Source organism: Rhizobium sp. 05L429, from assembly GCF_056397645.1.
The window spans coordinates 1-57671 of record NZ_JBFTNV010000046.1 but is presented as its reverse complement, the minus strand read 5'-3'; the positions used below and the strand labels follow the sequence as shown (position 1 = coordinate 57671).

Below are 57671 nucleotides of genomic sequence, written 5' to 3'. Positions count from 1 at the left end.
AGCCGAGGTCGGCTCGTCGGCGATGATCAGAGATGGCGAGGAAATCAGCATCATCGAGATCATGATGCGCTGCCCCATGCCGCCGGAGACTTCATGCGGATAGAGATTGAAGACGCGCTCCGGATCGCGAATGTTGACCCGTTCCAGCATGGCGAGTGTGCGTGCCCTTGCCTCACGGCGACCGACACGCTCATGGAGAATGACGGTTTCGGCAATCTGCTCGCCAACCGTCATGACCGGGTTGAGCGAGTATTTCGGGTCCTGCAGGATCATCGAAATGCGCCGCCCGCGGATCGAGCGCATATCGGCCTCGCTGGCGCGCATGAGATCGATATCCTCGAAGCGTATTTCGTCGGCCACCACTTTTGCGGTCGCCGGCTGCAGCCGCATGATGGCGCGTCCGGTGGTGCTCTTTCCCGAGCCGGATTCGCCGATGATGCCGACTTTCTCGCGCCCGACAGTGAAGGAGACGTTCTTCACGGCCGTGACGACGCCCGAAAGGGTCGGGAACTGGACCGACATGTTTTTGACCGAAAGGATCGGCTGGGATTGATCAGGCATTTCGGGGATCCATGATGTCGCGCAGGCCGTCGCCCAGCAGGTTGAAGGCGAGGCTGACCACGAGGATTGCGATGCCGGGGACCGTCGTCAGCCACCAGGCGTCGAGCAGATATTGCCGGCCCGACGCAGCCATGGCGCCCCATTCAGGCATCGGCGGCTGGGCGCCAAGGCCGAGGAAGCCGAGGCCGGCGGCTGTCAGGATGACGCTCGACATGTTGAGCGTCAGTCGAATKATGATCGAAGGGGCGCAGAGCGGCACGATGTGATGCAGCAGGATGCGGCGCATGCCGGCGCCCTGCAGTTCGGCAGCGACGACGAAGTCGGCGGCACGAAATGTCAGCGTCTCGGCTCGCGCCAGTCGGGCGATCGGTGGCCAGACCGTGAGCGCAATGGCGATGACGGCATTTTCGATGCCTGGCCCGAGGGCTGCGGAAAATGCCAATGCCAGAACGAGGCTTGGGAAGGAAAGGAAGATATCGGTGATGCGCATCAGGACGACATCCACCCAGCCGCCGAGATAGCCGGCCGCCGCACCGATCACAAAGCCGATCGGCGCAACGATGACCGTTACGAGAATGCTGATATAGAGCGTTGTGCGTGCGCCAAAGACGAGGCGCGAGTAGACGTCGCGGCCGAACTCATCCGTTCCGAACCAGTTTGCGGCAGACGGTGGCTTCAGCGCCATCGTCAAATCCTGGGCAATAGGGTCGTAGTTGGCAAGCAGCGGCGCGAAGGCTGCGACGAGCACCAGCGCAAGCACGACGAGGAACCCCCCAAAGGCCAGCGGATTGGCAAGAAGGTTGAGCCATAGGACGTAGGCCTTGTGGAAACGCGCCTGCCGTGTCGAGGTGAATTCCTCGTTGATCAGCCAATTGTGGAGATCGTTGAAATAACGTGTCGCCATGATGTCACCGGGTACGCGGATCGAGGAAGCGGTAGGCGATATCGGACAGCAGGTTGATGACGATCGAAATGATGCCGATCAGAAGCACGCTGCCGAGGATCGCGTTCATGTCCGCGAAGAAGAGAGCCGAGGTCAGATATTGCCCGAGGCCGGGCCAGGCAAAGACGGTTTCAATGAGAACMGTGCCGTCCAGCAGGCCGCAATAGGCAAGCGCGATGATAGTCAGAAGCTGAACCCGTATGTTACGGAAGGCATGGCGCCAGATGATGGCGCGMTGGCCGAGCCCCTTTGCCTTTGCCGTCAGCACATATTCCTGCCGAAGCTGTTCCAGCATGAAGCTGCGGCTCATGCGGCTGAGATAGGCCATGGCCGCATAACCGAGGATGAGGGCAGGGGCTGCGACATGCAGCAAGGCATCGCGGAAAACCTCCCATTCGCCGGCAATGATCGCATCGACGAGAATGGAGTTGGTCGGCCCTTCGATCAGGCCCTCATTGTAGACGTCAAGCCGGCCACTGCCAGGAATGAGCCCGAACTTGGCGTAGAAGACCAGGATGACGATGGTGCCGAGCCAGAAGATTGGGGTCGAATGACCGAGCAATCCGACGATCCTTGCAAGATGATCGACCCAGGTACCCTTGCGGACGGCGGAGATGATGCCGAGCGGAATACCGAGGCCGGCGCCGATGATCGTTGCCAGCGTCGCAAGCTCCAGTGTCGCCGGGAACACCCGGGCAAGGTCACTTGACACGGGGTTCTTGGTGACATGGGACTGGCCGAAATTCAGCTGGGCGACATTGCCGAGATAGGTCGCGAATTGGGCATAGAGCGGCTGGTCCAGCCCCATTTCCTTGTAGACCCGTTCATAGGTCGCCTGGTCGGCCTGATCGCCGATAACAGCAATGACCGGATCAGCCGGAACCATGCGGCCGACGACGAAGGTGATGACCAGCAGGCCAAGAAGCGTCGTCAGGATGACGCTGAAGGATGTCGCCAGCTTTCGCACTGCGTCGAGCGCAGCCGCTCCACCGCCCGATGTGGCCCAGGATGTTTGTGAGATGCTCACGTCATTCTCCCTTGGAGGAGGTCATTTGCCCTTGGAGACCGTGTCCCAGCGCGTCAGCCATGTCGAATGGCCGGTGTAGCCTTTCACTTCCTTGCGAACCGCCTTTGCATCGGTGCGCAGGAAGGAGGTGATCAGCGGCGGGGACGATTCGAGGTAGGCCTTGTTGATCTTCGCATAGAGATCGGTACGCTTCTGCTGATCGGTCTCGTGGGCGGCCGCAATTACCATGTCCTGGATGTCCTTCGGCACATCCCAGGCAGTGCGCCAGGCGTTCAGGCCCGTCAGCTTGGCATCGTCGGAATTATTCGCATTGGTCGCATAAGACTGGAGGACCGCGTGCGGATCCGGCAGGCGTTCGCCGGATCGCGCCGAGAAGATTTCGAATTCGCGCGTGCGGAACTTGCCGATATGGTCGCCCCCMTGAAGATCGAGCTTGATGCCAGCCTTGGCGGCGTTGGCCTGCAGGGATTGTGCAACCTCATATTCCGGGGTGACTGGCGTTGCGTAATAGACCTTCGAGAAACCATTCGGATAGCCGGCTTCAGTCAGCAGTTGCTTGGCCTTTTCGATGTCGAGCTTGTAGGGATTGACGTCGCTCGCACCCGGCAGGCCGGCCGGAATGATGGTCTGCTGCCTGATGCCGTAATATTTCATGACGGTGTTGGCGAGGCCGTCATAATCGATGAGATAGCGGAAGGCTTCGCGAACCTTGGGATTGGAGAGGATCTCGTCCTTCTGGTTCAAAGCAAGGTAATAGAAGCCGAAGCCAGGCGTCTTCTGGATGTCGGCCTTGCCGCCCGTTTCGACGGCTGCAAGATCGGTGGAGGACAGACGGGTCGCAACATCGACGTCACCTGCCTCAAGCTGCAGGCGCTGGCCGGAGGATTCCGGCATATGGCGCAGAACGACGCGGCGCATCTTCGGGGCACCCTGCCAGTAGTCCTTGTTGGCATCTGCGATCAACAGGTCGTTGACGCGCCAGGTGCGCAGCGCATAGGGCCCGGAGCCCGCGTCGTTGGCCTGCAGGAACTCGCGCCCCAAATCGCCGCTCTTTTCATGCTCGGCGAGGAACTTGCTGTCCAGGATAGAGGTCGAGAAGCTCGCCAGCGAATAGAGGATCAGGTTGGGGTTCCAGAGTTCGGGCGTCTGGAGGACCACGGTGGTGTCGTCGCTCGCCTTGATCAGATCGTCGACATTCTTGTCGGTAAAGCCCCACTGGCGAAGGTCTACGGATGGTGCAAGCCCAAGCTTGACGAGGCGGCGCAGCGACCACTCGACATCCTTCGCCGTCAGCGGATTGCCGGAATGGAAGGTAATGCCGGAGCGGATTTTGAAGGTGAAGGTCTTGCCGTCGGGCGAGACGCTCCAGCTCTCGGCGACACCCGGAGCCGGCTTGGTAATATCGTCAGCCGGCAGCACGATCAGCCGCTCATAAAGGTTCGCGACTATTTCAGCAGCTTCCAACTGATTGATTTCGTTCGGATCGAGGCCACGCATCGATGACATATTCGTTGCAATGACCAGCTGGTCCTTTGGGGTGGCTGCAGCTGCTGCCAACGGCATCATCAGGCTCGCGGCAACAAGCGCCGACGAGATCAACAGTCCGCGTCTTTGGATCTTCATTTTCTTCCTCCCGGGTATCTCTGCAATCACATCAGAGCGAATTTTGATATCGACATCGATCTGAAATCTGGTATATCAGATCTCACAAAACGGTTTTGTCGTCAACGGGGGAATTTTCGGCTTATGGAAAATAAGGTGGAGGGCGCAGCGGGCGACGACCGTATAGAGAAGATCGACCCGCGGTTCCTGACGACCCTTCGTGATCACGTTCACAAGACGCTCAGGGCGGCGATCCTATCCGGCCGCTTTCGTGCCGACGAACGTGTGAACGAACGCCAGCTCGCCGAGCAGCTCGGTGTTTCCACTACTCCGATCAAAGAGGCGCTCCGGCAGCTCGAGACCGAAGGACTGGTTGAAACACTGCCGCGCCGCGGAGTGCTGATCCGGTTCAACGCCGGATGGGCGGAGGAAATGATCCTGGCGCGCGCCGCACTGGAATCGATGATCGCGCATCTCGCCGCCAAGCGGATCACCGAGGAAGAAGCTGCGAAGCTCAGGGATACGGTCGCATTGATGAAAGCGGCCACGGCCGATGGCGCGGCAGACGATCTCATTGCCTTGAACGAGACCTTTCACGAGCAGATCCACATCGCCTCGCGCTGCCAATACCTGTCGCGCATGATCGAGCGTCAGCAATTCTACGATGCGAGCATTCGGCGCATCATTCATTCCGACAACAAGGAGCGCGACAAGGCGCTGGCCGAACACTCTGCCATTGCCGCTGMGATCGTTTCGAACGACAGCGACAAGGCTGAGCGGGTGATGCGCGATCACGTCGTCCGCTCCGGCGAAACCTACCTCACCATCGTATTCAGGAAGAAAGAGGACATTTGACGTGACCGTGGCAATGGACAAGATTCGCAAGGCCTTAACGGGTATCTCCGGGGTGCCTGTGACCCCCTACAAGACGGATGGCAGCATCGACCTCGGCAAGCTTTCCGCATTGATCGCGCGCCTCGCCTCCGCCCGGGTTCACAATCTGATGGCCGCCGGCAATACCGGCGAATTCTTCACGTTGACGATGGATGAAGTAAAGATGGTCCATGCTGCCACGATCAAGGCAGCGGATGGCAAGGCTCTTATCAGTGCCGCTGTTGGTCGCTCGCTGACGGACGCCAAAGCTCTGGCCCGTTACGCAATTGCCGAGGGCGCCGACGCGATCATGGGCCATCACCCGATGGACCCCTTTGCCGGCCCGAGCTATCAGGCGAAATATTTCCTGGAGCTCGCAGAGACATCCACTGTTCCGGTCATTGCCTATGTCCGCAGCKACACTTTCTCAGTCGCCGATTTCCGCAAGCTTGCCCTGCATCCCAATATTGCCGGCATCAAGTTTGCCTCCGGAAACCTGATGTTGCTCGCTGAAGTCATCCGTTCGACGAAGGATGCGCCGGCGATTTGGGTTTGCGGTCTGGCAGAAGGCTGGGCACCGGCCTTCTACGCCATGGGTGCTCGCGGCTTTACCTCTGGGCTCGTCAACGTTTTCCCTGAGCGCTCGCATGCCATTCATCAGGCACTGGAAGCCGGCGACTACGCCGCTGCGCGTGCCTTGATCGACGATATCGCCGGTTTCGAAGTGCTGCGCACCAAATATCTGAACGGCGCCAATGTCACCGTCGTCAAGGAGGCGCTTGGCATGCTCGGTACCGATGTCGGCCCTGTTCGCCTTCCCGGCGTCGAAAGCCTGACGGACGCGGAACGCGCCGAACTGCGCGCAATCGTTGACAATGTGAGCGGCAAGAACCGCGCCGCCTGAGAAAGAACGTCATGCATATTACCGGCTTCAAGACCTACATGCAGCGCGTCGACGACCGGCCGCGGCTGCTTCTGAAAATTGAGACGAGTGAAGGCATTTCCGGTTGGGGCGAGTGCTATAATCACGGCCCAGACTGGGCGCTCCCGCCGCTTTTCGACTATCTCTTCCACCAGATCGAAGGGGAGGACCCCCGCCGAGTGGAATTCCTTGTGCTGAAACTCAATCAGCAATGCCGCTTTCCGCCGGGCGCCCTCGGACTTGCGGCCATTTCGGCGATCGATCACGCGCTCTGGGATATCGCCGGCAAGGCCGCAGACCTTCCGGTCTATATGCTGCTTGGCGGCAACGTCCGCGATCGGGTGCGGGTCTATTGCGGCGTCTATACTGCCCCCGACCCGCAGACGGCGCAGGACCAGACCCTGGAACTGAACGAGAAATACGGCTACACGGCTTTCAAGCTCAGCCCCTTCCGCCGCGACCTGCATGCCGGCCGCTGGGGCGAGCTTGTAAAGGAAACCGGAGACTGGTTCGCCAGGATACGCGAGATCACGCCGTCGCATTTCGAATTCGCATTCGATGCCCATGCGAAGATCTTCGAGCCCTATCAAGCTGTTCAGCTTGCGGCAGCGATCGCGCCAAACGATCCGCTCTTCTACGAAGAGCCGATCCGGCCGGAACACATTCCGGCATGGGCCGAACTGAAGTCGAAGGTTTCCGTCCCGCTGGCCACGGGGGAATCGCTCTACAATCGCTTCGAGTTCCTTTCCCTGTTGTCGGCCCGTGGCGCCGACATCATCCAGCCCGACATATGCGTCGTTGGTGGTGTAACGGAAATGCGCAGGATCGCAACGATCGCTGAGGCCCACTATGTAACCGTCGCGCCGCATAACCCGATGGGGCCGCTCGCGACCGCGGTCAACATTCACTTCTGCGCCGCGCAGCCGAACTTCAAGGTCCTGGAGTTCAAGCCCCATGTCCACGCGCCATGGGCGGCCGATCCGTATATGCCGGTCGATGGCCATATGGAATTGCGGCCGGACCGTCCGGGTTGGGGTCTGGAAATCGATGAAAAGGCATTGCAGACCGAAGACTACATTCATTGGGAGCGGAAAATCACCCGCAAGCCGGATGGATCGACAGCCTATCCCTGATCGGTTCCGTTGAAATGACAGGCTTGCCTTGAAAGCGCTAGGGAAGCGCGCGCCACAAATCCGGGTCGCGCTTTCCGCACACTCAGCTACTGGACGAACACAGCCACTTTCCCGGCCCCAACGACACGCCAATGCTTACGTCGACAGTTGATGCACATTGTCCTGTCCGGGTTAGGTCTATTTCGTCATCCGCTCTATAAGATGTGCCCGCGAGGATGATGGCTCGAAGCTATCTGAGAAATATTGCGTCTCACGGACCACCAAACCGTCGCGGAATTCCATGATGCTGACGGCATAAGAGGGCTTACCGTCATAAGTGAGTGTGAATTCGGTGACCCAGAGATCTCCGCTGCCGACACTTCGCCGGACTGTAAACCGCTTTTTATTTGGCTGGACGAACCGGCTTTCTTGAATGTTGCGTCGGCCGTGAATCCGCTCTCCAGATTGCGGATAATCCAGCAAGGCATCCTCGTGATAGATTTCATGTTCGACGTCGAAATCGTTTGCGTCAGACGCCTCCCAATGGCGCTCCAATCTCTTTCGAATTGTTCGATCTTCCAAAGGGATCTCCAACCTGCTTTTGCGGCCAGAATCTTCGTGACGACAAGCCGCCGTGCTTTCGCTGTTTGGTGGGATGCCGGAGGCGCTCCCGCCAGATGCAGCCGACCGCGGAACTCCGGCAGAATATGCCCGGAGAGAACCATCGGCAATCTGCCAATTTTGCGTCCCGGCGCGTCACCCCTACACGCTGATACACTTCGTTCGATTTTCGAAATATGCCGGACACGTCAATCCTTGAAACCGCTCTTCGTTAACGGGCGCCGCGACTGCGGCAGAAATCGAAGGAGAGTGTTTCATGACAAAGACCGACAATGTTACAGATCGGCGTCGCATCGCGGATCGAGCAATCGCCATAGCATTTGGTTCTCTGCTGCTTGTTCCGGCAGCCTATGTTTTGCCGGCCTATGCAGCCGATCTTACGTCGAGTGTTGGCGCGAAGGCGACGAGCACAGACGAAAGCGTCCGCCCATTCCAGATCCACGTTCCGCAGTCGCAACTCGACGACCTGCGCAAACGCATCGCTGACACCCGATGGCCGGACAAGGAGACGGTCGACGACACCTCCCAGGGTATCCAGCTATCACAGGTCCAGGAGCTGGTTCGCTATTGGGGTACCCAGTACGACTGGCGCAGGGCTGAGGCGGAACTGAATGCGCTGCCGGAGTTCGTCACGACGATCGACGGTGTCGACATCCAGTTCATCCATGTCCGTTCACGCCACCCCAACGCTCTGCCCATCGTTCTGACCCATGGTTGGCCCGGATCGATGTTTGAATTCATCAAGACAATCGGACCTCTCACCGACCCGACCGCGTATGGTGGCCGGCCAGAAGATGCGTTCGACGTCGTCATCCCCTCGATACCGGGCTACGGATTTTCCGGACGTCCAGTCGATCAGGGCTGGGGTCCGGACCGGGTCGCCCGCGCTTGGGACGTCCTGATGAAGCGGCTCGGTTATGACCACTATGTTTCCCAAGGCGGGGATCATGGTTCGGTGATTTCCGACGCGTTGGCGCGCCAGGCGCCGAAGGGCTTGCTGGCAATTCATCTCAATATGCMTGCGACGGTTCCAGGCGAGCTCATGAAGGCCATCAACAGCGGAGACGCGGCCCCTGCAGAACTGTCGCCACCGGAGCGAGAAGCCTATAACTCTTTGAGCACCTTCTTCGGACGGAACGCTGCCTATGGCGCCATGATGGTGACCCGGCCGCAGACAATCGGTTACTCGCTCGCCGACTCGCCGTCTGGCCTGGCGTCCTGGATCTACGAGAAGTTCGCTCAATGGAGTGACAGTGGCGGCGTTCCTGAACGGGTCTTCTCCAAGGACGAGATGCTGAACGATATCACCCTCTATTGGTTGACGAACACCGGCGCATCGTCGTCGCGGTTCTACTGGGAAAATAACAACAACAACTTCAGTGCCGAGGCGCAGAAGACGAAAGACATCAAAGTCCCGGTCGGCATCACGGTATTTCCGAAGGAGATCTATCGCGCGCCTGAAAGCTGGGCCAAGCAGGCCTATCCCTCGCTGACCTACTATCATCAGGTCGAAAAGGGCGGGCACTTTGCCGCCTGGGAGCAGCCGCAGATCTTCGCCGAGGAAGTGAGAGCGGCTTTCAAATCCGTACGCTGACGACATCGAAATAGGTGGTCCTCATTCGAGGGCCACCGCAATCTGACAAGGCGTCGCCGCCACGACAAATTGCGCATGACGGTCTTGCGGTTCTACAGCTTCACGCAGTCGGGCTTTAGCCTGCCATTCGGTGGACGGAGAGACCTGTCTGCTGGGCTTGGCACACGTGTGCATTTTCCTCCCTTCTGTCATTCCGATGTTACGCGCCAGGACTAGCAAGTCTCTGAACTCATCAGGGGCGTTGGCCTCGACAGCGAAGGGAGACAGGATATGAATAGGCGCGAATTTCTGATCACATCGTCGGCGGCTGCGGGCCTTCTGGCCCTTCCGCGCTTCGCCTCGGCCGCCGCAGGCACGATTGACCTCTACAGCGGCTCGGATTCCAATATCGTCGACCTCTGGAATAACATCATCCGTCCGGCTTTCGAAAAGGCTCATCCGGAAGCGGCGCTCAAGATCACCGATGCCGGCGACAATAACGGCCTTCGCGCCATCGCCGACCGCGCGCTTGCGGCATTGCAGACCAAGACCGATCCGCAGGCCGACCTCTTCGAACAGTTCGATCCGCGCCTCCCGGCCGGCGGCATCGATGCCGGTCTCTGGGTGAAATTCTCCGCCGAGAATGTCCAGGGCTTCGACCGTGTCAATCCTCTCGCTTTCGACACGCCCTACGGGCTGCCCTATCGCGGCTCGCAGGTTCTGCTTGCCTATGACAAGACCAAGCTCGATCCGAAGGATGCGCCGAAGACCTGGGAACAACTGACCGCCTGGATCAAGGCCAATCCCGGCCAGTTCATCTACAACCGTCCGGACAAGGGTGGCTCGGGCGGCAATTTCGTCCGCCGCGCCATCCATGAAGCCAACGGCCGCGATCCGAAGAAGTTCAAGATCGACAATTTTGCTGCCGACTATGCCAGCCAGACGCTGACACCGGCATGGCAGATCCTCAACGATCTCGCGCCGTCGCTCTATCAGAAGGGCGCCTATACCGCCGGCAACACGCAGTCGATCCAGCTGCTCGCTCAGGGCGTCGTCACCATGGCTCCCGTCTGGTCCGACCAGGTCCTGCAGGCGATCTCGCAGGGCGTCCTGCCCGAGACGACCGGTCTCGTGCAGCTCTCCGACCTTGCGCTCTGCGGCGGCTTCTCGGCCATGACGATCTTCACGAACGGCGCCAACAAGGACGCCGCCCTCAAGCTCGCGGCTTTCATGCTGACGAGCGAGATGCAGGAAGCCATTATTACCGAGATCGGCGGTTTCCCGGGCGTTTCCTGGGATCACATTTCCGAAGACCTGCGCAAGAAATATGCCGACGTCATCCCGGCGACCATCCCGACCTTCCCGGGCGGCGATTGGGAAAAGGCGATCAACGACGGCTGGTACCGCAACGTCGCTCCCGGAATCAGCCGCACCTGATGGCAATGGATGCCTTGCAGCCTGCGGTCGCGCGCCGCGCTCAGCCTCTCGGCAGGGGGAGCCTTTACGGGCTCCTCCTGGTCGGCATGCCGGTCTTTCTGGTCGGTTGGCTGATTATCTTTCCAATCCTCTCGGCAGTCGCTACCACCGTCTTCATCCGCCAGCCGGACGGGACGACCGAGTTTTCACTCGCCTCCTACCATTTCTTCTTCACCGATGGTTACAGCCTGAACAATCTCTGGCTGACGCTCTGGACGACCTTGGTGTGCGGCCTGCTGCTGCTTGCGATCGGACTTCCGATTGCGCTTTACCTGCGCTTTTCCGACGGGCGCCTGGCCGCCTATGTTCAGGGCATGGCGATCTTTCCGATGTTCGTGCCCTCGATCATCCTGTCCTACGCCCTGATCCGCACGATCGGGCCGAACGGGACGGTCGACATCCTGCTCAATGCCATCGGCCTGCCGAAGCTGCCGAGCCCTTATCTGACCCCCTGGGGACCGGTCATTGGTCTCGTGTGGGACAATCTGCCTTTGACCGTGCTGATGCTGACGGCCGGCCTTACGTCTGTTTCCAACAGCTCCATCGAGGCGGCCCGCGATGTCGGCGCAACGCCTTTCAGGGTCTTCATCTCGATCATTCTGCCGCGCATGGGAAATTCGCTTCTGGTGGCCACTTCCTTCGCCGTTCTCGGCATATTTTCGGCCTTTACGCTGCCCTATGTCCTCGGTCCAGCCTCACCGGAGATGATGGGGCCTTTCATGCAGCGCACCTTTGCCGACATGAACGATCCGCTGGGTGCGCTGACGCAGGCGGTCATCACCTTCGGCTTCTGCCTTCTCTTCGGCGCCTTCTACGTCTGGTCGATCGCCCGCAATCGCGAGGGCCGATGATGCGCCAGTCGACTGCCTTGAAATTCGATTGGACGGGCCTCGCTCTTTCGCTGCTGCTGACGCTGTTCATCGCGTTGCCGCTGCTGGTCGTCGCCACTTGGGCCTTCACTGAAATCTGGCGCTATCCTTCGGTCATTCCCCAACAGTTCGGCCTGCGTTTCTGGTCGCAGACGCTGGCCCGCAAGGATGTCTGGGATGCGTTGTTCCTCAGCCTGCGCCTGACTGCGACCGTGACGGTGCTTTCGGCGATCATCTGCCTTCCGGCAGCCTACGCCTTCGCAAGAATGCGCTTTCCCGGGCGCAATATCCTGTTCCTCTCGTTTCTCGCCTCGCATGCCTTTCCGAAATTCGGCCTGCTGGTGGCGATCGCCGGCATCTTCCTGCAGATGGGGTTGATCAGTACCTTCTGGGGCGTGGTCCTGATCCAACTCGTCGGCACACTGATGTTGATGATCTGGATCCCGGTAGCCGCCTTCCAGAATGTCGATCGACKCATGGAGGAGGCTGCACGCGATGCCGGCGCAACGCCGCTTCGCGTCTTCTGGTCGATCACCTTGCCGCAGGCCGCGCCGACCATATCCGCGGCCCTGCTCCTGACCTTCGTCGGTACTTTCTATGAGACGGAGGGCGCATGGCTGATCGGAGCGCCGGAGATCCGCACCATGCCGGTGCTGATGATCAGCTTCATCAACAACCAGATCGTCGTGCAATATGGCGCGGTCCTCTCCGTCATGCTGTGGGTGCCGTCCTTTGCGGCATTGATGTTCGCGCGCCGCGTCGTCGGCACCGGCGCCTTCGCGCGAGGCTTCGGCGCCTGAGCGCCGACAGAAAGGGTTTCAAGAATGGCGCATCTGGTGATTGAAGGCGTTTCGAAGAGTTTCGGCCACACCTTTGCCGTCCGAGACTTCTCGCTCGAGGTCGGTGACGGCGAACTCGTCTGCCTGCTCGGCCCATCGGGTTCCGGCAAATCGACCTTGCTTCGCATGATCGGCGGCTTCGAGCGGCCGAGCGAAGGCAGCATTCGTATCGACGCCAGGGATGTGACGAACCTGCCGCCGGAGCGGCGCCCGACCGGCATGGTGTTCCAGAGTCATGCTCTCTGGACCCATATGGATGTCTTCAACAACATCGCCTTTGGCCTTAAGCTGCGGCGCCTGCCGAAGGCCGAAATCCGCCAGCGCGTCGAGGACGCCCTTGCCCTCGTCGGCCTTGCCGATTACGGGCGCCGTGCAGTGACGCAGCTTTCCGGGGGGCAGCAGCAGCGTGTCGCACTTGCCCGCTCGCTCGTCCTCGAGCCGAAGATCCTGCTGCTCGACGAGCCTTTCGCCAGTCTCGACCAGCATCTGCGCGAGCGACTGCGGGAGGAAGTGCGCGACATCCAGCAGCGGCTTGGTATCACGACATTGTTCGTCACMCACGGTCAGGATGAAGCCCTGGCGCTTGCCGACCGCATCGTCGTCATGCGCGACGGCCGCACGGAGCAGGTCGCGCCGCCGAGCGTCATCTATCGCGAGCCGCGGACGGCTTTCGTCGCCGGCTTCATCGGCTCGATGAATTTCGTTGAGAGCGAGATCCGCAACGGCGTCTGTACGCACCCGCTTTTTAGCTTTTCCGTTCCCGTTGCGGATGGTCCAGTGACGCTCGCAATGCGTCCGGAAGCCTTGACGGTGCGTCCCGCCAGCCGGCCGGCAGATGCGATCGTCCATCGCGTTACCGATTTCGGCATGCACAAGATCGTCGATATCGACCTTGCCGATGGCATCAGGCTGAAGGCAATGGTTGCGCCGACCGATATGATCAGGGCAGGGATGGTCGTTGCTCCCAGCTGCTCCGGCTTCTTCGCCTTCCGCGATAATGCCCTGATCCATCAGTCAGCATCTGCCGAAGCGGCTGCATCCGTGCAACCGCTCTTTACGGCCTGAATGCCTCAGGCCTTCGGCTGAAAGCCTTCCTGTAGCCAGGGATAAAGTGCCTTGCTTGCCGCGAGGATATCGCCTTTGCCGCTGATGGCAGCACCAGAAAAGCGCGTGACGATGCCGCCCGCTTCCTCGACCATCAGCGCCGAGGCACCGAAGTCATGGACTGACAGGCCGTCCTCGAAAAAGCCATCCAACCGGCCACAGGCGACATAGGCGATTGAAAGCGCTGCCGAACCGAGACGACGCACGCCGGCTGTATTGGCCATGAGGCGCCGGATCGTATTGAAATAAAGCTCTTCCGAGACCGCCTTGACCTGACCGGGGATCGGCAGACCGGCGCCCACGAGCACGTTCTGGATATCGGCGACCTCGGCGCAATGGATGAGTTCGCCGTTCAGCCAGGCTCCGCCGCCGGCCTCCGCACTGAAGAGTTCGTCCTGCATGGCGTCATAGACGACGCCGGCGACGATGCGGTCGGCCTCGGCGATCGAGATCGTCATGCCGAAATGCGGGATGCCCCAGGCGAAATTGGTCGTGCCGTCGATCGGGTCGATATAGATGACCGGCGCATCCGTGCCACCCTGGCGGTTGCCGACCTCTTCCTCGCCCTTGATCGCATAGGTCGGGAATGCGCTCATCATCTCATCGACGATGATCCGCTCGACTGCGACATCGATTTCCGTCTGGTAGTCGCGCGGCGCCTTGTGGACCATCTCGGCGGCSGTGCGTCGTCTGAGCGCATTGCGGGCCGTTTCTCCTGCTTTGAGGGCTGTTTCGGCGAGTACGAGGAGGCGGGGCGAGGCGGTTGGTGACAGGCGCGCGGCGGCCGAGGACAATTTCATGAAGATAATCCATGTGATGAGTGAGGATGGCGGGCAGTTCGATGTTTCTCATTGCAAATGCGCATGATGCTTTTATGAAGCGGCGCAATCGTATGCGACGTCGCGCCGATGCCAATCGGCTGTTGCTTCTCAGCTCATGCGTCGGCCCGCTCGGCTGCGGGTGCCGTGCAGGATTTTCGAAGGATCAGGTTTGGGGAAAAGATTGTCCGCGCAGCACTTGGCGGCGTTTTGTCGGAGATCTCGCTGAGAAGTGTGGAGATCGCCTTTTGGGCCATCTCGAGCACCGGGGCCGCAACGACTGTCGGCGGTGGGTTCATGATATTTGCAAAATCGAAATCGTCTATCCCGATGACCGAGACGTCATCAGGCACTCTGAAACCCATTTCGTGCAGCGCGTTAAGGACACCGAGCGTCATCATGTTCGACAGCGCGAAAATCGCCGTCGGCGGATTCGGCTCGCGCATGCGCCTGCTTGTGCTGTCATGCGCCAGCGCCTGGTCGAAACGCCCCTGAAGCAACAGACCGGGATCGACCGGCAGGCCGTGGGCGGCATGGGCCTGCATGTAGCCGGCAAGACGATCTTCCCCTGTGACGATGTTGTTGCGTCCGGCGGTAACGGCGATCCGTCTGTGACCAAGGCCGATCAGATGTTCCGTGGCKATGCGGCCTGCGGCGATATTGTCAAGCTTGATCACGTCATAGGGCAAGCCTTCGATGAAGCTGTCGAGGAGGATCGTCGGCACATGGATCTTGTCGACCATGCGGGCGCCATGCTCGGCATCCGAGCGCGTCGGAATGATGATGAGCCCTTCGACGCGTTGCATGCGCATCATGGTCAGGATCTGCTGCTCGCGGTCATGATCCTCGCTCGTCGAATAGACCGCTGCCATGTAACCGGCATTGAGGCAAGCGGACTCGACAACCTTGGCGACCTTGGCGAAATGCGGATTGGTGATATCGGGCAGGATCAGGCCGATGAGCCGCGACTGGCCCATGCGCAGGCTGCGTGCGCCGGCATGTGGGATATAACCGATGTCGCGAACGGCCGCCTCGACCTTGGCGATCACCTCGTCGCTCACAGGGGCTGACCGGTTGAGCGCGGCCGATGCCGTCGATATGGCGACACCCGCCCGTTTCGCCACATCCTTGATGGTGGCCATCCCATCCTCCCGAGCTTTTTCTCGGACCCTCTTGCCATCGGGCCGTTCTGATGCTCTTATACGAAACGTTTCGACTAGGCAAATGACAGCTCGCGGGACCGGGAGGGATCTGGGTCCGCGATTTTTCAGCGGAAGAATACGAAACGTTTCGACCGGTGGAGGCCGGGACAATTGGGAACGCGCCGGAGGAGGCGCAAAGGGAGGATCACATGCATGAGTTATCGCGGCGTTCGCTGCTGATTTCGTCTGCCGCTCTTGCCGTCGGCGCAAGTCTCGGCCGCGCCTTTGCGCAATCCGATGTCACGGCGACCTTGAAGATGCAGGGCTTCGGCGGTGAGGCCGAGCTATCCGCCATGACCAACGCCATTGCGCGTTTCAACAAGAAGTATCCCAACGTCAAGGTCGAGCTTTCCGTCGATCCGATTTCGACGGGCTGGGGCGACTATGTCACCAAGGTCTTCAGCCAATTCAACTCCGGCCAGCAGGCCGATGTCTATGGCACGGCGATCGAGACCTTCCAGAGTTTCTCGTCGCGCTCTCTCTTCCTGCCGCTCAACGATTTTGTCGCCGCCAATCCCGGCTTTTCGGACTTCGCTCCGAGCCTCTTCAAGCAGTCGAGCTACAAGGGGGATATCAACTATATCCCGATCGGCTGGAACAACATCATGATCAACTACAACAGGGATCTGTTCGACAAGGCCGGGATTGCCTATCCGAAGGACGGCAAATGGACCTGGGACGAATTCCGCGATGTCGCCAAGAAGCTGACGGTCAAGGATGCGTCGGGCAATGTCACCCAGTTCGGTTATGAGGTGCCGAACCAGAACTTCTTCGTCCAGCCATGGTTCTTCTCGAATGGCACCGGCGCCATCAACGACGAGTGGACGGCATCCAACATGCTCGACCCCAAGGTCGCCGAAAGCCTGCAATTCCTCCATGACCTCATCCATGTCGACGGCGTCTCGCCGATCCCCGGCAAGGATATGATGGACAACCAGTTCATGGCCGGCCAGGTGGCGATGATCAGCCGCGGCCACTGGATCGTCCAGAGCGCCAAGAACAACAAGCTCAACATGGATGTCGCCGTTCCTCCGAGCAAGGAGACGGACACGACCGTGATCGGCTTCGGCGGCTACGCTGTCGCCAAGACAAGCAAGGAGCCTGACCTTGCCAAGGCGCTGATCCTCGAACTGACGAGCGAGGAAACGCAGAAGGAGGAGGGCGAAAAGGGTGGCGGGGTCCCCGGCCGCAAGTCGGCCGCCGAGACGCCAGGTTTCCTGAGCTTCCCGCCAAGTGCCGCGCTCTATTACCAGACGCTGCCAAACACCAAGGCTGTGCCGTCCCCCGCCAATTTCCAGGAGGTCGAGAAGATCTTCATCCGCTACTACACCGCGATGATGGCAGGCGAGGTCTCGATCGCCGACGGCGTGAAGCAGGCAGATGCCGAGCTCAACGCCTCCTTCCAGCGGCTGAAGAAGCGCATGGGCGGCTGATCGATCCAGGGTTCTCACGATAGCCCTCCCGCCGTCGCGGCCGGGTGGCATGTTGCCATCAAAGGCATCTGCCATCCCGCGTGCGACGGCTGACAAACCATGTCCGTCTATTCGAGCCAGATGCCATGACCTCGACCATTCAAAGACGCCAGCCATCGCAGCTCAGCCGCGCACAGGCAACAACCGGCTATCTCTTCGTGCTGCCGGCAACGGTGCTTTACCTGACCTTCGTGATCGCGCCTGTGATCGTCACGACGATCCTCGCCTTCGCCTACTACGATCCGATGCTCGGTTCGCAATGGGTCGGTTTCGACAATTTCATCCGCTTCTTTACCGACCAGCGCTCGCTTCAGATTCTCTGGAACACACTGCGTTTCGCTCTCTTTGCCGTCACTTTCAACGTTTCGATCGGGCTTTTACTGGCGCTGGCGCTGAACCGCGCCATGCCGGGCTGGCTGCTCTATTTCTTCCGGCTCGCCTTCTTCCTGCCTGTCATCATCGCCGCCGCTTTCGTCTCGATCGTCTGGACCTACTTCTATGGCGATGATCTCGGCGTCATCAATTATTACCTGCGGCTGATCGGCCTTCCGGGTGTGCGATGGCTGACCGATGCCGGCCAGGCGATGACCTCGATCATCATCATGGACGTCTGGAAGAATACCGGCTTCTTCATGATCATCTTCATCGCTGCCCTCCAGGGCGTGCCGAAGAGCATTCTGGAGGCAGCGGTGATGGACGGAACGCCCGCATGGCGCCAGTTCTTCCGCATCACGCTGCCCTATATCTCGCCGGTCGTCTTCTTCTGCATCGTCTACGCCTCGATCGGCGCGCTGCAGGTGTTCGAATCGATCGTCATCCTGACACAGGGCGGGCCGGGTGACGCCACGCGCTCGCTGTCGATCCAGATCGTCGAGGAGGGCTTCGGCAGTTTCCAGATCGGCTATGCCGCCTCGATCTCCGTCGTCATGACCGTGATCATCCTCGTCATCACTGCCATCCAGCAGATCCTCTCGCGCAAATGGGTGCAGCAATGAACAATATGATGCAGACGCGCGCTGCCCGGCGCTGGATCGACTGGGCGATCATCGCCACCATGGTGGCGATGGCGATCGGCATGCTGCTGCCCTTCCTATGGCTGTTTTCGATGTCGTTCCGCCCGGTTTCGGATGCCTACAAGCTACCGCCAAGCTTCCTGCCGCCGAATTTCGATCTCACCAACTACCGGCAGGTGCTGGCCTCGCGCGTGCCGTTCCTGGAGATCTACTTCAACTCGGTCATGATCGCCGTCATCGTCACCGTCGGCCAGATGGTGACCTGCACGCTTGCTGCCTTCGCCTTCGCGAGGCTGAACTTCCGCGGACGCGATACATTGTTCTTTATCCTGCTTATCGGCCTGATGTTTCCAGCTCAGGTGACGATCCTGCCAATCTATCTCGGCTATGCGCGGCTTGGCTTGCTCGACCGGCCGATCGGGCTGGCGCTCATGTATCTCACCTCCAGTTTCGGCATCTTCCTGGTGCGGCAATTCATGCTCAGCCAGCCGAAGGCGCTTGAGGAAGCGGCACTGATGGATGGTGCGGGTTATGTCAAGATCTTCTGGCGGATATCGCTGCCGCAGCTTCGCCCGGCGCTTTCGGCGCTCGGCATCATCACCTTCACCCAGACCTGGAACTATTATTTCCAGGCCAAGGTGCTCTTGAGCTCGAATGAATCGCTGACGTTGCCGGTCGCGATGGACGTGCTGCGCGGCTACATGGCCTCCGGCAATCTCTCGGTGGTGATGGCGGCCATGAGCATGTCGATCCTGCCCGTCGTTCTCCTCTTTCTCCTTGCCCAGAAATTCGTGATCGAAGGCATCACGATGAGCGGCATCAAAAACTAACCTCAGGGACATTGATTTCATGTGGGATGATCTCGCCTCCATCGAACCTCGCTTTGCCTATAAGGGCGAGCGCACGCGCCATATCGCCTTTCCGCTCGGCGGCATCGGCTCCGGCGGCCTGTCGATCTCCGGCAGCGGCCGGCTGATCGATTGGTCAATCCGCAACCGCCCAGCGCTGCAGGGCTATAACGGCTACTCGCATTTTGCCATCAAGGCGGAAAGGGGCGGAGAACTGGTCGATGCCCGTGTGCTCAATGGGCCTTACGATCTGAACCCTTCTGGCGCGCCGGGCCTGCGCAAGATGTTTGACGGCTTCGGCCACGGCGCCAACCGCCAGACTTTGGTCGGCGTGCCGCATTTCCGTGAGGTCGATTTCTATGGGCGTTTCCCGACCGCCGATCTGGTCTTCAAGGATGAGCGTTTCCCGGGTGGCGTCAGGCTTTCGGCGCTGAGCCCCTTCATTCCGCACAATGATCGCGATTCATCGATGCCAGTTGCGATGTTCGAATTCGAAATCGTCAATGATACGGCGGACGAACTGACCTACACGCTTGCCGGTACGCTCGGCAATTACGGTTCGAACAGCGGCATCCATAGCTTCAGGCAGGAAGGCGGGATCAGCAGCCTGCATCTGACCTCGTCCGATACCACATTGCCGGCGACGCTACGCGGCGATCTGACGATCGCAACGAACGCAGACGACGTCGACCACACCGACCATCATTATCGCGGTCAGTGGTTCGACGATCTCTCAGTTTACTGGAAGGAGTTTGCAAGACCTGGTCGTCTGCCGAAGCGGCATTACGACGAGCCGCGCACCTCCCGGCACATGAGCCTGCAGCCGGAGCACGGCACGCTCGGCGCCCGCTTCATCCTGGCACCCGGTGGGCGCAGGAAGGTGCGCTTCGTCATCACCTGGAACTTCCCGCAGGGCGATGTCTACTGGGCCTATCGCGACAAGCCTGATGGCGCCATTCCCGATCGGCCGACGCCGAGCTGGACGAATTATTATGCGACACAATGGGTGGATTCGACTGCAAGCGCTGTTGAGGCGCTGACGCGCTGGGATGCATTGAGCGCGGCAACCACCGCCTTCCGCGATGGGTTGTTCGAAACGTCTCTGCCGGCGGAGGTCAAGGATGCTGCGAGCGCGACGCTGGCGCTGCTGCGCACCGCGACCTGCATCCGTCTGGAAAATGGCGCGCTCTGGGCCTGGGAAGGCCAGCATACGCAGGATGGCTCCTGCGAAGGCACCTGCACACACGTCTGGAATTACCAGCAGGCGGTCTCGCATCTTTTCCCTGCCATCGAGCGGACGCTGCGTGAGACCGAATTCAGCTACAACCAATTGCCGACCGGCGGGCTGACTTTCCGCCAGAAGTTGCCGCTCGGTTCCGGTTTCGATATTATCGGCCCCTGCGCAGACGGRCATTTCGGCGCGATCATCAAGACCTATCGGGACTGGAAGCTTTGCGGCGATACCGAATGGCTGCGCCGCTACTGGCCGAACGTCAAACGGGCCATCGAATATGCATGGTCGCCCGAAAATCCCGATCGTTGGGATCCCGATCAGAGCGGCATCCTGTCCGGCCGCCAGCATCAGACCCTCGATATGGAACTGTTCGGCCCGAATTCGTGGCTCGCCTCCATGTATGTGGCGGCCCTTCTCGGCGTTTCCGAAATGGCGGCGGTCCTCGGCGACACGGAGCTGTCGGAAAAGACGGCGCGCATGGGCAAAGCCGGTGCGGCCTATATCAATTCCGAACTCTTCAACKGGCGCTGGTTCATTCAGAAGATCGATCTCTCCGACAAGGGCGTGCTGACGCCCTTCGATGTCGGCCGCACCGCCGGCGTGCTTGCCGACGGTTTCATGGAAACCTACTGGTCGGAGGAGTTCCAGGAGCTCAAATACCAGATGGGCGAGGGCTGCATCTCCGACCAGATCCTCGGCCAATGGCATGCCGAGGTTGCCGGCATCGGCGGTTTCCTCGATGCCGACAAGGTGAGGACCGCGTTGAAATCCGTGCACAAGAACAACTTCCGCCCGACGCTGGAAGATCACTTCAATCCCTGCCGCAATTATGCCTATGAGGATGAGGCGGGGCTGTTGATCGCAACCTATCCTGAAGGCATCCGCCAGCCAATGGTGGCGGCCCCCTATGCCGAGGAGGTCTGGACCGGCATTGAATATATGGCTGCCTCCCACCTCATCATGCATGGTCTCATCGAGGAGGGCATGGATATCGTCTGCGGTRCCCGCAACCGCCATGATGGCTACCGCCGCAATCCCTGGAACGACATCGAATGCGGCTCCTACTATGCGCGCTCGATGTCTGCCTGGCAGCTGGTCAACGCCTTCTCCGGCCTGCGTGCCGATTTCGTCGCCGGCACACTTGTCTTCGCACCGAAAGTGCAAGGCGACTATTGTCTATTCTGGTCGGCCGGCAGCGCATTCGGCACATTGACCCGCAAGGGCGATGGCCTCAGTCTCGCGGTGCTCGGAGGCAGCCTCAACGCCGCTGAAATCTCGGTGGACGGGCTGAAACACCGTATTGCCGAGAGGAAGCCTGTCGAGGCGGGCCAGTCGATTGAACTCGGAACGGTGGCGTAATGGCCGGCATTGAACTCAAGGCAGTCCGAAAAGCCTTTCAAAGTCTCGAAGTTATCCACGGCATCGACCTGAAGATCGCCGACGGCTCTTTCACCGTCTTTGTCGGGCCTTCGGGCTGCGGCAAGTCGACCCTTTTGCGCATGATGGCCGGCCTGGAGGAAGTAACGTCGGGCGAAGTCCGCATCGACGGCCAGCGCTGCGACCATCTTCTGCCGTCCGCACGGGGTATGGCGATGGTCTTCCAGTCCTACGCGCTCTATCCGCATATGAACGTCGAGCAGAACCTTAAATTTGGCCTGGAGAACCAKAAGCTCGCCAGGCAGGAAATTACCGCCCGCGTCGCCAAGGCCGCCAATATTCTGCAGATCGAGCACCTGATGACCCGTCGCCCGAGCCAGCTCTCCGGCGGCCAGAGCCAGCGCGTTGCGATCGGCCGCGCCATCGTCAAGGAACCGAAGGCTTTTCTCTTCGACGAACCGCTCTCCAATCTCGATGCCGAGCTGCGTGTGAAGATGCGCGGGGAACTGATCAGCCTTCATCGGCGGCTGAAATCGACAATGGTCTACGTCACGCATGATCAGGTTGAAGCAATGACCATGGCCGACCAGATCGTCGTGCTCAACGAAGGCCGCATCGAACAGGTCGGCCCGCCGATCGAGCTTTATGCACGCCCGGCAAACCTTTTCGTCGCCCGCTTTCTTGGCGCACCGCCAATGAATCTTCTTGCCGGCCGGATCGCGCGCATCGGTGACATGTTGGGCGTTTCGCTTGAGGACGGCACCCATATTCCCTTGCCCGGTCGCCCGGTCGATCTGCCCGATGGAGCCCCGGTAACGTTCGGCATAAGGCCCGAACATTGCGAAATCGGCGAAGGCAGCCTGCAAATCGTGGTCGGCGACACCGAAATCCTCGGTTCGGAAACGATCATCCACGCCGAGACGGCGGCCGGAAATGGTTTCACCCTGGCACTGCGCGGCATCAGCCGGGCAGCCTCCGGCGAACGGATCCCGATCGTCATACGCGAGCCTTTCGTCCATTTATTCAACGAGGCCGGCGCGACGATCGGCTCTGGCAATGATTGGCGCGATGCTTATCTGAACTGAACCAAGTTCAATCAGCTTTTGCAACATGTCGGTTGGGGTCAAAGCCGCCGGTGAGGGCTTTTCCCGCGGTCGGTTAGAGGCGCCGTCCGCCGTCACCGAGACAGGAAATTGGAGACCGTGAGGTCTACGAGTTCGTCTCCCCGGCCGTTCATTACCGCGCGAATTGCCCAGAGACCGAAACCCTTCACCTGCGCTGCTTCGATCCTGGGCGGCATCGACAATTCCTGCGTATTCGTAACGACGTCGAGCAACGCCGGGCCGGGATGCGCCAGGATTTCCCTGATGGCACCGTCAAGCTCGGCCGGATCCTCCACGCGAACACCATGGACCCCGGCCGCGCGAGCAACCGCGGCAAAATCTGGATTCTTGAGTTCGGTGCCGGTCTCGAGGAAGCCCGAAGCCTTCATTTCCATTGCCACGAAGCCGAGAACAGAATTGTTGAAGACCACAACCTTCACCGGCAGATTCTGCTGAACGAGCGTCAGGAAGTCGCCCATCAACATAGCAAAGCCCCCATCGCCCGACATGCTGATGATCTGACGCTCCTTGTATGTTGCCTGTGCCCCTATTGCCTGAGGAAGGGCGTTGGCCATTGACCCGTGAACCAGGGATCCGATCAGGCGACGCTTTCCGTTCATTTTCAGGTAGCGTGCAGCCCAGATCGTGGGGGTCCCGACATCGAAGGTGAAAACGGCGTCAGCGGAGGCATGTTCGCTCAGAAGGCGTGCAACATATTGCGGATGAATCTTGCCGCCTTCTCTGCCGGTGGCGAGGTCGTCGAGGCCTTCCCGCGCCTTCTTATAGGCGGCAAGGCAAGCATCCAGATGATCCCAGTCCGTCCGCTCCGTCAGCTTCGGCAGCGTCGCGGCCAGTGTCGATTTGACGTCGCCGACGATTGCGAGATCCAGCGAGGCTCTTCGGCCAAGATTTTCCGGTCTAATATCCACCTGTACGATCTTGGCGTCGGTTGGGTAAAACTGCCGATATGGGAAATCGGTGCCGAGCATGACAAGCGTGTCACATTCCAGCATGGCCTTGTAGCCCGAAGAGAAGCCGATCAGACCGGTCATGCCGACATCAAAGGGATTGTCCCACTCGACATGTTCCTTGCCGCCGAGCGCGTGGACAACAGGCGCCTTCAGCCGATCCGCAAAGGCGATCAATTCGTCATGCGCCCCTTCGCAACCGCGTCCGCACAGAAGGGTGACTTTCGAACTGTTGTTGAGCAGTTCCGACAGTCGATCGATCTGATCGTTCGCCGGCACGACGTTCGGCTGGGACAGCGTGAGTGCGGCCGCTGTCGAAATCTTCGCCGTGAAATCAGTCAATGCCACGTCGCCCGAAATGACCACGACGGCAACGCCGCGCTTTCCGATGGCCGTGCGAATGGCCGTTTCGATCACTGCCGGCAATTGTTCCGGATGGCTTACAAGCTCGCAGTAGTGGCTGCATTCCCGGAAAAGCTGCTCGGGATGCGTTTCCTGGAAGTAGCCTCTGCCGATCTCGGCCGAAGGTATCTGCGCGGCAATGGCAAGGACGGGCACGCGCGAGCGGTGGCAGTCGAACAGACCGTTGATGAGGTGCAGGTTGCCCGGGCCGCAGCTTCCGGCGCAAACGGCCAGTTCGCCGCTAAGATGGGCTTCGGCCCCCGCTGCGAAGGCGGCTGTCTCTTCATGGCGGGTGTGAATCCACTCGATGTCGCCCCTCTTTCTGAGCGCTTCCGTAAGCCCGTTCAGACTGTCGCCGACTACGCCATATATCCGCTTGACCCCGGCTGCATGCAGCACCTCTGTCAGTACATCAGCTACCTTAGACTTCATCGAAAGGCTCCTACGCTTCGGGTTTTCTGGGTCGATGGTAAAAGGAAGCTAGGCCTCGCTCTAAGCTTCTCAACCCGCAGAACTATCAGAGTGGCAGAGACAGCAAACTGGACCTTGGTGTAGGCGGCGATGGCGAAGAATGCGGTTTGCCCGTTATCCCAGGAGGCTGCCAATCAACCGGGAGCACAGGTTCGGTCCGCGCAGAGCTTTTGCTCCCGTCAATAGAATTGGCGAGCTTGTTCTTTCCTGTCGGGCTGCCGCGCAAGGCGACGCGGCGGCATCGTCGAGGCCGCTCTGGACACGACCGCGCCGTAAGAGAGCAGGTGGCCAGGAGGCCGGAAGAGGTTCTTCCTCTATCGGACCCCTATGCTTCCATCCGCTCCCGCCCTTTGATTGCGTCGGTTACGAGCGTCTCGAAGCGCGGATGCCGACGCAGGTTGTCCAAGTCGGAATCATGGGTGAACCACTTGATGTGGTAGACCGAGCTGCGGGGTAGCAAACCTTCCAGAATATCGATTGCGCGCTCCACATGGCCCAGTACGGAATGGACGCAGGCGAGGTTATACTGGGCGACGATATCATCGGGATCGATGGCAATTGCCCGTGCGGCCCAATCGCAGGCGCGCCCGGCGTCGCCGAGATGGGCAAGGGCAAGGGCGCCGCGATGGGCGGGACCGGAGTTTTCCGGGTTCTGATTGAGCGCTCGCTCGGCTCTCGCAATGCCTATGCGCGCCCAGCTGTCCTTGTCCACCGTCCGTCCGAGAGAATGGTAGGAGGACATCAGATGGATCGGCGATACGTAATCGTCGGGGCGGATTTCGGCGGCGCGGGTAAAATAATGCACCGCCTCGGCGAAATCCCCATGCATGAAGAAAATGCGGGCATAGTGGAAATTTGCTTCATAGAGATTGGGATCAAGCGCAAGTGCGCGTTCGAAGGATGCCGTGGCCTCGCCGTCCTCGCCGTTCTGGTGGAGCGCCAGGCCGCGGGAGGCATGGGCCTCGGCAAGGTCGGGATCGAGCTCCAGGGCTTTGGCGCTCATTGCGAGAATGCGCTCCAGGGGCACGTCGTCCGGCGCCCAGTCGCGGATTGCCGCATCGCAATCGGCAATGCCGGCATAGGCGCGGCCATAATCCGGATCGAGCTCGACGGCCTTGTAGAACATGMGCCGGGCAAGTTGCAGATAGGACTTGGTCCAGGTGTGAGAGAGCTGCCGGCCTCTCAGGTAATAGGTATAGGCCTCGACATTGGCGGTTGGCTCGGCGGCGATCGCCTTGCGCTCTTCCGGCAGGAGCCGCACCTTCAGCTGGCCGACGATMGCGTTGGTGATTTCGTCCTGGATGGCGAAGATATCGGTGAGGTCGCGGTCATAGCGTTCGGCCCAGAGATGATCGCCGTTTGTCGTGTCGATCAGCTGGCCGGAAATGCGCACACGCTTGCCGGCAATGCGGACGCTGCCTTCCAGCATATAACGCACGCCGAGCTCCTGGGCGAGCTGCTTCACTCTCACCGACGTGCCCTTATAGGTGAAGACGGTGTTGCGCGGCACCACATGCAAGCTGGAGATCTTGGAAAGATCGGTGATGATGTCCTCCGTGATGCCGTCGGAGAAATAATCCTGATCGGCATCGCCGCTCATGTTGGTAAACGGCAGGACAGCGATGAAGCAGGTGTTGCGGTTCTGTGCGACGAAGCGGGTGGAACTCGGCTTCTCGAAGGTAACCGTGTAGACCTGAACCGGCTGGCGGATATTCTTGAACACGTGTTCACCTAAAAACTCGAAACCGAGATTGAGGCGTGAACCGACCTGATCGCGCACGATCGACGAGACGGCGATGCCGCCGACCGGGGCGACGCCTTCCAGGCGCGCGGCAAGGTTGACACCATTGCCGAAAATGTCGTCATTTTCGACCACGACATCGCCGAGGTTGATGCCGATGCGGAATTCGACCCGCTCCTCCTTTGGCACATTTTCATTGCGTACGGCCATGCTGCGCTGGATTTCTGCGGCGCAGGCCACGGCATTCACGACGCTCTGAAACTCGGCCAGGATGCCGTCGCCCGTCAGCTTGACGATGCGGCCYTTGTAATCGGATATGCGGATGTCGACCAGTTCGCAGCGATGGCGGTTCAACGCCTGCAGCGTGCCGGCCTCGTCGATGCCCATGAGCCGGCTGTAACCGACCACATCGGCAGCAAGGATGGCACTCAATCGCCGCTCCATGATCCTCTCCATGGATTGTCTCATGTCAGTGTCTCGCTTTTCCAGATTTGGACCGCGCTAAGGCTCCCCCTGCAGCCAATATCTTTCGATTCGGCGTGCTGCCACGGCGGCGCAGAGCCTATATCGTTACGGCGCAGCATCAATACTCCGAACGGGCGAAGATTGCGCCAAACGATAGCCCTTTCGGATGTGAAAAATCCCGGACGTGGTGAGGCGCGCAATTTTGAGGCAGTGCGTCGATTTGGAAAAAAGCCGCGCTCCATGGAAGCGCGGCTTGATTTCGATAGAACCCGCCGGTTACCCGGCGGGCTATATTTCGCGATCCTATTAGCCGCGGAAGAGCGACAGGATGTTCTGCGAAGAGGAGTTGGCGATCGAGAGAGACTGGATCGCGAGCTGCTGCTGCGTCTGCAGGGCAGAGAGCTTGGAGGACTCTTCTTCCATGTTGGCGTCGACCAGGCGACCGACACCGGAGTCGATCGAGTCGCTGAGCGCGTTGACGAAGTCGTCCTGCATGGTGATGCGGGTGGWGATCGAACCGAGCTTTGCACCGGCAGAGGTCATCGCCTTCAGAGCGTTTTCGACGTTGGTCAGAGCAAGGCCGAGTTCAGCCTGACCGAAGGACGTGATGTCGAGCGAGTAGACCGAGCCGATCGTACCGCTGGTCGTGCCGAGGATGCCCGAGGTGGTTTGGAGCGCACCGGTCGTGGTCATGCCGAACAGAACGTTGCCGTTCGATGCGGTGGACAGGGCATAGTCGGTCATCTTGACGGAAACGCCGTTCGAACCATCGCGAACGAAGGAGGAAACGACGCTCTTSGTGCCGKTGRCACCGGCAACCCAGTTTTCACCGGAGAAGGAAGCCGACTGAGCGATGCTCACCAGCTGGTCCTGMAGCTGGTCGATTTCTTCCTGGACCTTCTTCTTGTCGACGCCGTTTTCAGTTGCGGCAACGATCTTCGCCTTGATTTCGCCGACGACGTCGATGGCGCTGTCCATGGCGGTGTAGGCAGTGTCAACCTTTGCRGCACCGAGGCCGAGCGCGTCGGAAACGGCCGAGAGGGCCTTGTTGTCCGAACGCATGGTCGTTGCGATCGACCAGTAGGCAGCGTTGTCGGAAGCCTTGCCGATGCGGAAACCGGAGGAAACGTGATCCTGGGTCTTGTTGAGGCCCTGGTTGATGCCACGCAGCGTCTGGAGAGCTGCCATTGCAGCGTTATTGGTGTTGATGCTCGTCATAGTTTGCTTGCCCCTTTTGGCAGATGTTAGGAAGGGACATTCCGGATTTGGGCCGGCCCACAGCGATCAGCATCATGCCTGTTAACCATTCTCGTTAAGGTTAACTCGCCGTTTCGATGGGCCTAGAAAACAGCAAGATGGTTAAGGAAAGCTAAATTCCAAAATGAAATTTCATAAAAAAATCTGAGACTTAGAAGCGTTTCCGTTAACCTTATATTAAAATATTCGAGGCCGGGAGTTACCCGGCCTCGAGACTTTTCGCGATGTGGCTGAACCGCTCTTAGCGGAAGAGCGACAGGATGTTCTGCGAAGAGGAGTTGGCAATCGAGAGAGACTGGATCGCGAGCTGCTGCTGCGTCTGCAGGGCAGAGAGCTTGGAGGACTCTTCTTCCATGTTGGCGTCGACCAGGCGGCCGATACCGGAGTCGAGCGAGTCACCCAGAGCGCTGACGAAGTCGTCCTGCATGGTGATGCGGGTCGAGATCGAACCGAGCTTTGCACCGGCAGAGGTCATCGCCTTCAGAGCGTTTTCGACGTTGGTCAGAGCAAGGCCGAGTTCGGCCTGACCGAAGGACGTGATGTCGAGCGAGTAGACCGAGCCGATCGTACCGCTGGTCGTGCCGAGGATGCCCGAGGTGGTTTCGATCGCACCGGTCGTGGTCATGCCGAACAGAACGTTGCCGTTCGATGCGGTGGACAGGGCRTAGTCGGTCATCTTGACGGAAACGCCGTTCGAACCATCGCGAACGAAGGAGGAAACGACGCTCTTGGTGCTGGTGGCACCGGCAACCCAGTTTTCACCGGAGAAGGAAGCCGACTGAGCRATGCTTACCAGCTGGTCCTGCAGCTGGTCGATTTCTTCCTGGACCTTCTTCTTGTCGACGCCGTTTTCGGTCGCGGCAACAAGCTTGGCCTTGATTTCGCCGACGACGTCGATGGCGCTGTCCATGGCGGTGTAGGCGGTGTCAACCTTTGCAGCACCGAGGCCGAGAGCGTCGGAAACGGCACCGAGAGCCTTGTTGTCCGAACGCATGGTCGTTGCGATCGACCAGTAGGCAGCGTTGTCGGAAGCCTTGCCGACGCGGTAACCCGTGGAAACGTGGTTCTGCGTGCTGTTGAGGCCCTGGTTGACGTTACGCAGCGTCTGGAGAGCTGCCTGGGCGGAATTGTTCGTGTTAATGCTCGTCATAAGTGTGTCCCCTAGAAAACTAGATACAAAAAAGGAGGACATACCGGACTATAAATACCGGCGATGACGGACCAGCTTCATGCCACTCGGTGCCTTTGTTTCTTGGCCCAAACCCGTCATGTCCAGGGCAATCTCGCAGCCAATACTTGCCAACTTCTTAAAAGCGGAGCTCCCGGCCAAGCCGCTTCAATTGCATGGTTAATGTTGGTTGAATCAATCTTCGAAATCGTAGCTTTCGCGGAAAGCGGGCATTCGTCCGCACCGGTTTCAAGCAAGCTTCGAATGCCAATGTGGCAGAAGCCGGGATAGTATCGTCGGGCAACCTGCATTCTGCGGGAGGGCCTGATTGCGCGTCCCGTCGGTCACATTTCATGCCGGAACATTTCCTTACGGAGTTAGGTTTTGAACAGCAAAGTTTCGTTCTCGGCGGCATCCCGGGATTATCAGGCAGGCCGCTACACACAGTCCCTGGCGACGCTCAACCAGCTCATCGATACACAGAAGGACGCCAAGACCTACGCTCTCCTGGCCAAGAACCTGCTGCAACTGGGCTTCAAGACCGATGCTGCCAGATCCTACTGCCTGGCGGCCGATTGCGCCGGACAGGGTTCGCTCGAATATCTGAAGACTGCCGCGAAGATCCACCTTGAGGCCGGCAACGAGGACGAAGCGCTTCTGATCGCCATGCGCAACCTTTCCAAGGCGCAGGAAGATCCGGAACTCGCCTTCACCATCGCCTCGGTTTATCTTGGCAGGCAGCAGCGGGATCTGCTGCGCCCCTTCAAGAAGGTGCTGTCCGAGAGCCAGAATCCGGAGCATTCGCGCCTTGCCGCGCAGTTGCTCAACGACGACCTCATGGACGAGACGAACCAGACGCTCGCCCGCAATCTCTTCCGTCGCTATCCGAACAATCTTGCTTTCCGGTTCCTTTATCTCGTCTGCCTGCGCGAATTCAACGAGTTCAGCGAAATCAGCAAGCATCAGGCTTTCATCGACGCCGCCCTGGTCAAGAACGACATCGATGTGCTCAAGAAGGACAACCCGTTCTATCATCTGCACTGGTGCGGCAACGAAGATTATAACCGCCATGCCGCTATCGGCACGAAACCACTCGATCCCGCCCGCGTGGCTTACCGGCGCGGCCTGCCCCATACATGGTCGGACAAGATCCGCATCGGCTACATGTCCTCGGACTTCTGGGACAAGCACGCGACGATGAAGCTGCTGCAGCGCGTCCTTGAGCTTCACGATCGCAACCGCTTCGAAATCACGCTCTTCGACCACACGCTGCCGGAGCACAAGCTGAACAACAACACGACCGACCGCAGCCGTTGGGGCAAGGTCATAGACATCTACGGCCTATCGGACGAGGCGATCTTCAAAACCGTCCGTATGGAAAATATCGACATCATGGTCGATCTGAAGGGTCATACTTCCGGCAGCCGTGCCGTTTCCTTCAACCTGCCGCTGGCGCCGATCCAAGTCGCCTGGCTGGGCTTTCCCGGCAGCACGCTCAATGTCGACCTCGACTACGTCATCGGCGATCACTCGGTGCTGCCTGACGTCGCCAAGCCCTTCTACMACGAGAAATTCCTGCGCATGCCGGAGAGCTACCAGCCGAACGATCCGGCGAACCGGCCGCAACCGCAGCCGGTCACGCGCGAGCAGCTGGGCCTGCCGGAAGATGCCTTCATCTTCGCATCCTTCAACGGTAACCGTAAGATCACTGCTGAAGTCGTCGACAGCTGGTGCAGGATTCTCAAGCGCGCGCCGAACAGCGTGCTCTGGCTGATGGCGAATACCGCGCGCAACCAGGCAAATCTGCTGGACCGCTTCCAGGCCGGCGGCATCTCGCCCAAGCGGATCATCTTCTGCCCGCGCGCGCACTACGAACAGCATATCAGCCGTCAGCAGGCGGCCGACCTCGGCATCGATACCTTCCCCGTCAACGGACACACCACCACTTCGGAACAGCTCTGGGGCGGTCTTCCCGTTCTAACCGTGAAGGGCACCAACTTCGCATCACGCGTCAGCGAAAGCCTGCTGAGAGCGATCGATCTGCCGGAACTCGTTGCCGAGGACATCAAGGCCTATGAGGACCTCGCCGTCGAGCTTGCGCTCAACCCCGAGCGCGTCACCGCATACAAGGAGCATCTGCGGGAGAAGCGCTATATCGCGCCCCTCTTCGATGCCGAACGCTTCTGCCACCATCTCGAACATGCGTATGAGCTGATGACCGAGCGGGCCAAGCAGGGCCTCGGCCCCGACCATATCGACGTTCCGGCACTGCCGCCGCGCACCGAGCCCTTTGGTTCGAACAGCTGAGGCCGGCTTAGGCGCATCCAGCAACACAAAACCCGCCGGATCGCTCCGGCGGGTTTTGTGTTTGTGAGAGGACAGAAAATGCGAGACGGCAGGCTCGCCTTTGTCCGTCTCGCCTTTGCCCGTCAGCTGAAAGAGCGCACGAGACTGCCGACCAGAAGGTTCCAGCCGTCGATCAACACGAAGAAAAGGATCTTGAACGGCAGAGAGATCGATGTCGGCGGCAGCATCATCATGCCCATGGCCATGGTGATCGTCGCAACGATCAGGTCGATGACGAGGAAGGGCAGGACGATGAGGAAGCCGATTTCGAAACCGCGCCGGATCTCCGAGATCATGAAGGCGGGAAGCAGGATGCGGTAGTCGATCGGCTCGGTCGTCTGGATATTCTGGCCGCGCTCGCGGGCAAGGTCGGCAAAGAGCGCCAGATCCTTGTCGCGGGTATTGGCAGACATGAAGGTGCGGAACGGCTCGGCAATGCGCTGAACTGCCGTCGCCTCGTCGACCTGGTTGGCGAGCAGCGGCTGAACGCCGTCCTGCCAAGCCTTATCGAAGGTCGGCGACATGACGTAGAAGGTCATGAACAGCGAAAGCGAGAGAAGGATCATGTTCGATGGGGTCGAAGAGAGGCCCATGCCCGAACGCAGGATCGAAAAGGCAATGATGAAGCGCGGGAAGCTCGTCACCATGATGAGGATGCCCGGCGCGACCGAAAGCACGGTCAGGAGGCCGAATGTCCTGATGATCCAGGCGGCGGCGGAGCCGTCGACCGGAATGTTCAATAGATCAGTCGGCAGCTGCTGGGCCACTGCCAGTTCCGGCACCGCCATCATGGCGGCAAGGAAAACTACGAGTCGAATCATTCGATGACAAAGGTCCTGAACATGACCTTCGATACGCGCCCTTGAGAGCGAAGGTCAACACGTTCCTGGATGTCATCCTTGAGATATTGAAAGCCGCGCGGCCCTTCGATCTGCTGAAGGGAAATGGTCCTGACGTAAGCGAGGATATCCTGGTGAATATCCTCGGCGACCTTGACATCCGGCGGTCCGTTGAACATCAGCGCCACCTCGAGTCGGATCCAGTTTTCCGAGGGATAAGCGAGGTTCGATGTGACCGGGTCGAGCAGCACGATGTTATTGGCTTCGTTAGCGATTTTCGGAAGACCGCCCTCGGCCTTCTTCTTGGCCTCGGCCTCCTTGGCCTGCTCGGCCTCCGCGGCGCTGCGGATGTTCGGGGCCACCATGTTGCCGACCGCCCAGCCGCCGCCGGCGCCGACGAGCGTCAGCACGGCAAGGCCGATGATCGTCATCACCATGCCGCCCGACTTCTTTTTCTTGCCTTCGCCTGTTTCGTTGTCTGCCATCTTGGTTCAGCCTCAGAGTGGCGAGAAAAGATCGACAGCCTGCTGGCCGCGCGGCGGCTGCTGCACTTCCATCAGGCGGCCGCGGCCACCGTAGGAGATGCGGGCTTCGGCGATCTTGTCGTAGGAGATCTGGTTGTCGGCATTGACGTMCTGCGGACGCACGATACCGGCGACGTTGAGGATGCGCAGMTCCTGGTTCAGGCGAACTTCCTGCGAACCGCTGATGACCAGGTTGCCGTTTTCGAGAATGCCCGTGACAACAGCGGCAACCAGAAGGTTGAGCTTGTCGGTGCGCTCGATCTTGCCCTTGCCGTCGGTGCTCGTGTCGGAACCGTAGGTCAGGTCCGTCTTGGACTGTRGCGTCCAGCCGAAGACCTGGGCGTTGACATCCCAGTTCATGCCGCTCGAATTCTTGCGGCTGCGGTTGGTCTCGTTGTCGAAGGATCCCTTGTCGTTGATCTGGATATCAACCGTCAGAATGTCGCCGACGTTCAGGGCGCGCGCATCCTTGAAAAGCGCAGCCTGTGAATCGCTCCACAGCGAATAGCCCTGGGCGACAGCGCGCGGCTGCTTCGGATAGAGCGCCATCTGCGGTGTTTGGCCGTAGGCGAGACCGCTGCCGATCGGGCTCATGGCAGGCGCGCGGCCGATCTCGTTGACTGCCGTGGACTGGCAGCCCGCAAGGAGGGCAACGGCGGCGACCACAGCCGGTAAACGCTTATTCATGAAGGATCCTTCGAGGTATTGGGATCAGACGCACTTGCGATGATGCCGGCGATACTGGCAGCCTTGGTGGAGTCCATTTCATTCAGGATCAGGCTGGACTGGCGCGGCCCGAGCCGCATGATGACGGCGGCCGCCAGTTCGGGCCTGACGTCCTGCAACTGCAGGGCTGCCGCATCCGGCTTCATCTTCTTGTAGATATCCGTCAAGCCGGCCTCAGCCTGCTTGAGGAAATCATCACGCCGCTTCAGCCAGTCCTGATATTCAGCCTTGCGCTTGTCCATCTCGGCAATGCGACCGTCGATATCGGCGCGCAACTTCTCGAGCTCCTGCTTCTGCAGGAGATAGCGCTGATCGCGCGCGGGATCGGCAATATTCGTGCAGAACTGCTTGACCTCGTCCGTCGAGGTGATGTCGCCGAGCGGCGCCACTTCCTGGGCGAAGGCGCCGGGAATGGTAAGCAGCACCAAGCCTGCGGCCGGCAAAGCCAGCCGGCGCAACAATTCGACGATCGGGTTCTCGTTCTTGATCTTGATCATTGCAGCACAAGCTCCGCTTGCAGGGCGCCTGCAGATTTGATGCCCTGGAGAATGGCGATGATGCCATCCGGTTTGACGCCGATGTTGTTGAGACCGGCAACGAGGGTGCGAAGGTCAGGACCGTCGATGATCGCGACCCGCCCGCCCGTTTTCTGTGCCTGGATATCCGTCTGCGGCTGGACAGCGGTCTCACCGCGCGAGAAGGGCTCCGGCTGGATGATCTGTGGCGTTTCGGTGACCTGCACGGTCAATGTGCCGTAGCTGACGGCAACCGGCGAGACGCGAACATCCGAGCCGATGACGATCGTGCCGGTACGTTCGTTGATGACGACCTTGGCCGGCGTGTCGGTTTCGACCACGAGGTTTTCGATATCGGCCATAAGGCGTGTCAGATCGGCCTCGCGCGGCTTCTCGATGACGACTTCCTGCGAATCCTTGGCTTCCGCGACCGGACCGCCGAAGCGGGCCTTGGCGTAGCCGTTGACGATATCAGCAATGCGGATTGCGGTGGAGAAGTCCGGGTTGCGGAGCTGCAGGACGAGGTTGACCGAATCCTTGAAGCGGGACGGCAGCTCGCGCTCGATGATGGCGCCACCCGGCACACGGCCGGCCGTCGTCACACCCTCGGTCACGGTCGCGGCCTGTCCCTGAGCCTGAAAGCCGGTGACGATGGCGGCGCCCTGGGCGACGGCATAGATCTGGCCGTCGGCGCCTGACAGCGAGGTCATGACAAGCGTGCCGCCGCGCAGCGACGTCGCATCGCCGAGCGAGCTGACCGTCACGTCGATGCGGCTGCCGGGACTGGCGAAGGGCGGCAGGTTGGCGGTGACCATGACGGCGGCCGTATTCTTGGCGTTCGACTGGCCGCCCTGCGTGGAGATGCCGAGGTTCTGCAGCATCGCGCGCATGGACTGCTCGGTGAAGGGCGAAGCACGGAAACCATCGCCGGTTCCCTGCAGGCCGACAATAAGGCCATAGCCGATGAGCTGGTTGTCGCGGCCGGCCTGAAGCGAGGCAATGTCCTTGATGCGGGACGTCAGCGCCCATGCAGGCGCGACATCGGTCAGGCTCATCGCCAGAACCGCAACCAGGCTCAGAATGCGAAAGAAGAACTTCATTTTGCCCTCACATGGACCGTACCGTCGGCGAGCACGGTGCCGCTGACGATGATGCCGGAATCCATATTGCGTGCACGGATCATCTGGCCGGTCGCACCATCTTCGAGAGGCGAGCCGGCAGCGGAAATGGTCATCTGGCCAAGCTGGAATACCAGGCGGATATTGGAACCGCGCGTGACCGTATAAGGCTCGCGCAGGGCGGAGACCGAAATCGTCCGGCCCGGCAGGAGCGTGCGCTTGGAAACAAGCCCTTCGACCTGGGAGACCGATTTTGCATAGTCTCCACTGAGATTAGGATTGGTGACCTCAACCTCCTGAAGCTGGCCGCTCGAAATCGTGTCGCCGGGATAGATGATCGTCGTCGGGACGACGGCATAACCCATGCCGGCATCCGCTGCTGCCGGCATGAACATGCCGGCGATTGCGATTGTGGCCGCAGCCACCCATCCCTGGACGTGTCCTGCCCGGCGAAACGTCATGTTCGGCCCTTCCCTCTTACTTCAGGTTCTTGCTGACGATGGATGCCATTTCATCAGCGGTCGTGATCACCTTGGAATTCATTTCATAAGCGCGCTGGGCCGATATCAGCTCGGTGATTTCCTTGACCGGATCGACGTTGGAGGATTCCAGGTAACCCTGCTTGAGATAGCCCATATTSTCTTCGTCGGGATTGCTGATGACAGCTTCGCCGGAGGCCGGCGTTTCCTGGAAGAGGTTGTCGCCGATCGGCTGCAAGCCGGCTTCGTTGACGAAGTCGGCGAGCGTAAGCTGGCCGAGAGTGGTCGGAGTCGTCTGACCGGGCAGCTTGGCGGTGATTTCGCCGGAGCGGCTGATCGTCAGCTCGGTGGAGCCCTGCGGAATAGTGACGCCGGGGATGACTTCATAGCCGTCGATGTTGACGAGCTGGCCCTGGTCGTTCTTGTTGAGCGCACCGGCGCGGCTATAAAGCGTCGTGCCATCCGTCGACTGGATTTGGAAGAAGCCCTTGCCGACAATTGCGACGTCGAGGTCGTTGCCGGTCTGGGTCAATTCGCCCTGCAGATGCAGGTTGCGCACCGCCGAGGTCTGGACGCCGAGACCGATATTGGCGCCTTCGGGAACGACAGCCTGGTTGGCGCGGTTGGCGACACCCTTGGCACGTTCAGTCTGGTAGAGAAGATCGGTGAACTCGGCGCGGGCGCGCTTGAAACCGGTCGTATTGATGTTCGCGATGTTGTTCGCGATGACTTCCAGGTTGGTCTGCTGGGCATCCATGCCCGTTGCTGCGATGGCGAGCGCTCTCATGTGTTCGTCCTCAAATCAGTTACATCTGCATCTTGGTGACTTCGAGGAAGGCCGAGACGACCTTGTCGCGAATGGCAATTGCAGTCTGGAGGGTCTGCTCCGCCTGCAGCATGGAATCGACGACTTCGCGCGTGGAAGCCGTGCCTTTGATGCCGGCAAAGGACATGTTTTCCGCGCCCTTCAGGCTGCTGACGGCTTCGGTCGCCATGTTGCCCATGACGGAGGCGAAGCTCACGCCGCCGGATGCACCGGCCGCAGCAGATGAGGTTGCGGTCGAAGAGGAGGCGGAGTTTTCGGTATCGACGGCGCCCAGGGCGCGGCTCATCGAAAGATTGCTTACATTCTGTACGCTGCTGATCATTATTGTCCGCTCTTCAGGAGATCGATCGTCGATGAAATGAGGTCGCGAGTCTGCTTGATCGTCTGCAGATTGGCGTCATACGAGCGGTTGGCTTCGCGCATGTCGGCCATCTCGATCAGGATGTTGACGTTTGGCATCTTGACGATGCCCTTCTCGTCCGCAGCCGGATTGCTCGGGTCGTATTCCTTGGTGAAATCGCCTTCGTCGGTACCGATCTTCTTGACGTTGACGGTCTCGACGCCGCTGGTGCGGTCAAGCTGCTGGCCGAAGGTGATCGTCTTGCGGCGATAGGGGTCGGCGCCTGGCGTATCGCCGGTCGAACGGGCGTTGGCGATGTTTTCCGAGACGATACGCAGACGTGTCGACTGCGATTCGAGCCCGGAGCCTGCGATTTTCATTGCTGCTGAGAGCGGATCCATGAGCCTATTTCCTTAGCGTCATCAACATCATTCGATGAAAGGAACTGACCAGCGAGGTGTTCAGGTCGTACTGACGCTTGATCTCGCCGGACTTGGAGAGTTCTTCGGCCACACCGACGGTGTTGCCGGATTCCTGAACGCCGATTTCCTGGTCGAGCGCGGCATCCTTCACGTCGATGTCGCTGCCGGTGCTGAAATTGTTGCCACTCAGATGCATCGGATTGGTACGTGCCATGGTCACGTCCGACTGATCGAGCACCGCCTGAAAAGGCGTTACGTCCTTCGCACGGAACTTCGGCGTGTTTGCATTCGCGATGTTGCCGGCAACAACCTCCTGACGAATCGTCAGCCATTCCGCCTGCTTTGAAGCCAAGTCGAAAAGTTGAATCGGTTGCATGAGAACTCTCCGTTTTTACTACGCCGAACCTAGGGCGGTAATCTTGCGTGGGACTTACGGTAAATGCAGGCTTTACAAGCCATTCTTCGAGATTACTTGCAGACACCGGCCAACCGCCGCCCGGCCGTTCTCCGACAGGACCTCGCAGCGATTCGTCTTTTTGCCTGAACTGAAGCGCGTCGCGATCCCCGGGATCGTCTGCCGCGCCTCAGGCTTTGTTTTCGCATGCTGGTATCGCAAAAACCGCCGCACACTTTTGCGCGGCATGCTTCAGTTGTTCTGGTAGATTTCACCCTTGGAGGTGACGATCACCCATTTGCCATCGCGCTGTTCCAATGTGGCAAGGCGGCTTTCGTCAGGCAGGATCGAGCCGACGCGCACGACATACATTCCCGAGGGATCTTCAATGAGCGCTCGGCCGTTGGCCACGTGCAGCAAACGGAAAGAGCCTTTGCCGGGGAAAGGCTGATCTTCCATCGAGGCGTCGCCGTCGCGCTCCTTGCCGAGTTCGGAAACGGTTGCCGTCGTCATATTGTCGATCGGTGGGACTTTCTTACCTTCATCCTTCTTATTGACCATGGCGAGCGGTGAAACGCTGAAGACGTTGCGTGCCGGCCAGTCCGGCAATTCACGCGAGGCATTGCTATCGGCGACGCTGACGCCAAACTTGTCCTCGTTGAAGAAGACGTACCAGGGGAAGAAGGCGGAAGCGCCGGCAAGTGCCAGACCCAAGAAGGTCAGCGCGCGATCGAGCAGCACTGCCTTGTTACGCTCTTTCAGCGCCGCGATCCGTTCGTCTTCGAAATCGGCCATGATCAGGCCCTCCTTTGAATAGGCGCACTCGGAGTCGGTACGCCGGCGGCGGCCTTGAGAGCACCGGCAAGATCGGCGAAGGCATCGAGCGATTCGCGGTCTCCCGGAGACTGTTTCAGGACGTCATAGATGATCGGCACCTGCTTGACCGCCATGTCGAGATCGGGATCGGCGCCCGGACGGTAGCCGCCGATAAGGCGCAGGTCGCGCGTTTCCTCGAAGCGGTGGATCAGTACCTTGAGGCGGGAAACCAGCTTCTCCTGATCCGGAGTCCAGGCCTTGCGGGCAAGACGCGAGATGGATGCGAGCGGATCGATCGGCGGATAGCGCCCCTCCTCCGCCAGGCTTCGCTGGAGAACGATATGACCGTCCAGAATACCGCGCGTGGAGTCGGCGATCGGGTCGTTATGATTGTCGCCATCGACGAGGATGGAGATGATCGCGGTGATGGTGCCGGCGCCTTCCTGACCGGGACCGGCGCGTTCCAGAAGACGCGGCAGCTCGGTGAAGACCGAAGCCGGATAGCCGCGGGCGATCGGCGGCTCGCCGGAAGCGGTCGCCACTTCGCGGATCGCGTGGGCAAAACGCGTAACACTATCGATGATGAAGAGAACGTTTTCGCCCTTGTCGCGAAAGTGCTCGGCGATCGTCACGGCTGTCAGCGGCGCCATCTTGCGCAGCATCGGGCTCTCATCGCTGGTGGCAACGACGGCGATCGCCTTCTTCATATCGCTGCCGAGCGTATCCTCGATGAATTCACGGACTTCGCGACCGCGTTCGCCGACCAGCGCGATTACCACCTTGTCGAAGGCGTCGGCGCGGGCCAGCATCGACAGCAGCGTCGACTTGCCGACGCCCGAGCCGGCGAAAATGCCGAGACGCTGACCGAGGCAGAGCGGCGAGAAGATATCGATCGCGCGCACGCCGGTCTTGAAGCCGTTTTCGACGCGCTGACGCGTCATCGAAGGCGGCGCGGTGTTCGAGATCGAACGGCGGTCCAGGCTTTCGGTGATCGGGCMGAGACCGTCGATCGGCTCGCAGAGGGAATTGATGGTGCGGCCGCACCAGCTATCTGACGGAGATATGCGGAAAGCACCCTTGCGAATGACGACGTCGTGGATGCCGATCGGCTCGCCCGGTTCGATAGGGCAGACATAGATCAGATCCGGCTCCACCTTGACCACTTCGCCGAGATGGATGCCCGTCGCGGATTTATGCGCCACGAACTCGCCGAGGCGTACATGCCGGGAAAGGCCGCGGACGGTATAATGGCCGGCGGCGATCGTGTGCACCCGACCGCCATGTGTCACCGAGAATTCCGGCGAGGCGTAGCGTTTTGCAAGCTCGCCGAGATGTGTGAGCTTCGGCGAGAGCGCGTCCTCAGTCAACAGGGTGGTGTTCATGCTTCACACCCTGCCTTAACGGCTGCCGCCCAGCGTCTGGACCGCTTCCTTGAAGGAGTCTTCGCTATCGCGCATCAGCGACGAGACGCTGTCGAACGCCCTGTTGACCTCGATGAGCTGCGTCATCTCGTGCATCGCATTGACGTTGGAATTTTCAAGATAGCCCTGCTCCACACCGACGTTGAAGCGGTCGACGACAGCGCGCGGCTGCTCGGTCGTCATGATGCCGCTGTTTTCGTAGCGCAGGTAACCCTTGTCGATATCTGCTTCGAAGAGGCCGAGTGAACCGACCTGCCGGTCATTCTGATAAATGATGCCATCCGTGCCGACCTTCGGTTCGCCGCCGCCAGTGTTGAGTACGATCGGCGCACCGCCTGCATCGAGAACCGGATAGCCGCGGGTGGAAACCAGCTCGCCGGTGTCACGGATCGTGAAGCGGCCGTCCCTCGTCAGAACGCGGCCGKCCGGCGTGTCGAGAGAGAACCAGGCATTKCCCTTGATGGCGAAGTCGAGCATGTTGCCGGTGTGCTGCATTTCGCCATGACTGGTGTCCAAGTAGTCGTTGCCCTGAGAGACGAAGGCTACCTTGGTGTTCGTCTTGTTCTCGTTGTTCGCCAACATTTCATCGAACTTTACCTCGGTGCCGCGAAAACCAGTCGTGTTCACGTTGGCCATGTTGTCGGCGATCGTCGTCAGGCGTTTTTCGAGGGCCATCTGCGACGACAGGGAAACGTAAAGACCGGATTGCATGTCGGTAAGCTCCACATTGGCGATAAACGGGACGAAACACCGGGCTCCTTTTAGTTCGGCCACGGGTTCCGCTGAGCGGCATCTCAGACATGGGCGCGCATAGGCCCACTCGTCACGTTCAATATGAAGGTAAATCCTTGCGCGAAACTGGTAGCGCAAATGAATGCGCAAAAGCCGCGTTCATCAGCCTCACGCAAGGCACAAACCCTATCCGTCGCAAAGAAAAGCAACGTTCAGATTGGGCTGACGATGAATATTATTATCGGATTTGTAGTTGTCTGCGGCTGTATCATCGGTAGCTTCATGGCGATGGGCGGCGAAATCGATGCTCTTTTTCAGCCCTTCGAATTCGTGATCATCGGCGGCGCCGGTCTCGGCAGCTTCATCATGGCCAACCCCATGAAGGTGGTGAAGGACTCCGGCAAGGCGCTCGGCGAGGCCTTCAAGCATTCCGTTCCCAAGGAACGCAACTACCTCGACACGCTTGGTGTCCTTTATTCGCTGATGCGCGACCTGCGTACGAAGTCGCGCAACGAAATCGAAGCGCATATCGACAACCCGGCCGAATCGACGATCTTCCAGCAGGCACCGACGGTTCTGAAGAACAAGGAACTGACGGCCTTCATCTGCGACTACGTGCGCCTGATCATCATCGGCAACGCCCGCTCTCACGAGATCGAGGCGCTGATGGACGAAGAAATCAACACCATCCTTCATGACAAGCTGAAGCCTTACCACGCAATCCAGACAATGGGCGACGCGTTCCCGGCCATCGGCATCGTCGCGGCGGTTCTCGGCGTCATCAAGGCCATGGCGCATATCAACGACTCGCCGGAAGTGCTCGGCCACCTCATCGGTTCGGCACTCGTCGGCACATTCCTCGGAATTCTGCTTTCCTACTGCGTCTGCTCCCCGATCGTTTCCCAGATCAAGATCGTCCGCTCAAAGCAGCACCGCCTCTACGTCGTCGTCAAGCAGACCCTGCTTGCCTACATGAACGGCTCGGTGCCGCAGGTCGCCCTCGAATACGGCCGCAAGACGATCTCGGCGTATGAACGCCCGTCGATCGACGCAGTGGAGCAGGAAATGATGAACCCAGGTGGCGAAAACAAGGCAGCTTAAATGACTATGAGCAATGCTTCGCATGACAACCAGACAATGGATCCTGTCCTTCTTGCCAAATTGACCGGCGGTCTTGGCGACAAGGGCAGGGTTGCCAAGCTCTGCAGTTCCTTCGGCGATATCTACAGCGAATTCCTTCCCGACATCCTGAAGAGCGAAACCGGCCTCGATGTGACAGTCGGCTATCTCGGCTGCGAGATAGGCTACAAGAATCATCTGATCGACGATCTCAGCACCAATATGACGCTCGTCGATGCGACGCTGCGCAACTGGTCCCAGAACATCACGATCGGCTGCGGCAACGGTTTCGTCATTACCTTGATGGAACATCTGCTTGGCGCTACCGCCGAAACGATCGAGGAGCCGGCCGACCGGCTTCTCTCCATTATCGAGCTCGACCTCGCCGTCATGGTGTTCGACAAGATTTCCAAGGTGCTGCGTTCGGCCGTCAACGCGCCGGGCGGCTTCGAGCCCAGCCTGTCGGCTCCCTTCGCTCTTGACGCACGCATCCGTCCGCCGGAAGACCGTTCGGATGAATTCGCGGCTGCGATCAACATGTCGATCACGCTTGCCGGCATCACGTCCGAATTCAGCCTGATCGTCCCCCAGGCGGCGCTGCTCAAGACCAAGGTTTCGGCCCCGAAGGCTAAGAAGCAGCCGAGCAAGTCGCCGGAGTGGACGGAGCAGATCGGCGACCAGGTTCGCCGGTCGCAGGTGACGCTCGAAGCGAAGATCCGCCTGCAGGATCTGACGCTGCGGACGATCTCCAAACTGATGGCCGGCGACGTCATTCCCTTCCGCGACAGCGGCGACGTGCGCGTCGAAGTCAGCGCCAACAGCCGAGAATTGTATGTGTGCGAGTTCGGGCGTTCAGGCGACAACTACATGGTGCGAGTGAAAGACACCATGAATTCGGATGATGAGTTGATCCGGCACTTAATGAATTAATCGGTTCTCTCGCTTTCAGCGCCGCAAAGGCAGTTTGAGGCAAGTTTCAACTGGAATAGTGATTTCATGGCTACGAAGAAGACACAGCAGAATAGTGACCTCTCCCTGGACATGCCGGGCAGTGAAGCCGATCTGGATCAGGCTATCGACGATCTGCGCGGCGTGCTGAAGAAAGATGCGGATAGCGACCTTCCGCAGTTCGGCGACGACCTGCAGAACGATGCTTTCGCAGCAGGTACGGACCTCTCGCCTTTCGGCGGCGATGCCGGCGAAACCTCGTTCGGCGGCGCCGATTTCGCAGGCAGCGATTTCGGGGGCGGCGACTTCGGCGGCAATGCCGCAGACATGGGTGCAGCAGGCTCTCCCAGCCTTGGCGCCGCACCGAGCTTCGGCGGCAACTCCTTCCAGTCCGCTCCGGCACCGCTCGGCAGCGCACTGAATTCGAACTTCGACCTGATCATGGATATTCCTATCGATGTCCAGATCGTGCTCGGGACGAGCCGTATGCAGGTTTCCGGCCTGATGAACCTCACCGAGGGTGCTACTATCGCGCTCGACAAGAAGATCGGCGAGCCGGTCGAAATAATGGTGAACGGCCGCAGGATTGCGCGCGGTGAGATTACGGTCCTTGATAATGACGACACCCGATTCGGTGTAAAACTGATAGAAGTTTTGAGCACGAAAAAAGCCTGATCCCTGTGCGGGACGGAGAGGTTAGACCATGATGGACTTTGACGATTTCGGCGGCGCACTTGCCGGGAAACCGTTGACCCAGGCTGAAAAGGCGGCGGCAGTTCTTCTCGCTATGGGGAAGGGAGTCGCCGGCCGACTGCTGAAATATTTCACGCAGGCCGAGTTGCAGACCATCATCGGATCTGCCCAGGCGCTTCGCGCGATCCCGCCGGACGAGCTTCTTCAGCTCGTCGGCGAATTCGAGGATCTCTTCACCGAAGGCGCCGGTCTGATGGACAACGCCAAGGCGATCGAGGCCATCCTCGAGGAAGGGCTGACGCCTGACGAAGTCGACAGCCTGCTCGGCCGCCGTACCGCCTTCCAGGCCTACGAGACCTCAATCTGGGATCGCCTCGCTGAGGCGGAACCTACTTTCGTCGCTCAGTTCCTGCTGCGCGAACATCCGCAGACCGTCGCTTATATCCTGTCCATGATGCCTTCGTCCTTTGGCGCAAAGGTGCTGCTGCAGCTTCCCGACAACCGCCGCGCCGACATCATGAACCGTACGGTCAATATGAAGGGCGTCAGCCCGAAGGCCGCGCAGATCATCGAAAACCAGGTGATGACGCTGCTCGCCGAGGTCGACGCGGAACGCAACGCATCCGGCTCGACGAAGGTCGCCGACCTGATGAACGAAATGGACAAGCCGCAGGTCGACACGCTGCTTACCTCGCTCGAATCGATCAGCCGCGAAGCGGTCAACAAGGTTCGTCCGAAGATCTTCCTGTTCGAAGACCTCATGTTCATGCCGCAGCGCAGCCGCGTCATGCTACTCAACGATATTTCGKCCGACGTTCTCACCGTTGCACTGCGCGGCGCATCGGCCGAAATCCGCGAATCGGTGCTTTCCGCCATCAGTCCGCGCCAGCGCCGCATGATCGAATCGGATCTGCAGAGCGGCATGGCCGGCGTCAATCCGCGCGAGATCGCGATCGCCCGGCGCGCTGTCGCACAGGAAGCGATTCGCCTGGCCAATGGCGGCCAGATCGAGCTTAAGGAAAAGGAAGGCGGCCCGGCGGCGGCTTAAGCCATCGCAGTTGTTGACAAAACCGTTCGCCGGTAAGGCAGCGGTTGATCGGCAGCACGCACAAGACTACCGTTCATGGAAACAGGCCGCGCTCCAGCAGCGGCCTTTTTCTTTGACGGAGGGCCGCGCACTTGGCCGATGAAGACAAGGACAGCAAAACAGAAGCCCCTACCGCGAAAAAGCGGTCTGATGCTGCCGAAAAAGGTAATACCCCCCACTCGCGTGAAATCTCGATCTTTGCGACGATTCTGGCGACCTTCATCTATCTCGTATTCTTCCTTCCCGACGCAACGTCACACATGGCCGAGACCCTGCGTGACATCTTCGAGCAGCCGGATCAGTGGAAGATCGAGACAGGGCCTGACGTCCTCTCGCTCTTTGCGAAGCTCGGTTGGGCCGTGGCTGCGCTTCTGGCCCCTGCCTTCATCATGTTCATGGCGTTCGGTATCGCCTCATCCGTCTTTCAGAACCTGCCGACGCCGGTTCTCGAACGCATTCGTCCGCAGGCCTCGCGTATTTCACCGATCAAGGGATGGTCGCGGCTCTTCAGCCTTCCGGGTCTCGTCGAATTCGGTAAATCACTGTTCAAGGTGGTTGTCGTCGGGGTGATTCTCTTCTTCGTTCTCAGAAGCGAATATTTCGGCTCGATCGATGCAATGTTCTCCGATCCGCAGACGATCATGGTTCGCATGATGACAGCGATGCGCAAGATCATCATCGTCATGCTCATCGCCACCGCCGCTGTCGCCATCGCTGATATCTTCTGGACGCGATATCATTGGTTCACCGAACTGAAGATGACGAAGCACGAGGTGAAGGAAGAAAACAAACAGTCGCAGGGCGATCCCTTCGTCAAGAGCAGGCAACGCTCTGTCATGCGTGACCGCGCCCGCCGGCGCATGATCGCCGGTGTCCAGCGCGCCACCCTCGTCATCGCCAACCCGACGCACTATGCCGTCGCGTTGCGTTATGTACGCGAGGAAAACGACGCGCCGATCGTCCTTGCCAAGGGGCAGGACCTTATTGCGTTGAAAATCAGAGAGATCGCCGAGGAGAACAACATCCCCGTCTTCGAGGATCCGCCTCTCGCACGCTCCATGTTTGCGCAAGTCTCGGTGGATAGTGTCATACCGTCAGTCTTCTATAAGGCCGTCGCGGAACTCATTCACCGGGTTTACGCCGCGGAGGCCAAGAACAAACGGGTAAGATAAGTCGAATGAAAAAATGCCCCTACTCTGCCCAGCGTGAAAAAATCCTTGCAGAAGCGATCAGCCCGGTCGCAACCGAGCTCAGGCTTCTGGACGCATCCGATCTCATTTCTCTGCTGCGTTTCGAGTATTACGGCAATCTCGCCGACCTCGTCGCTTCCGCGGCGGAACTGTTTTTCCATCCCGGCACTGTCAACTTCGGCCTGGGTGGAAATTATACGCTGGAATGGGGCGGCAAGCCCGAAGTTGTGCTCGATCTCGAAATCAAGCCGCGCGGCGTGACCGTCTACGCGCAACTGACGATGGCCGAAGACCATGCCGGTATCGAGATCAATCATATTTCCTTCCAGAACGCTTCGGTCGATCCGGATGAGAACACGGCTTTTCTGCAAAGGAGCCTGTACGAAGCGCGCTATATCGTCGCGAAGCCGCAGGCGCTGGCCGGCTAGGGCATTTTCCACTTCAGAATATCAGGCCCGGCCCGAAAGGTGCCGGGCTTTGCCTTTCTTAGAGCATTTCCGCATTTCTTCCAATCGCGGAAATTTTCTAACTCCTTGTTTTCACGCAATTCCGGAGCCAAGATCGCTGCAGCTGTTTGCTGAAACGGCCCTAGCTGATATAGCCCAAGCGTATCGCCTTGGCGATCGCCTGGATGCGGTTGACCGAATCAAGCTTGATCGTTGCCGAGCCGAGATAGGCGTTCACCGTGTGGACGGACAGGCCGAGCTTGTCGGCGATTTCTTCGCTGATGCGGCCGTCGCCGGCAAGCTGAAGACAGGCGATCTCGCGTTCGCTCAGTGCTTCTGTCGCCGCCGCACGCCGCTCATCGAGCGACAGCAGGTCCATCATGACATTGCAGCAGCGGCCGTGCAGCTCGATGATTGTGTCGCTCGACGGATCGATATCATCGCCGGTGAAAAGCACGAAGCCGTTGCCTATAGCGCCGAGGCGCACCGGAAAGGCAAGACCGGAGAAAGGCACCATGCCGTCTTTCAGTCTCACCATGAAGGGAGAGAAGTCGGCAGGGCCCGGGGCTGCGTGATCGTGGCTACCGGCCCAGAACACAGGCAGCAGCGAGCGATCGATATGGTCGAGCAAAGCCTCGCCATGGGCATCGACGAAGGCCTTGCCGAGGCCGGCATTCGAGGGACCCCAGTTCTCCAGTTCGCAGATCAGCCGCTGCTTTGCCGGCACGCCGGAGCCGCTGACGCGAAAAACGGCGAAAGCCTGCGCATCCGCGAGCTTCTGCATGGCAATCAGGCGCGGGAAAAGGTCAGACCGGCTGGAAATCCTGTTCACACGGACCATGCGCATCTGGTCCGTATTGCTTATCGCCCTGCCTGGTTGATGCCCCATAATTCCCCTCAAACGAGATTGTTGCGAACGGCGAAGGCTATCGCCTCGGAACGCGTCTTCGTTGCAGTCTTACGCATCACGCTGGTGATATAGTTATTGATGGTATTCCGGGAGATGCCGAGGATCATGGCGATCTCGTCGCTTGTCTTGCCCTCCGCAATCCAGAAGAGGCATTCCAGTTCGCGGTCCGTCAGCTCGAAATCGCGATCGACCTTCGTGCCCCCGCACCGAAGGAAGCTTGCGATATAACCTGCAAGGAGGCCTACGTCCCGGAGACGTTCCGGCGAAAGAACGACGCCTTCCCTGAACAGGAACATCAGCACCAAGCGAGAGCGGCCGACATTGAAGGTCAGGGAGCAATATTGCCGGCTCGCGCCAGGCGGCACTTCCGCACCCTCAGGCAGAAGCGCAAAGCCTGGCTGCAGTACCTGCATGCACTTGTCGAATTCCGTCGAGCGCGCATAACCGGCAACCAGGTCATTGGCGACCTCCTTCACCAGATCGAAGGGCCAGTCGGACGAAACGATAAAGTCGAGACCGCTTTCCTGGATGAGGTCGCAGCGCGCCATCAGATAGTGCATGGCGCCGACATACTCGGTCAGCGCCCGCAAACCGGCCTGCAACTTGCCGGTTTCGGCAATGACGCGAAGGCGATCGATCAGTTCGTCGCGTGGCTGAAGGTCCGGCACATTGGCGCCAATGAAGTTCGCCATATGCTTCTCGCCTTTATTCGCCTGAAATATATCCATATCCATTGGCAATGACCCGCGGCTGAGAAACTGTCGATTCTCGCAATGAAGTTCTGTTTTTGTGAAAGGGATTCAAACACATGCCCCACGCGAATCCCACTTCGAATCACTTAAGGGTAAGCCAACCAACGCAAATCACCATCTCCGACTTCTGGGGATTTACTTTTGCGACCTTCCATGCGGTGATTCGATCACCACTCCGCTCTCGCGAAGATGTATGAAACTAGGATGATTCTGGTATTGGCCGCAACGTTCCTCGCCTTATACGCGAGTGAAGCCGAACGGAATTATCAGTCTGAATGGCGTAATTATCACAGTTCCGGCCAGAGACGCGCGGCACAGAATGCCTTGGCGGAAGCAAATTTCAAACGCACAAAAGCAACGAACTATTGTTCCAGTGGAGAAATACTTACACCGCCCGTCTTATGCAGGGCTTGAGCCTCATGCGAACGGCGCCATCCCGTTGTCCTGCGATCTCTACGTTCGAATTCTCTGCAGTAGAGCAGTCGACCCCTTAAAAGCCGGTTGCGAGTGGCGGTAACGTTCTTGTTACCGCGCAATGGATCCCCGGATGAAAAAGAAAAAAGGCCGGTTTCCCGGCCTTTTCATTATGCTGCTTCGTCGATGGCCCATTTCCTGAGGATCTTCGCAGCGCGTTCCTCGTTGATCTCCACCATGCGAGCGAGCTTGCGCTCCGGACCTTCCTTGACGCGGCGGTTGAAGTTGCCGTCGTCGTCGCCGAGACTGAGCAGATCCTCGGTGCTGTCGAAGCCGAAGTCGGAGCCGAAGCCATCCATGAGCGCCCCGCCCGAGGACGCGCCTGCCGGTGCGAAGTCGGGCAGTTCCAGGCCAGCCGATTCCGGAGTGGCGTCGCCGAGCATTGCGGAGGAGGACGAGCCTGAGCCGTTGACGGTACGGATGAGGGGACGCACGCCCAGCCAGACGACCACGAAGGCGACAGCGACGAAGGCAAGAGAGTTGATGATGCCGGCGAGGTTGCGGCTCAGCACATCCATGACATGAACGCCGCCGTTCGCGTCGTCGAGAAGCTGGTTCTCGAGGAAATCCATTGCAGTCACGGTGACCACGTCGCCGCGGTTCGTATCGAGGCCGGCAGCCGAGGCAACGATATTCTTCATCTCTGCGAGATAGGCGTCGATCTTGGCCTGGTCTGCCGGTTCGCCCACCATCTTGCCGATGCGACCCTTGTTGACGACGACGGCGACCGAGAGTTTTTCGACCCGGTAGCTGTTGCGCGTCGTGGCTGTCGTCTTGCTGTTGATTTCGTAGTTGGTCTGCTCTTCGCGCTTGTCGGACTTGTCTTCCGACTGCGGACCAGTGGCGCCGCCTGCGTCGGRTGCAGCCTGCGGAATGTTCTGCTCGACCGTCGTCGCGTTGTCGGACTGATGCTGCTGGGACTGCTGGTTTTCCTTCGTCGAGCGAACAGAGCGCTCGACCTTGGATTCCGGATCGTAGGTGGTTTCCTGGATCTGCTGGGCGTCAGTGTTGAGATTGGCCGTTACGCTGGAGCGGAAGTTGTCCATGCCGAGGAAGGGGGCGAGCGCCTTGTCGATGTTCGATTCGACTTCCTGCTGGACGTTCTGGACGATGTTAAGCGAGCGGTTCAGCGTGCCGTTGCCGGCTTCATCGCCGGATGCAAGAAGCTGGCCGGCAGAATCGAGGATCGTCACGTCATTGACATCGAGCCCCGGCACGGCCGAGGCGACGAGGTGACGGATTGACGTGGCAGCGTTTCGCCCTGTCGTAGCGCTGGCGCGAATCATGACGGAAGCCGTCGGCTTCTGTTCGGCCTTACGGAAGTTGCCGACCTCGGGCATGACGATGTGAACGCGTGCGGCGGTGATGCCTGAGATCGACTGAATGGTTCGGCCGATTTCACCTTCGAGAGCGCGTACACGGGTCACTTCCTGCATGAAGGAGGTGAGGCCGAGCGATCCGACATTGTCGAAGAGTTCGTAACCGGCGTTGGCGCTGTTCGGCAGGCCGCGTTCGGCAAGCAACAGGCGGGCTTTGCCCGTCATGCCGGCCGGTACGGTGATGCTGGAACCGTCCGTTCCGACCTGAAAATCGATGTTGCTTTCGGCAAGCGCCATGCTGATCTGGTTGAGATCTGGCTTCTCCAGGCCGACATAAAGCGTTTCCTGGGCCGGTTTGTTGACGAAAATTGCCGCCGCCAGGATGATTGCGATGGAAGCGGCGCCGACCCCACCAAGGATCATCAAACGCGTCCGCCCAAGGGAACCAAAGTTCTTAAAAATCTGAACTAATTGATTTAACAGATTCATTCTGTTCTCGCACGATCCGTCAAAGACAAAGCAGGCTTATTGCCTCATTTGACGAATAGACGCCGAAACTTGTGCGAGCGTTTCGTTCAGCGCATGCAGGAATGAATTACAATCTCAGAAGAAATCGAAATCGCCGGCTGCTTTGCTGAGTGGCTGGGAGTGGCCGTGACGGGTACCGCCGCCGAGGGCTTTCTGCATTTCGGCAAGCTTGACGAGGCTCAGCGCAGTGGCGACGTCGATCGACCAGTTCTGCGGAATTTCACCGGTGATGGTATCGATGAATTCGGCCAGACCGCGCGATTTCTGCACGGCAAGATCGATGCCCTGCATCACTTTCATGCTGTCGGGAGAGCTCAGGATTTCCGTGCCGCCCAATTCGATCAGCTGGGGCTCGATCCGCTCGATCAGGTAGGCAACGTCGTGAAGCTCGGAGACAATCCGCATCAATACGTCGCTCAGCGCCTCGACCGGCGATGGCGGCTCGATGATCGGTGTAAAACTCATATAAAAATCCTCGCCATCAAAAAAATTCGATACTGGTCTCGGCGGGCTTCTGCGGAGCAGCGGGGCGCTGCTCGAGAGCGACGGTTTTCTGCGTTTCGGCGCCGGTCAGGGGGTATTGCCGGGCCCGGCCGGAGACCGGCCAATATTCGATCTTGCGTCCGTGCTCACCGCCGGTGCTGGAGCTGACCACCGGAATGCCTTCATCGCGAAGGAACTGCATGGCGAAGGCCGCGTTCTGTTCGCCGACATTGGAAAATGTCGAGATCGTCTTCGCGCCTCCGAATATTTTGGCCTCCAGCCGGTCGCGCCGGGCGCCCTTTTTCAGGAGGCCGTTGATCAGCAGTTCCATGAGATGCACGCCGTAGCGCGTGGCATCGCCGCCAGTCATCGGGGTGTTGCCTGTCCCCGGCAGCAGGAAGTGGTTCATGCCGCCGACACCAGCGACCGGATCTCTCAGGCAGGCTGCCACGCACGAGCCCAGGATAGTCGAAAGCACCGCATCCGGGTCGCTCAGGACTTTATATTCACCCTGAATGATGTGCACGCGGCGAACCGCACCCTCGGTGATCATTTCAGGGCTCCAAACACGGCTTCGATAGCCGCTTTCATCTTTTCGATGGTGAAGGGCTTTGCCAGAACGTTGTTTGCACCGAGCTGGGCAGCTTTCGTCACCAACGCAYGGTCGCCCTGTGCGGTGAGGATGATGAAGGCAGCCTTCTTGGTGTTCGGGTTCGCCCGAACGGCCTGGAGGAAGCCGATGCCATCCATCTTCGGCATGTTGAAGTCCGAGATCACGAGATGGTGGGGCTGTTCCGCCATGATCTTCATGCCCTGCTCGCCATCGCCGGCAGAGGTGATCTGCTTGAAGCCGAGCTGGGTCAGCGCGTCGCTGAGCAGCAGGCGGCTGGTAACCTGATCATCAACGATCAGAACTTTGATTTTCTCCGCGATCGACATTATTCGGTCCCTTCCTTTCGGGCGGCTGTCATTTTCAATATTTCTTCGCCGATAGCAGCAAGCGGGAGCTGCTGTTCAACTGCGCCAAGTTCGTAGGCAACCCTTGGCATTCCGTAAACAACACAGGTTTTTTCGTTCTGGCCGAGCGTTCTGGCCCCTGCATGTCGCATTTTTAACAACCCGGCGGCCCCATCGCGGCCCATGCCGGTAAGGATCACGCCGACGGCATTGCGTCCGGCGAGCTCGGCAACCGAATCGAAGAGCACATCGACCGACGGGCGATGGCCGTTGACCGGCCCCCGCTCGACCAGCCTGCAGCAGGGCGCCGAGACATTGGAGACCTGCAGATGGCGCTCGCCGCCAGGCGCAAGATAGACCTTGCCGATCTCGAGACGGGCGCCGTCGGTTGCTTCTTCCACGACAGGCGCGCAGAGGCGATTCAACCGCTCGGCAAAGCTCTTGGTGAAAGTCGGCGGCATATGCTGGGTGATGACGGTCGGCGGGCAATTGGCCGGGAATTTCTGCAGCACGGCGATCAGGGCTTCTACGCCACCGGTCGAAGAGCCGATCGCCACGATCTTGCGACCGACGCGGAAGTCGGCGACTGCGGGCGGCGGCGTGATGGCGGCAGGCTTTGCCGGCTGGGTGAAGTTGCGCTGCGTGCGGGCAGCAGCCTTTACCTTCTCGACGAGGTCTCCGAAGGGGCGCGGCTCGCCCGGCTGCGGCTTGCCGACGCAATCGAAAGCACCGATTTCGAGGGCCGCGAGTGTTGCCTCGGCGCCGCGATGTGTCATGGTCGAGACCATGATCACAGGCATGGGCCGCAGGCGCATGATCTTTTCGAGAAAGTCGAGGCCGTTCATGTTCGGCATCTCGATATCCAGGGTGAGGACATCGGGGTTCAGCCGCTTGATCGCCTCGCGCGCCTCCAGGGCGTCGCCGGCCTGGCCTATGACGCTGACTTCGGGATCCGAACTCAAGACGGCTGTGATCAGGCCGCGCATGGTCGGCGAGTCGTCAACAACGAGAACTCTTGCAGGAGCACTCATGCCTTCCTCCCGATACCCTTGCTCGTATAGCGATAGGTGGTGATTCCGATATTGTCGAAGACGTTCTTGGCCTCGCCCGAGACGCGTTCGGAATGGCCGATATAGAGATGGCCGCCCTCCGGCAGCAGGCCGGCAAAGCGCTGCCAGATCTTCATCTGCGTCGGCTCGTCGAAGTAGATGACGACATTGCGACAGAAGATGACGTCGAACTTGCCCTTGAACGGCCACTGGGCCATCAGGTTCAGCTCGTTGTAAGTGATGAGGCGCTTCACGCGGTCGTCGACCTGGAACTTGCGGCGCCCCTGCATCTCGACCTCGGTAAACCATTGCTTACGCATGGCAGGCGAGACAGTTTCCAGCGCGTTTTCGTCATAGGCGCCGGCTCGGGCGATCGCGAGGATCTTGGGGTCGATGTCGGTCGCGAGAATCTTGAAGTCGTAATCGGCAACGTTCGGCATCATTGACAGAACGGTCAGTGCGATCGAATAGGGCTCCTGCCCATCCGAGGACGCAGCCGACCAGATACGGACACGGCCGCCGGCGCGCGCCCGGTTCAGAAGATCGGGCAACACATGGTCGCGCAAGTGTTCGAAGTGATGGTTTTCGCGGAAGAAGCGTGTGAAGTTCGTCGTCAGGTGCGACAACATTTCGCGCCGGGCGGCAGCGCCTGCCGGCGAGGCGACAAGCTCGCAATATTCGCGAAATCCTGAAAGGCCAAGGTTGCGGATATGCTTCGAYAAGCGAGAGTAGACCAGCGAGGCCTTCGTCTCGTTGAGATAGATTCCGGCATCCGCATAGATCATCGCGGCGATTTCCGAGAGGTCGCGGCGTGTCAGCGGGTATTCCCCACTCGCCAGGACCTCGTCGGTTGACTGCCTCTGATCTTTTACGCCCAGTACATTCATGCGGCTTCGCTTTCGGTCTCGGGGAACAGAGCTTCGAGTTCGATCAGGCAGATCATTCGCTTATCGATGGCGAGAATGCCCCGGGCGAATTGGCGCACGAGGTCGGAGGAGACCTCGGGCGTCGGCTGGATGTTGTCTTCGGTCACCGTCAGAATGTCGGAAACCGCCTCGACCAGAAGACCCACCACTTTGCGGCGGACCTGGGCGACGATGATGACATGGCGGGCAGTCGCATCGGTCGGCCTCATGCCGAGCCGGGCCGACAGGTCGACGATCGGCATCACCGCACCACGCAGGTTGATGACCCCCATCACATAGGACGGCGACTGCGGCATCACGGTTGCCGGGGTCCAGCCCCGGATCTCGCGCACCGCCATGATGTTCACGCAGAATTCCTGATCGCCGATGCGGAATGCGATGAGCTCGCGTCCGCCGAGGGTCAGATTTTTTGCCGTGTGCGACATCGCCCCTTATCCTACCGCCGCCAGCGACATTTCCGCCTTGAGGGACTGACCGCGCKAGGCACCGACAACCGCATCCACATCAAGGATGAGGGCCACGCGGCCATCACCGAGGATGGTGGCTGCGGCGATGCCCGGAACGTGGGTGTAGTTCGCTTCAAGGCTCTTGATGACCACCTGACGCTGACCCTGGATCGCATCGACCATGAGCGCGCGCTGACCGCCGCCTTCGGATTCCACGAGAAGGGCCACACCTTCGACCGGGTTTGCCTGGGTGGCGCGGAAGTTCAGGATGCGACCGACATCGACCAGCGGGCAGAAGGAGTTGCGGATCGAGATCAGGCGATGGCTCGCACCGAAGGAGTGGATCGCGGCGGCTTCCGGCTGCAGCGTTTCGACGATTGCCGTCAACGGCACGACCAGCGTCTGGCCGGCGACCGTGACCACCATACCGTCGAGAACGGCGAGCGTCAGCGGCAGGCTCATCGTGAAGACCGAACCATGGCCCGGCTTCGAGGTGATGTTGATGCGACCACCGAGCGCCTGGATGGAGCGCTTGACGACATCCATGCCGACGCCGCGGCCGGAGATGTCGGAGATCTTGTCGGCCGTGGAGAAGCCCGGCAGGAAGATCAGGTTGTCGATTTCTTCGTCCGACAGGTTGGCGTCGGCCGGGATGAGATCGTTCTGGATCGCCTTCTGACGGACCTTTTCACGGTTGATGCCGGCGCCGTCGTCGGCAAGCTCGATCAGGATGCGACCCGAGCGATGCTTCGCAGTCAGGCGGACMGTGCCTTCGGTATTCTTGCCGGCAGCGGCGCGCTTTTCCGGCGTCTCGATACCGTGGTCGACGGCGTTACGGATCATGTGCGTCAGCGGCTCGGCCAGCTTGTCGATGACCGTCTTGTCCACCTCGGTGTTTTCACCTTCGGTGATCAGGCGGATCGACTTGCCGGTCATGTCGGCGATTTCGCGGACGATACGCGACATGCGCTGGAAGACCGGCTTCACGGGTTGGGCGCGGATCGCCATGACCGAGTCCTGGATCTCACGGGTGAGCTGCTGCAGCTCTTCGAGACCCATATTGATCGACGAGGTGCCGGTCGTGTCGTTTTCGATGACGCTCTGAGAGAGCATCGCCTGGTTGATGACAAGCTCACCGACGAGGTTGATCAGGCGGTCGACACGATCGAGATCGACGCGGATCGTCTGGCCGGCGCCGGCGGCTGCATTGTTCTGCGCTGCGGCACTTGCCGCCGCGGCAGCAGCGGCTGCGGCCGATTCCTTCTTTTCGACGCGAGCAGCAGCGGCAGCCATCTGCGTGACGTTGCTCGCCGTTTCAGCGGCGGCGACGGCAGCGGCAGTATCATCATCCCTGCCCTCTGAAACAGAAGGCACTTCGGCAGCACCGTTGTCGTCGAGGATGGATAGATCGAACGGAACCGGGACCATCGGCAGTTCATCGTTGGTCTCGCCGGCCTTGGTTTCCTCGGCGGGCTTCACCGTAAGCTCGCAATCCCATTCGGCKAATTCGAAGACGGAACGGATCGCGTCTTCACCCTTGTCCGTCCTGATCGTGATATTCCAGAAGAAGTAGGCGCCTTCCGGATCGAGCTCGTCGAGGCTCGGCAGGGCGTCGGTGTTGCAGTAGATGCTCATCTCGCCGAGACGGGAGAGATCACGCAGCAGAAGGGTGGCGTCGTTGCCCTTCGAATAGAGTTCGAAGCGCGGCTTGAAGGTGATTTCATAGGCCGGCAGATCGATGGGCTTCTCCTCGCCGCCGAAATCGTCGAAGGAGAAGGGAACCGGCTGGAAGCCGCTGTCGTCGGTCGGCTTGGGAGCCGGGGCTGCGGCAACCGGAGCGGGAGCGGCTTTCGGGGCCGGCTTGCGCGCGGGAGCCTCTGACACTGCCGAGGGAGACGGCAGTTCACCGTTGGCGAGCGCTTCCAGTTCCTTGACCAGGCCGCGGCTTCTGCTTTCATCGACGCTGCCGCCGTCGCGGGCAGCATTGGTCAGGTCGGCGAGCACGTCGGCCGACTTCAGCATGACCTTCAGGACGTCCTGGGTAGGCTCGAGCTTGTTGGAACGAACGCAATCAAGTGTGGTCTCAAAGACGTGGGCGAAAGCGACGAGGTCATCCAGGCCAAAGGCGCCGGCACCGCCCTTGATCGAATGCACCGCACGGAACACCGCATTGACGGTTTCCGGGTCGCGATCGCCATCATTCATTTTCAGGAGACCGGATTCCAGTTCGGCGAGCTGTTCCTCGCATTCCTGGAAAAAGATCTCTTTGATTTCGTTCATATCCATAGGAGCAAATCCTGGGCTTTAAGCGGTTACACGCTCGATGGCATCGATCAGCTTGGCGGGGTCGAAGGGCTTGACGATCCAGCCGGTGGCACCAGCCTGGCGGGCGCGGTTCTTTTTTTCCGCATCGCTTTCGGTCGTCAGCACCAGGATCGGAATCGCACGGTACTTCTCGTTGCGACGGACACCTTCAATGAAGCCGAAGCCATCGAGGCGCGGCATGTTGATGTCGGTGACGATGACGTCGGGATTGGATTCTTCGAGAACCTCGAGGCCTTCAACGCCGTCTTCAGCCTGGATCGTCTCGAAGCCAGCATTGTTCAGCGTTACGAGAAGCATGTTTCGGATGGTGCGGGAATCGTCCACCGTCAGTACTTTTTTCTTCATTGCCGGATCTCCTTGGCAAGCAGGTGGTCGATATTGACGCCAACCAACTGCATGGTTTTCGTGAATGCGTCGGACACCTTCGCGAAGGTGAGCGACTGCTTGTCCTGGTCCCAGGTCCTCTCGGCGGCCATCAAAACCTGAGCGCAAAGAGCGCCGAGGCGTTCGACTGCGGAAGCATCGATTGCCAGAGGGTTGCCTCGCATGGAGAGAAGCTTGTCGCGCAACGCGGAAGCCTCATTGAGATCAAGAACCGCTGGCAATTCCAACGTCTTGGCACTCTTCTTTGCTGCCATCAGTTTTTCCTTGTCCCCTTGTCCCCGACCCGTGAAAGCGAGCCGACGTCATAATCCGATAGGTTAGTAAACATTCCGCCCACCTCCGGCACTTGCGAGAGGCTGGGGCATGCTGAAATCGTCATTTTCGTAATCGTCTTCGACCGCTTCCGGACGTGCTGCGATTGCAACCGGCCGGCTGGCGGCAACACGCACCTGATGAGGCCGGGTTGCGTAGGCATTTTCCCGCGCGACGCGGAATTCGCGGATCGTCTGGCCAAGTTCCAGAATGACCGTGTGGAGATGATCGGCGCCCTCGGCCGAACGCTCCGCAAAGCCGGCATTGTCGGCCACTTCGCTGCCGAGACCCTTGACGTCTACGGTCACGGCTTCGAGACCAGCTGCGTGTTCGCCCGTCTCACCTGCGATGCCGGCGATCGCGGCGTTGATGTCGGTCACCTGGCGGACGATGCTGGCAATTGAATCCTGCGTGCGGCCGACCATCTGGACGCCGGCATCCACCTGCGTCTTGGTGGTGGTCACCAGCGTCTTGATCTCACGGGCAGCTTCGGCGGAGCGCTGGGCGAGCGCTCGTACTTCCTGCGCCACGACTGCAAAGCCGCGGCCGGATTCGCCGGCGCGGGCAGCTTCGATGCCGGCGTTCAAAGCGAGCAGGTTCGTCTGGAAGGCAATCTCGTCGATCGCGCCGATAATCTGGCCGATCTTCTCGGCAGACTGTTCGATATCGGCCATGGCGCTGATGGCGCGGCCGACGACCTCGCCGCTTTCCTCGACGGCCGCACGCGTCGCGGCTGCAGCCTGTTCGGCGGCGCGGCTTTCGGC

The 57671-nt window shown here is 59.8% G+C and carries 57 protein-coding genes (1 of these 57 running past the window's edge); 20 read left to right on the top strand and 37 right to left on the bottom strand.

Annotation, left to right across the window (positions count from 1 at the left end):
- The 4 genes in view from AC1DNW_RS32760 to AC1DNW_RS32745 are tightly spaced (at most 21 nt apart) and all read right to left on the bottom strand, a layout consistent with a single transcriptional unit that may run on beyond the window.
- Positions 1 to 561, bottom strand: the 5' portion of a protein-coding gene (locus AC1DNW_RS32760; protein WP_113508021.1) for an ABC transporter ATP-binding protein. Its footprint begins 288 nt before the window's first position; the window shows 561 of its 849 coding nt (coding positions 1-561); the start codon lies at positions 559 to 561; the stop codon falls past the left edge of the window.
- The gene (locus tag AC1DNW_RS32755; protein WP_477855480.1) at positions 554 to 1465 is read right to left on the bottom strand and encodes an ABC transporter permease; all 912 of its coding nucleotides are present in this window, start codon (positions 1463 to 1465) and stop codon (positions 554 to 556) included. Before AC1DNW_RS32755 ends, AC1DNW_RS32760 begins: the two co-directional genes overlap by 8 nt.
- A gap of 4 nt (positions 1466 to 1469) precedes the next feature.
- On the bottom strand, positions 1470 to 2531 hold the full coding sequence (locus AC1DNW_RS32750; protein ID WP_477855479.1) for an ABC transporter permease: 1062 nt from the start codon (positions 2529 to 2531) through the stop codon (positions 1470 to 1472).
- A gap of 21 nt (positions 2532 to 2552) precedes the next feature.
- A complete protein-coding gene (locus tag AC1DNW_RS32745; protein WP_477855478.1) occupies positions 2553 to 4154 on the bottom strand; it encodes an ABC transporter substrate-binding protein in 1602 nt (533 codons plus the stop codon).
- A gap of 123 nt (positions 4155 to 4277) precedes the next feature.
- Here AC1DNW_RS32745 and AC1DNW_RS32740 point away from each other — a divergent pair, with 123 nt between their 5' ends.
- The 3 genes from AC1DNW_RS32740 to AC1DNW_RS32730 are packed head-to-tail and all read left to right on the top strand — an operon-like array spanning position 4278 to position 7061.
- Positions 4278 to 4988, top strand: a complete 711-nt coding sequence (locus AC1DNW_RS32740; protein ID WP_477855477.1) for a GntR family transcriptional regulator — start codon at positions 4278 to 4280, stop codon at positions 4986 to 4988.
- A 13-nt stretch (positions 4989 to 5001) separates the two neighbouring features.
- Positions 5002 to 5910 carry a dihydrodipicolinate synthase family protein gene (locus AC1DNW_RS32735; protein WP_477855491.1) on the top strand — a complete coding sequence of 303 codons (909 nt, stop codon included), beginning with the start codon at positions 5002 to 5004 and terminating at the stop codon, positions 5908 to 5910.
- Between the two features lie 11 nt (positions 5911 to 5921).
- Positions 5922 to 7061: a mandelate racemase/muconate lactonizing enzyme family protein gene (locus tag AC1DNW_RS32730; protein WP_477855476.1), complete on the top strand. Its 1140-nt coding sequence runs from the start codon at positions 5922 to 5924 to the stop codon at positions 7059 to 7061.
- A gap of 177 nt (positions 7062 to 7238) precedes the next feature.
- Here AC1DNW_RS32730 and AC1DNW_RS32725 read toward each other — a convergent pair whose 3' ends face one another.
- Positions 7239 to 7622 (bottom strand): nuclear transport factor 2 family protein, encoded by a 384-nt coding sequence (locus AC1DNW_RS32725; RefSeq protein ID WP_113312052.1) that lies wholly within the window; start codon positions 7620 to 7622, stop codon positions 7239 to 7241.
- Between the two features lie 295 nt (positions 7623 to 7917).
- Between AC1DNW_RS32725 and AC1DNW_RS32720 the strand changes: the two genes are divergently transcribed.
- The 5 genes from AC1DNW_RS32720 (at position 7918) to AC1DNW_RS32700 (ending at position 13483) form a co-directional block, all read left to right on the top strand.
- A complete protein-coding gene (locus AC1DNW_RS32720) occupies positions 7918 to 9255 on the top strand; it encodes an epoxide hydrolase family protein (protein WP_477855475.1) in 1338 nt (445 codons plus the stop codon).
- 270 nt (positions 9256 to 9525) lie between these two features.
- A complete protein-coding gene (locus AC1DNW_RS32715; protein WP_113335650.1) occupies positions 9526 to 10671 on the top strand; it encodes an extracellular solute-binding protein in 1146 nt (381 codons plus the stop codon).
- Positions 10671 to 11561: an ABC transporter permease gene (locus AC1DNW_RS32710; protein ID WP_477855474.1), complete on the top strand. Its 891-nt coding sequence runs from the start codon at positions 10671 to 10673 to the stop codon at positions 11559 to 11561. Before AC1DNW_RS32715 ends, AC1DNW_RS32710 begins: the two co-directional genes overlap by 1 nt.
- Positions 11558 to 12379 carry an ABC transporter permease gene (locus AC1DNW_RS32705; RefSeq protein WP_477855473.1) on the top strand — a complete coding sequence of 274 codons (822 nt, stop codon included), beginning with the start codon at positions 11558 to 11560 and terminating at the stop codon, positions 12377 to 12379. Before AC1DNW_RS32710 ends, AC1DNW_RS32705 begins: the two co-directional genes overlap by 4 nt.
- Before the next feature lie 24 nt (positions 12380 to 12403).
- Positions 12404 to 13483 (top strand): ABC transporter ATP-binding protein, encoded by a 1080-nt coding sequence (locus AC1DNW_RS32700; RefSeq protein WP_113312048.1) that lies wholly within the window; start codon positions 12404 to 12406, stop codon positions 13481 to 13483.
- 5 nt (positions 13484 to 13488) lie between these two features.
- On the opposite strand, the gene AC1DNW_RS32695 is transcribed toward AC1DNW_RS32700, so the two are convergent.
- Positions 13489 to 14322, bottom strand: coding sequence for an inositol monophosphatase family protein (locus AC1DNW_RS32695; RefSeq protein WP_113312047.1), 834 nt, complete (start codon positions 14320 to 14322; stop codon positions 13489 to 13491).
- Between the two features lie 134 nt (positions 14323 to 14456).
- Positions 14457 to 15482 carry a LacI family DNA-binding transcriptional regulator gene (locus tag AC1DNW_RS32690; protein WP_477855472.1) on the bottom strand — a complete coding sequence of 342 codons (1026 nt, stop codon included), beginning with the start codon at positions 15480 to 15482 and terminating at the stop codon, positions 14457 to 14459.
- 209 nt (positions 15483 to 15691) lie between these two features.
- On the opposite strand from AC1DNW_RS32690, the gene AC1DNW_RS32685 reads away from it, so the two are divergent.
- The 5 genes from AC1DNW_RS32685 (at position 15692) to AC1DNW_RS32665 (ending at position 22571) form a co-directional block, all read left to right on the top strand.
- Entirely contained in the window at positions 15692 to 16975 is a 1284-nt protein-coding gene (locus AC1DNW_RS32685) for an ABC transporter substrate-binding protein (protein ID WP_113335654.1), read from the top strand.
- Between the two features lie 125 nt (positions 16976 to 17100).
- Positions 17101 to 18009, top strand: coding sequence for a carbohydrate ABC transporter permease (locus tag AC1DNW_RS32680; RefSeq protein ID WP_113335655.1), 909 nt, complete (start codon positions 17101 to 17103; stop codon positions 18007 to 18009).
- The gene (locus tag AC1DNW_RS32675; protein ID WP_113335656.1) at positions 18006 to 18857 is read left to right on the top strand and encodes a carbohydrate ABC transporter permease; all 852 of its coding nucleotides are present in this window, start codon (positions 18006 to 18008) and stop codon (positions 18855 to 18857) included. The genes AC1DNW_RS32680 and AC1DNW_RS32675 overlap by 4 nt, the downstream gene beginning before the upstream one ends.
- 19 nt (positions 18858 to 18876) lie before the next feature.
- Entirely contained in the window at positions 18877 to 21468 is a 2592-nt protein-coding gene (locus AC1DNW_RS32670; RefSeq protein WP_477855471.1) for a GH116 family glycosyl-hydrolase, read from the top strand.
- Positions 21468 to 22571 (top strand): ABC transporter ATP-binding protein, encoded by a 1104-nt coding sequence (locus AC1DNW_RS32665; RefSeq protein WP_477855470.1) that lies wholly within the window; start codon positions 21468 to 21470, stop codon positions 22569 to 22571. Before AC1DNW_RS32670 ends, AC1DNW_RS32665 begins: the two co-directional genes overlap by 1 nt.
- Before the next feature lie 92 nt (positions 22572 to 22663).
- On the opposite strand, the gene poxB is transcribed toward AC1DNW_RS32665, so the two are convergent.
- The 4 genes from poxB to AC1DNW_RS32645 all read right to left on the bottom strand — a co-directional run bounded on the left by poxB (position 22664) and on the right by AC1DNW_RS32645 (position 29043).
- A complete protein-coding gene (poxB, locus tag AC1DNW_RS32660) occupies positions 22664 to 24391 on the bottom strand; it encodes a ubiquinone-dependent pyruvate dehydrogenase (protein WP_477855469.1) in 1728 nt (575 codons plus the stop codon).
- A 364-nt stretch (positions 24392 to 24755) separates the two neighbouring features.
- The gene (locus tag AC1DNW_RS32655; protein WP_477855490.1) at positions 24756 to 26615 is read right to left on the bottom strand and encodes a TPR end-of-group domain-containing protein; all 1860 of its coding nucleotides are present in this window, start codon (positions 26613 to 26615) and stop codon (positions 24756 to 24758) included.
- Between the two features lie 327 nt (positions 26616 to 26942).
- Positions 26943 to 27854 carry a flagellin N-terminal helical domain-containing protein gene (locus AC1DNW_RS32650; RefSeq protein ID WP_477855468.1) on the bottom strand — a complete coding sequence of 304 codons (912 nt, stop codon included), beginning with the start codon at positions 27852 to 27854 and terminating at the stop codon, positions 26943 to 26945.
- Positions 27855 to 28134: 280 nt separating this feature from the next.
- Positions 28135 to 29043, bottom strand: coding sequence for a flagellin N-terminal helical domain-containing protein (locus tag AC1DNW_RS32645; RefSeq protein ID WP_115035696.1), 909 nt, complete (start codon positions 29041 to 29043; stop codon positions 28135 to 28137).
- A 402-nt stretch (positions 29044 to 29445) separates the two neighbouring features.
- Here AC1DNW_RS32645 and AC1DNW_RS32640 point away from each other — a divergent pair, with 402 nt between their 5' ends.
- On the top strand, positions 29446 to 31368 hold the full coding sequence (locus AC1DNW_RS32640; protein WP_477855467.1) for an O-linked N-acetylglucosamine transferase, SPINDLY family protein: 1923 nt from the start codon (positions 29446 to 29448) through the stop codon (positions 31366 to 31368).
- A 122-nt stretch (positions 31369 to 31490) separates the two neighbouring features.
- On the opposite strand, the gene fliP is transcribed toward AC1DNW_RS32640, so the two are convergent.
- The 13 genes from fliP to flgF all read right to left on the bottom strand — a co-directional run bounded on the left by fliP (position 31491) and on the right by flgF (position 40538).
- Complete coding sequence (gene fliP / locus AC1DNW_RS32635; protein ID WP_113298571.1) at positions 31491 to 32228, bottom strand: flagellar type III secretion system pore protein FliP; 738 nt, start codon at positions 32226 to 32228, stop codon at positions 31491 to 31493.
- Complete coding sequence (locus AC1DNW_RS32630) at positions 32225 to 32731, bottom strand: flagellar basal body-associated FliL family protein (protein WP_113298570.1); 507 nt, start codon at positions 32729 to 32731, stop codon at positions 32225 to 32227. The genes fliP and AC1DNW_RS32630 overlap by 4 nt, the downstream gene beginning before the upstream one ends.
- A gap of 12 nt (positions 32732 to 32743) precedes the next feature.
- Positions 32744 to 33457: a flagellar basal body L-ring protein FlgH gene (gene flgH / locus AC1DNW_RS32625; RefSeq protein ID WP_477855466.1), complete on the bottom strand. Its 714-nt coding sequence runs from the start codon at positions 33455 to 33457 to the stop codon at positions 32744 to 32746.
- Positions 33454 to 33993, bottom strand: a complete 540-nt coding sequence (locus AC1DNW_RS32620; RefSeq protein WP_113306930.1) for a MotE family protein — start codon at positions 33991 to 33993, stop codon at positions 33454 to 33456. The genes flgH and AC1DNW_RS32620 overlap by 4 nt, the downstream gene beginning before the upstream one ends.
- Entirely contained in the window at positions 33990 to 35111 is a 1122-nt protein-coding gene (locus tag AC1DNW_RS32615) for a flagellar basal body P-ring protein FlgI (protein ID WP_113298567.1), read from the bottom strand. Before AC1DNW_RS32615 ends, AC1DNW_RS32620 begins: the two co-directional genes overlap by 4 nt.
- Positions 35108 to 35590 (bottom strand): flagellar basal body P-ring formation chaperone FlgA, encoded by a 483-nt coding sequence (flgA, locus tag AC1DNW_RS32610; RefSeq protein WP_113298566.1) that lies wholly within the window; start codon positions 35588 to 35590, stop codon positions 35108 to 35110. Before flgA ends, AC1DNW_RS32615 begins: the two co-directional genes overlap by 4 nt.
- Before the next feature lie 16 nt (positions 35591 to 35606).
- Entirely contained in the window at positions 35607 to 36395 is a 789-nt protein-coding gene (gene flgG / locus AC1DNW_RS32605) for a flagellar basal-body rod protein FlgG (protein WP_477855465.1), read from the bottom strand.
- A 19-nt stretch (positions 36396 to 36414) separates the two neighbouring features.
- The gene (gene fliE, locus AC1DNW_RS32600) at positions 36415 to 36756 is read right to left on the bottom strand and encodes a flagellar hook-basal body complex protein FliE (protein ID WP_113306931.1); all 342 of its coding nucleotides are present in this window, start codon (positions 36754 to 36756) and stop codon (positions 36415 to 36417) included.
- Complete coding sequence (gene flgC / locus AC1DNW_RS32595; protein WP_113012948.1) at positions 36756 to 37175, bottom strand: flagellar basal body rod protein FlgC; 420 nt, start codon at positions 37173 to 37175, stop codon at positions 36756 to 36758. Before flgC ends, fliE begins: the two co-directional genes overlap by 1 nt.
- A 4-nt stretch (positions 37176 to 37179) precedes the next feature.
- A complete protein-coding gene (gene flgB / locus AC1DNW_RS32590) occupies positions 37180 to 37572 on the bottom strand; it encodes a flagellar basal body rod protein FlgB (protein WP_113298563.1) in 393 nt (130 codons plus the stop codon).
- Between the two features lie 270 nt (positions 37573 to 37842).
- Complete coding sequence (locus AC1DNW_RS32585; RefSeq protein WP_113306932.1) at positions 37843 to 38385, bottom strand: flagellar protein; 543 nt, start codon at positions 38383 to 38385, stop codon at positions 37843 to 37845.
- Positions 38386 to 38387: 2 nt separating this feature from the next.
- Entirely contained in the window at positions 38388 to 39788 is a 1401-nt protein-coding gene (gene fliI / locus AC1DNW_RS32580) for a flagellar protein export ATPase FliI (protein ID WP_477855464.1), read from the bottom strand.
- 15 nt (positions 39789 to 39803) lie between these two features.
- A complete protein-coding gene (flgF, locus tag AC1DNW_RS32575) occupies positions 39804 to 40538 on the bottom strand; it encodes a flagellar basal-body rod protein FlgF (RefSeq protein WP_477855463.1) in 735 nt (244 codons plus the stop codon).
- Positions 40539 to 40787: 249 nt separating this feature from the next.
- Here flgF and motA point away from each other — a divergent pair, with 249 nt between their 5' ends.
- The 6 genes from motA to AC1DNW_RS32545 all read left to right on the top strand — a co-directional run bounded on the left by motA (position 40788) and on the right by AC1DNW_RS32545 (position 46024).
- Positions 40788 to 41660 carry a flagellar motor stator protein MotA gene (motA, locus tag AC1DNW_RS32570; RefSeq protein ID WP_113298621.1) on the top strand — a complete coding sequence of 291 codons (873 nt, stop codon included), beginning with the start codon at positions 40788 to 40790 and terminating at the stop codon, positions 41658 to 41660.
- The gene (locus tag AC1DNW_RS32565) at positions 41661 to 42608 is read left to right on the top strand and encodes a flagellar motor switch protein FliM (RefSeq protein WP_113306933.1); all 948 of its coding nucleotides are present in this window, start codon (positions 41661 to 41663) and stop codon (positions 42606 to 42608) included. It begins immediately after the preceding gene.
- Between the two features lie 66 nt (positions 42609 to 42674).
- Positions 42675 to 43301: a flagellar motor switch protein FliN gene (fliN, locus tag AC1DNW_RS32560; protein ID WP_113298558.1), complete on the top strand. Its 627-nt coding sequence runs from the start codon at positions 42675 to 42677 to the stop codon at positions 43299 to 43301.
- A gap of 28 nt (positions 43302 to 43329) precedes the next feature.
- Positions 43330 to 44367: a flagellar motor switch protein FliG gene (gene fliG / locus AC1DNW_RS32555; protein WP_477855462.1), complete on the top strand. Its 1038-nt coding sequence runs from the start codon at positions 43330 to 43332 to the stop codon at positions 44365 to 44367.
- 131 nt (positions 44368 to 44498) lie between these two features.
- Positions 44499 to 45578, top strand: a complete 1080-nt coding sequence (flhB, locus tag AC1DNW_RS32550; RefSeq protein ID WP_113306935.1) for a flagellar biosynthesis protein FlhB — start codon at positions 44499 to 44501, stop codon at positions 45576 to 45578.
- A 5-nt stretch (positions 45579 to 45583) separates the two neighbouring features.
- Entirely contained in the window at positions 45584 to 46024 is a 441-nt protein-coding gene (locus tag AC1DNW_RS32545) for a hypothetical protein (RefSeq protein ID WP_113298555.1), read from the top strand.
- Positions 46025 to 46184: 160 nt separating this feature from the next.
- Here the strand turns inward: AC1DNW_RS32545 and visR are convergent, their stop codons facing one another.
- The 13 genes from visR to AC1DNW_RS32480 all read right to left on the bottom strand — a co-directional run.
- Positions 46185 to 46931: a transcriptional regulator VisR gene (gene visR / locus AC1DNW_RS32540; protein WP_113298554.1), complete on the bottom strand. Its 747-nt coding sequence runs from the start codon at positions 46929 to 46931 to the stop codon at positions 46185 to 46187.
- Positions 46932 to 46939: 8 nt separating this feature from the next.
- Positions 46940 to 47686: a transcriptional regulator VisN gene (visN, locus tag AC1DNW_RS32535; RefSeq protein WP_113298553.1), complete on the bottom strand. Its 747-nt coding sequence runs from the start codon at positions 47684 to 47686 to the stop codon at positions 46940 to 46942.
- 602 nt (positions 47687 to 48288) lie between these two features.
- Positions 48289 to 49986, bottom strand: a complete 1698-nt coding sequence (fliF, locus tag AC1DNW_RS32530; RefSeq protein WP_477855461.1) for a flagellar basal-body MS-ring/collar protein FliF — start codon at positions 49984 to 49986, stop codon at positions 48289 to 48291.
- A 114-nt stretch (positions 49987 to 50100) separates the two neighbouring features.
- Positions 50101 to 50490: a chemotaxis protein CheT gene (gene cheT / locus AC1DNW_RS32525; RefSeq protein WP_113298551.1), complete on the bottom strand. Its 390-nt coding sequence runs from the start codon at positions 50488 to 50490 to the stop codon at positions 50101 to 50103.
- A gap of 16 nt (positions 50491 to 50506) precedes the next feature.
- A complete protein-coding gene (gene cheD, locus AC1DNW_RS32520) occupies positions 50507 to 51061 on the bottom strand; it encodes a chemoreceptor glutamine deamidase CheD (RefSeq protein ID WP_113298550.1) in 555 nt (184 codons plus the stop codon).
- Positions 51058 to 51447, bottom strand: coding sequence for a response regulator (locus AC1DNW_RS32515; protein WP_477855460.1), 390 nt, complete (start codon positions 51445 to 51447; stop codon positions 51058 to 51060). The genes cheD and AC1DNW_RS32515 overlap by 4 nt, the downstream gene beginning before the upstream one ends.
- Positions 51447 to 52496, bottom strand: coding sequence for a protein-glutamate O-methylesterase CheB (gene cheB, locus AC1DNW_RS32510; protein WP_113298548.1), 1050 nt, complete (start codon positions 52494 to 52496; stop codon positions 51447 to 51449). The genes AC1DNW_RS32515 and cheB overlap by 1 nt, the downstream gene beginning before the upstream one ends.
- On the bottom strand, positions 52493 to 53401 hold the full coding sequence (gene cheR / locus AC1DNW_RS32505; protein WP_113298547.1) for a protein-glutamate O-methyltransferase CheR: 909 nt from the start codon (positions 53399 to 53401) through the stop codon (positions 52493 to 52495). Before cheR ends, cheB begins: the two co-directional genes overlap by 4 nt.
- Entirely contained in the window at positions 53398 to 53865 is a 468-nt protein-coding gene (locus tag AC1DNW_RS32500) for a chemotaxis protein CheW (protein ID WP_113306937.1), read from the bottom strand. The genes cheR and AC1DNW_RS32500 overlap by 4 nt, the downstream gene beginning before the upstream one ends.
- Before the next feature lie 6 nt (positions 53866 to 53871).
- Positions 53872 to 56172 carry a chemotaxis protein CheA gene (locus AC1DNW_RS32495; protein ID WP_477855459.1) on the bottom strand — a complete coding sequence of 767 codons (2301 nt, stop codon included), beginning with the start codon at positions 56170 to 56172 and terminating at the stop codon, positions 53872 to 53874.
- An 18-nt stretch (positions 56173 to 56190) separates the two neighbouring features.
- Complete coding sequence (gene cheY1 / locus AC1DNW_RS32490) at positions 56191 to 56556, bottom strand: chemotaxis response regulator CheY1 (protein ID WP_003570362.1); 366 nt, start codon at positions 56554 to 56556, stop codon at positions 56191 to 56193.
- Positions 56553 to 56849 carry an STAS domain-containing protein gene (locus AC1DNW_RS32485; protein WP_113298544.1) on the bottom strand — a complete coding sequence of 99 codons (297 nt, stop codon included), beginning with the start codon at positions 56847 to 56849 and terminating at the stop codon, positions 56553 to 56555. Before AC1DNW_RS32485 ends, cheY1 begins: the two co-directional genes overlap by 4 nt.
- Before the next feature lie 63 nt (positions 56850 to 56912).
- Positions 56913 to 57671, bottom strand: a 759-nt coding sequence (locus AC1DNW_RS32480) for a methyl-accepting chemotaxis protein (RefSeq protein ID WP_477855458.1), incomplete at its 5' end; no start/stop codon positions are given.

Excerpts from the sequence above, each read along its gene's own strand:
- AC1DNW_RS32730 (WP_477855476.1), top strand. The coding sequence starts at position 5,922 with ATGCATATTACCGGCTTCAAGACCTACATGCAGCGCGTCGACGACCGG.
- AC1DNW_RS32715 (WP_113335650.1), top strand. The coding sequence starts at position 9,526 with ATGAATAGGCGCGAATTTCTGATCACATCGTCGGCGGCTGCGGGCCTT.
- AC1DNW_RS32710 (WP_477855474.1), top strand. The coding sequence starts at position 10,671 with ATGGCAATGGATGCCTTGCAGCCTGCGGTCGCGCGCCGCGCTCAGCCT.
- AC1DNW_RS32685 (WP_113335654.1), top strand. The coding sequence starts at position 15,692 with ATGCATGAGTTATCGCGGCGTTCGCTGCTGATTTCGTCTGCCGCTCTT.
- AC1DNW_RS32680 (WP_113335655.1), top strand. The coding sequence starts at position 17,101 with ATGACCTCGACCATTCAAAGACGCCAGCCATCGCAGCTCAGCCGCGCA.
- AC1DNW_RS32675 (WP_113335656.1), top strand. The coding sequence starts at position 18,006 with ATGAACAATATGATGCAGACGCGCGCTGCCCGGCGCTGGATCGACTGG.
- poxB (WP_477855469.1), bottom strand. The coding sequence starts at position 24,391 with ATGAAGTCTAAGGTAGCTGATGTACTGACAGAGGTGCTGCATGCAGCC.
- fliP (WP_113298571.1), bottom strand. The coding sequence starts at position 32,228 with ATGATTCGACTCGTAGTTTTCCTTGCCGCCATGATGGCGGTGCCGGAA.
- AC1DNW_RS32630 (WP_113298570.1), bottom strand. The coding sequence starts at position 32,731 with ATGGCAGACAACGAAACAGGCGAAGGCAAGAAAAAGAAGTCGGGCGGC.
- AC1DNW_RS32620 (WP_113306930.1), bottom strand. The coding sequence starts at position 33,993 with ATGATCAAGATCAAGAACGAGAACCCGATCGTCGAATTGTTGCGCCGG.
- AC1DNW_RS32615 (WP_113298567.1), bottom strand. The coding sequence starts at position 35,111 with ATGAAGTTCTTCTTTCGCATTCTGAGCCTGGTTGCGGTTCTGGCGATG.
- flgA (WP_113298566.1), bottom strand. The coding sequence starts at position 35,590 with ATGACGTTTCGCCGGGCAGGACACGTCCAGGGATGGGTGGCTGCGGCC.
- fliE (WP_113306931.1), bottom strand. The coding sequence starts at position 36,756 with ATGATCAGCAGCGTACAGAATGTAAGCAATCTTTCGATGAGCCGCGCC.
- flgC (WP_113012948.1), bottom strand. The coding sequence starts at position 37,175 with ATGGATCCGCTCTCAGCAGCAATGAAAATCGCAGGCTCCGGGCTCGAA.
- flgB (WP_113298563.1), bottom strand. The coding sequence starts at position 37,572 with ATGCAACCGATTCAACTTTTCGACTTGGCTTCAAAGCAGGCGGAATGG.
- AC1DNW_RS32585 (WP_113306932.1), bottom strand. The coding sequence starts at position 38,385 with ATGGCCGATTTCGAAGACGAACGGATCGCGGCGCTGAAAGAGCGTAAC.
- motA (WP_113298621.1), top strand. The coding sequence starts at position 40,788 with ATGAATATTATTATCGGATTTGTAGTTGTCTGCGGCTGTATCATCGGT.
- AC1DNW_RS32565 (WP_113306933.1), top strand. The coding sequence starts at position 41,661 with ATGACTATGAGCAATGCTTCGCATGACAACCAGACAATGGATCCTGTC.
- fliN (WP_113298558.1), top strand. The coding sequence starts at position 42,675 with ATGGCTACGAAGAAGACACAGCAGAATAGTGACCTCTCCCTGGACATG.
- AC1DNW_RS32545 (WP_113298555.1), top strand. The coding sequence starts at position 45,584 with ATGAAAAAATGCCCCTACTCTGCCCAGCGTGAAAAAATCCTTGCAGAA.
- visR (WP_113298554.1), bottom strand. The coding sequence starts at position 46,931 with ATGGGGCATCAACCAGGCAGGGCGATAAGCAATACGGACCAGATGCGC.
- visN (WP_113298553.1), bottom strand. The coding sequence starts at position 47,686 with ATGGATATGGATATATTTCAGGCGAATAAAGGCGAGAAGCATATGGCG.
- cheT (WP_113298551.1), bottom strand. The coding sequence starts at position 50,490 with ATGAGTTTTACACCGATCATCGAGCCGCCATCGCCGGTCGAGGCGCTG.
- cheD (WP_113298550.1), bottom strand. The coding sequence starts at position 51,061 with ATGATCACCGAGGGTGCGGTTCGCCGCGTGCACATCATTCAGGGTGAA.
- cheB (WP_113298548.1), bottom strand. The coding sequence starts at position 52,496 with ATGAGTGCTCCTGCAAGAGTTCTCGTTGTTGACGACTCGCCGACCATG.
- AC1DNW_RS32500 (WP_113306937.1), bottom strand. The coding sequence starts at position 53,865 with ATGTCGCACACGGCAAAAAATCTGACCCTCGGCGGACGCGAGCTCATC.
- cheY1 (WP_003570362.1), bottom strand. The coding sequence starts at position 56,556 with ATGAAGAAAAAAGTACTGACGGTGGACGATTCCCGCACCATCCGAAAC.
- AC1DNW_RS32485 (WP_113298544.1), bottom strand. The coding sequence starts at position 56,849 with ATGGCAGCAAAGAAGAGTGCCAAGACGTTGGAATTGCCAGCGGTTCTT.